Origin of the sequence: Phenylobacterium sp. (assembly GCF_035309685.1) — a bacterium.
Classification (GTDB): Bacteria; Pseudomonadota; Alphaproteobacteria; order Caulobacterales; family Caulobacteraceae; genus Phenylobacterium.
On record NZ_DATGEX010000064.1, the window covers coordinates 114,556 to 171,924 of the forward strand.

Consider the following 57,369-nt stretch of genomic DNA (forward strand, 5'->3'; position numbering starts at 1 on the left):
TTAGTCCATTCCAAATCGAGGGGAGCCGCCGCGCGCTGCGACACGCCCCTCGGCGATCGGCCTGGCGTGTTCGCCGATAACGCCGTGCAGTTCCTCGAGGGCGTCCTCCAGCAGCAAGTTGGCCAGGAAGTCGTCACGGCCAACCAACCGGCTCGCGGCGCGCAGGATGTTCCGAAATCGGGCCAGGCGGAGAACCTCCTGGCCTGTCCAGACGTGGGCTGTGGGCATGGTTGTCCCCCAATGCATCGGCGAGCCGACTTGGCTCGCAAACGGCAAGTCTGGGGTAGCCGCGCGCGTTCGCCTTGTAGGCAACCGTCGAGGCTGGGCGTTTCCGGCGCAAGGCGGTCGAAAGGCCTTGGGCGGGTCAGGTTTGCCGGGCGACAGCGGACCGGCGGTCTCTAGCGGATCGACAATCGCCGCCAGACGCTGGGGCTCACGCCGGTGTGGCGGGTGAAGACCTTGGTGAAGTGGCTGTGGTCCGCGAAACCGCTGGCGAGCGCGACCTCGGTCAGCGTTTCGTCTGGGCGGCGGAGCAGAGCCATCGCCCGCTGGACGCGGGCCTTGAGCAGCCAGGCATGGGGCGCAAGGCCGGTCACTTGCCGGAACGACCGGGCGAAGTGGCTGACCGACAATCCGCAGGCCGCGGCGATCGCCTCCAGCGACGTCCCGCCGGCGAGATCGCCGAGGATCATGTCCTTGGCCCGCTTCTCCTGCCAGGGCGCGAGCCCGCCCCGGATCCGCCGCGCGCAAGGCTGGCCACCGTAGGCGTGCATGGCGTGGGCGGCCAAGGCGAGCGCGACGTGGTCGGTAAACAGCCGGTTGGCGCGCTCCGGGGCCCGCAGCGCCGGCAGCAGGGACAGGCCGAGATTCCTGACGGTCTCGTCGCGGAAACCGGCGCCCGGCGCGAACCGGAGGTTCTCCACGCGAGGATGTCTGTCCTCCTCGGCCAGGGCGTTCATCGTCGTGCGGGGCAGGTACATGAGCAGGGAATGGATCGGCTTGTCGATCCCGCCCAACGGCTGCCGCCTCAGATCGGCGATCGTCGTCTCGCCGGCGCGGAAGAAGTACCGCCCGTACTCACGCCCCTCCTCCCAGTAGGAATTGTCGGGAAGGTCGCGAAGGACCAGGCAGATGATGTAGGCGTCCTGCGGCGGGATGGGCTCCGACAGCTGGCCGGTCGGCCGATCGACCCGGATTTCGGTCGCCGCGAACGCGGTGTGCTGGAGCGAGCGGGTGACGATCGAGCGCGCGTCAGCCGCGCCGAAGTTCTTGGCGAGTTCGCGGCCGTAGGCGCTCGGTTCGACATGCGATCGTGGATTGGCGCTCATGGCGCTAGCCGCGATGAGCCATAAGCGCGCCGACCGGGCAGCCCCAGCGTCTCTTGAGGGAAGCATTCTGCGCCATGACCGAAGCCTCGGGCGAAGGCCGGCCGGTCTCAAGCCTGTCCTCAAACCGCCCGGCGCATTTGCGCCGAAATGTACAAAGCAGGTTGCAATCGTCCCATGGCGGCGAACAATCCGACGGTCTTTGGGCAACCCTCCGTCGGCTAGAGCCGTCGCAGCATCATGTCGCGCTCACCCCGGCACGCCGCCGTGAACGCCGTCAGAGGCGCCATGAACTCGCGGGGCGCGCGCCGGATCAGCTCGCGGGCATCCTGCGCCGGCTGTTGGTAGGTTTCGAGGAGAAAGTCGACGACGGCTTCGGCGGCTTCCAGGACCCGCAGCGAACTCGCCAGTCGGATACGGCCGACCAGCGCCGACAGGCCGATCAGCTTGTTGGGATTGTCGAGCGGGTGCTCCAGGGCGTCGAGCGCCAATTCGGACGAGAGTTCGATGAAACGGGCGTAGATGTCCTCTCGCCGGTCGAGCTCCCGGAGAACGCGATCCGTCCGGGTCTGCCGGCCTTGCGTGAGGTAGCTGGTGGCGAAGGACGTCATGCCGCCCATGAGCGTGCCGACAACGGCCGTGACGCCGGTGATGAGAGCGGGATCGGCGCGCGGCATCAAGGAAGGCTACAGGCCTCCAAACCGCCCGGCTTGTAGGTTGCGCACAGTCCTTGGCGATTGGCGGCGCCAATCCGCGGTCTCGGGCCCCGCTGAGGCCGATCGATGTTTGACCAAATCCCCCGCGGCCGCTCACCGTCGGCGGCCGTCCTTAGCGGTGTCAGCTCATGGTGACCCTTCGCCACGCCCCTGGGGTCAATCCCACGCGCTGCACGAATACGCGCGTGAAATGGCTCTGATCGACGAATCCGCAGGCCAGGGCGATCTCTGAGAGCGCTTCATTGGGCTGGCGAAGCAGGGTCATGGCGTGTTCCACCCGCGCCTGCAGCAGCCACGTGTGGGGCGCCAGGCCTGTGGACTTGCGGAAGGCCCGCGAGAAATGGCCGACCGACAGACCGCAGGCCCGGGCGACCTCCGCCAGCGGGATATCGCCGGCGAGATTGGCGGCCAGCATCTCCGTCGCGCGCCGCTCCTGCCAGGGCGCCAAGCCGCCCTGCACCAGCTGCGGCCCGTCCGGCATGCCGCCGTAGGCGTGGGCCATATGGGCGGTGAGGGCGAGCGCGACATGGTCCGCAAACAACCTGCTGATCTGTTCGGGCGACCTCAGCGCCGGCAACATCGCCGCGCTGAGCTGCCGGATGATGTCGTCATCGACGCCGACACACGGGTCAAATCGGAGTTCGTCGATGTGGGCGACATTGGCCTCCTCGGCCAGCGCGTTCAGCGCCTGTTGGGGCACGAGCCACATCATCGAGTGAAGCGGGCAGTCGATCATCGCCGCCGGATCAAGCTGCAAATGGTGAATACAGGTGTCGCCGGCTCGAAGGTACGGAACCGGGAACGCCTTTCCCTCCTCCCAGTATTCGAAGCCCGGCCTGCCCCGGAAATGGTGGCACACCATGTAGGCGTCCTGGCGCGGAATGAGGTCGCTGACCCGCCTTGGCGGGCTGTCGACCACGAGTTCGGTGACCGCAAGTTCAGCGCGCTGCAAGACGCGCGTGACCATGTGCGGCGCTTCGTCGGCGCCGAAGTTCGAGGCCAACTCCTTGCCGTAGGCTCGCCGCTGCGCTTCCGCCGAAAGACCAGCGCTGTCCGTCATGCGTGTTTGACCCCGCTTACACGCTCCCGATGCTGACGACCTGGCGCCGGAGCAGACCTCCGCCGTCTGCACATTCAAGACGCCCCTGGTCCGTCATCCGAGTCTGCCGCGGACCGACCTCAGACGCTTGGGCGAAGCGGACGAGGCCGGCCGCGACAATCATGACGTAGTCTAGGTGAAAATCTCGGAGATCGCTATCAGTCACGCGCCCACCGGAATATCCCACAGGCGACGCCCCCTTTGCGCCATTACTCGAGAATGGCGCGGGGCTCGAGAAACGCCTCGATGCCGTAGGCGCCGAACTCGCGGCCAATACCCGAGGATTTGAAGCCTCCAAAGGGCGCCAGCGGATCGTCGAGCAGGCCGTTGATCGCCACCCGTCCGGCCCGGATTCGCGAGGCGACACGGCGCGCCCGCTCGATATCCGCCCCACTGACATAGCCGTGGAGGCCGTATTCCGTATCGTTGGCGATCCGGATCGCATCCTCGTCGTCCTCATAGGGGATCACGGTCAGCACCGGTCCGAAGATCTCCTCCCGGGCGATGGCCATGTCGTTGGTCCCGAGGAACACGGTCGGCTTCACGAAGAAGCCCGTCTCAAGGCCAGGCGGATGCCCTTCGCCGCCGGCCAGGACCTCGGCGCCTTCCTCGATGCCCTTGCGGATATAGGCCTGCACGCGGTCCCACTGTTTCAGGTTGACCATGGGCCCCACGCCCGTCTTCGGGTCGGCCGGATTTCCAGCCGCAAACGCCGGCATGAAGTCCGCGAGCGCCCGCCTGACGTCATCCAGGCGGCTCTTCGGCGCCAGCAGCCTCGTGCCGGCGAGGCACGCCTGACCGCTGTTCATGAACCCGATCGAGAGCGCGAGCGGGATCGCCCGGGCCAGGTCAGCGTCGTCCAGAATGATGTTGGGCGACTTTCCACCCAGTTCGAGCGTGACGCGCTTCATGGTCGCCGCGCCGTCGCGCATGATCGTCCTGCCGACCGCCGCGGACCCGGTGAACGAGATCTTCGCGACGTCCGGGCTCCGCACCATCTCGGCCCCGACCACCTCACCTCGCCCTATGACCACGTTGCAGACGCCCTTGGGCAGGTTCGCCGCGCGTAGGCACTCCAGCCACACCTGCGTCTGCAACGAACTCAGCTCGCTCGGCTTGACGACGGCCGTGCAGCCGGCGGCGATGGCCGACGACAGCTTCATGCAGAGGAACATCGCGTTCGCGTTCCACGGCGTGATCAGGCCGGCGACGCCCACCGGCTCCAGCGTAACGGTCGTACTGCCCCAGGTTCGCACAAGAGGCAGGCCCTGGAGGGCCTGCTCCGCGGCGAGGAACACGTCGGCGGCCGCCTGCACGATGGGCGCGACGAACTGGACGACACCGCCGTACTCCTCGACCATGATGTTCGTCAGGTCATCGGCCCGCGCCAAGACCGCCTTGTGCAGCCGCCGCAGGAGCTCGATGCGCTCTTCCCGCGTCGTCTGACTGAAGGTCGCGAACGCCCGCTTGGCGGCGGCGATGGCGCGGCGCGCATCTTCGTCGTCGCCGAGCGTCACCTGGCCGATGATCCTCTCGTTGGCCGGATTGACGATGTCCATCACCTCGCGTCCGTGCGAATCGACGGCCTCGCCGTCAATGTAGTGCGTTGTAATTGCTTGCATCTCGCGGCCTTCCTCGATTCGAAAGTGTCAAGAGCGCGTGGGGATTTGGACGGCGGCTTGGAACGCGATCTGGGCGCCAAGGACGCCCGCGTCAGCAGCCGTTACCCGGCGGATGGACGACGAACTCATTCCTGAGCTTCCTTCTGCTCGATCTCACCCCCCGGCCGTAAAAGTCGGGGCTGGCGACCTGGGGGGACGGCCGCCAGCCCCGGAGGGCGCGATGTGGTCGGGCTTGGCGTCGCGCCGGCGTCGACAGAAGAAGCGCGGTGGGGAGCTTTCGAGCTTCAGACCTGGGGTTCGGTCCATCGACCGTCCAAATCTATTCGGTCGGTCCGCGGCTTCTTGGATTGGACGCAGGGATTTTGGCGAATTGAACTCTATTCGCCCCGCAACTCGGCAGAGTTTTTCACGCCAATCGATGTTCCGGCGTTCGGCGCGGGCGACTATTTCAAAACAAGAAATGACCGCCGCCGTTGGAATCCTACCAGCCGCGCACCCGGGCGAATGCCGAAGATGGCGCGTGTCCTGCGCCCTGCGTGGGCTCGGCCAACGCGATCCGGGAGCAGCCCATGATCAACCTCACCACCCACTACATCGACGGGCGCTTCGCTGAGTCCCACGGCCGTGAGGTCATGGACAGCATCAACCCGACCACGGGCGAGGTGCTGGCGAAGGTGACCTTGGGCGACGAAGAGGACGCCCGCGCCGCTATCGCCGCCGCCAAGCGCGCCTTCGCCAGCTACGGCAAGACCTCAAAAACCGAACGCATCGCGCTGCTGAACCGCCTGCACGAGGCGGTGCTGGCGCGCACGGACAAGCTGACGTCGATCTGGACCCAGGAATATGGCGGGGTGACCCGTTTCGCCGCCCTGATCGTGGAGTCCGGCGCGGTGTTCTACGCGGCGGCCGCGAAGGCGCTGGAGGATGATGTCCCGCTCGAGAAGAGCTGGGGCCAGACCAACGTCACCTGGGGACCGATCGGGGTGACGGGCCTGATCACCGCCTGGAACGCCAATTCCCTGTTCATCTGCCTGAAGACCGCCTCGGCGCTCGCCGCCGGCTGCACGGTGGTGCTCAAGCCGAGCGAAATGAGCGCCTTGCAGACCCGCGTGATGATCGAGGCCTTCGATGCCGCCGGCGTGCCGCCCGGGGTCATCAATGTGGTGAACGGGTTGGGCGCCACGGTCGGAGCCGAGATGGTCCGCAACCCCGACGTGGCGAAGATCTCCTTCACCGGCTCAGGGCCGGTTGGCCAGAGCATCATGCGCGATGGCGCGGCGACCATGAAGCGGGTGACCCTCGAACTGGGCGGCAAGTCGCCCAACATCCTGATGGACGACGCCAACCTGGCCGTGGCGATCCCGACCTCGCTCTGGATCGCCTTCCTGAATAGCGGCCAGGCCTGCGCGGCCGGCACGCGGCTGCTGGTTCCACGGAAGAACCTCGAGGCGGTGAAGGCCGCCATCCGCCAGGCCATGGGCGAGTTTGTGGTGGGCGATCCGGCGGATCCTTCCACTGCCGTGGGCCCGATGGTCTCGCAAAAGCAGTGGGACCGCGTGCAGTCCTACATCCGCAAGGGCATCGAGGAAGGCGCCGAGGTCCTGGCCGGGGGCCCGGGCCGCCCGGACGGCTTTCCGGACGGCTTCTTCGTCAAGCCGACCGTGTTCCTCGGGACCAACGACATGGCCATCGCCCGGGAGGAGATCTTCGGGCCGGTGCTGACCGTGATCCCCTATGACGACGATGCGGACGCCATCCGCCTCGCCAACGACTCCGACTACGGGCTCCACGCCTATGTGAACGGGACCGACCGCGCCCGCGCGCGCCGGCTGGCCGAGCAGATCGAAGCCGGACGGGTGGTGATCAACGGCATGGCCGACGATCCCCAGGCGCCCTGGGGCGGCTTCAAGCACTCGGGCGTCGGGCGCGAATACGGCGCTTTCGGGATTGAAGCCTTCCTCGAACCGCGCGCCATCCTGGAAGTGGCGGGCTGATCCCGCCGCCCAGGAGAATCCCCATGACCCGCCACACCGAAATCACGCCCACCGAAGCCGCCGACCGGCTCGCCATCCGCGAACTCGTCGAGGCCTATGCCTACTGCGCCGATCGTCGGGACGCCGCCGGCCAGATGGCCCTGTTCACCGCCGACACCCACTTCGTCGTCTTCATGGACGCCAAGGACCCGACGCCCTCCCAGGAGTTGCACTCCCGCGCGGCCCTGGCGCCGGTCTTCGACGCGCTGAATCAGTACGACGCGACCATGCACTTCGTCGGCCAGAGCACGATCACCGCGCTCTCCGCCGACCGGGCCGAAGGCGTCGCCTACACGCTGGCCCACCACCTGACGGTCAAGGACGGCCAGCGGAAGCTGATGATCGCGACGCTCCGCTATGGCGACAGCTTCGCCAAGACCGACGGCGCCTGGCTGTTCTCCGAACGCAAACTCTACGTCGACTGGATCGAGGAGCGGACCTTGTGAGGACCGCCCGGATATCCAGAACGGTCGATCCGGCGAATTGCGCTCTGGCGGGGACCGGGCGCGCCCGCGGGCCCTCCCGGCCGTTGCGCATCGCCCTCGCTCTTGGAGTCGCGGGCGTCCTTGCGGCTTGCAGCGCCAAATCGCCACCTAGCCCGCCACCCGCTCCGGAAGTCACCGCCATAACCGTCCAGGCGAGCGACGTTCCGAATGTGATCGAGCTGCCGGGGCGGGTCGTGGCGGTGCGCACGGCCGAGGTGCGCGCGCGCGTCGATGGCATCGTGCAACGACGGCTGTACCAGGAAGGCAGCGACGTTCGCGCCGGCGGGCCGCTGTTTCAGATCGATCCGCGCGACCTGCGCGCCGCGCTGGAAGCGGCGCAGGCGGACTTCCGCCGGGTCGAGGCAGCGCGGGTCAATGCGGCGCAGGTGGTGGGTCGCTACGAGCCGCTCGTCACCCGCAAGGCGATCAGCGCCCAGGAATATGACGCCGCCGTATCAGCGCTCCGTCAGGCGGAGGCGCAGGCCGCTCAGGCCCGCGCGTCCGTGGATCGCGCGCAACTGCAGCTGAGCTATACCGCGGTCGATGCTCCGATAGCCGGACAGGCGGGCCGCGCGCAGGTGACCGAGGGCGCACTGGTCAGCGCCGCCGGCGCGACGCTGATGACGACCGTAGAGCAGCTCGCGCCCATCTATGTGACCTTCGCGCCCTCAAGCTCGTCGATCCTCGACATCAACGCCCGCGTGCGCGCCGGCAATCTCAAGATTCCGCAACTCAACGACGTCGAGGTTCATCTCATCCTTGAGAACGGCGCCGCTTACGGGCCGACCGGTCATCTTGATTTTGCCGACAGGACCGTCGATCCCGCCACGGGCGGCCAGACCATCCGGGCTCTATTTCCCAACCCCGACCAGGTTCTCCTGCCGGGGCAGTTCGTGCGCGGCCGCATATACGCCGGCGTCGTGCGCAACGGGGTTCGCATCCCCCAGCGGGCCGTCCAGCTGAGCAACGGGCAAGCGCGTGTCACCGTGGTCAATCGCGATGGGACGGTCTCAAGCCGCGAGGTTGAACTCGGCGACCTCGAAGCGGCGGCTTGGGTGATCAACTCGGGGCTTGGCCCCGGCGACATGGTCGTCGTCGACGGCTGGCAGAAGGTTCAGCCAGGCCAGAAGGTCCGGATCAGAGCGCTCGACGCGTCCGCCCGACCCTCTCCCAAGACGCCGGGGCAGGCGGGCCGATGAACCGCTTTTTCGTCTATCATCCGGTCTTCGCCTGGGTCGTCGCCCTGTTCATCGCCTTGTTCGGGCTGCTCGCCCTGCGGTCTCTGCCGGTGGAGCAGTACCCGGCGGTGGCGCCGCCCGCGCTCAACCTGGCCGTGGCCTACAACGGCGCTGACGCCGACACCCTGGATCGGAACGTCACCTCGATCATCGCCAAGGAGATGAACGGGGTCGACAATTTCCTCTACATGTCCGCGACCAGCCGGGCGAACGGCACCGCCACAATCACCGTCACCTTCAAGCCCGGCACGAACCTCGATATCGCCCGCACCCAGGTGCAGGATCGGCTCAGCCGGGTCACGCCGCGTCTGCCCGAGGAGGTGCGCCAGGTCGGCGTCACGGTCACCAAGGCGGCGCAGGGGTTCCTGGGCGTGGTCGCGCTGGAATCCCGCTCGGGCCGAACCACCCCCACCGCGCTTGGCAACTTCGCATCCAACCGGCTCAGCGATGAGATCAAGCGCATCCCCGGCGTCGGCGACGTCATCCAGTTCGGGTCGCAATACGCCATGCGTATCTGGCTGGATCCGGAGAAACTCGCCGGCTACGGCCTCTCCGCCGCCGAAACCCTGAGAGCGGTCCAGGAGCAGAACAGCCAGACGGCCGGCGGCGGGCTGGGTGAGCAGCCCGTCACCCCTCAGTCGGACTTCAACGCCAAGATCGTCACCCAGAACCGGTTTTCAACACCAGAGCAGTTTCGCCAGATCATCGTGCGCGAAAACCCGGACGGATCGGTCATCCGGCTGGGCGACGTCGCGCGGGTGGAACTGGGCGCGGAAAGCTTCAACCTGGCCGCAACCGTCGACGGCAATCGCATCGCCGGCCTGGGCATCCAGCTGGCCAGCGGCGCCAACGCCCTGGCCACCGAGAAGGCCATCGAAGCGCGGCTGAAAGAGCTGGAACCGACCTTCCCTCCCGATATCAAGTGGTCGATCCCCTATGACACCACGCCGTTCATTTCGGCGTCGGTGCGCGACGTCGAGACCACGCTGGTGATCGCGATGGCCCTTGTCTTCCTCGTCATGTTCGTCTTTCTCCAGGACTGGCGGCCGACCCTCATCGCTGCGATCGTCGTGCCGATCTCGCTGGGCGGGGCCTGTGTCGGGCTCGCCCTCTTCGGCATGTCGATCAACATCCTGTCGCTCTTGGCCATGGTGGTGGCGATCGGCATCCTCGTCGACGATGCGATCGTCGTGGTCGAGAACGTCGACCGGATCATGAAGGAGGAAGGCCTCAACCGCCGGCGCGCCACCGTCAAGGCCATGGGGCAGATCACCGGCGCGATCGTGGGCATCACCCTGGTCCTGGTCGCCGTCTTCCTGCCCATGGCGTTCTTTCCGGGGTCGACGGGCGGCATCTATCGCCAGTTCTCGGTGACGCTGGCCGTCTCGGTCTTCATCTCCGCGACGCTCGCGCTGACCCTCACGCCGGCGCTGTGCGCGATGATCCTCAAGGAACCGGCAAAGGATGGGGCGACGGCGACGCAAGCGCCGCGGCCGCGGCGAGGGCTCGCAGGTTGGCTGGATCGCTTCTTCAGCGCGTTCAATCGAGGCTTCGCGGACACGCGTGACCGCTATGGCCGAGGCGTCGACGCCATCCTGGCCAAGCCGATCCGCTGGCTGGGTGTCTTCGCCGCCGCGGTGGCGCTCACCGGGTTCCTGTTCACCCGATTGCCGGGCGGTTTCCTCCCGACGGAGGATCAAGGCTACATCTTCGTGGTCTATACGGCCGCCCCGGGCGCGACGATGGGTCGGACCTCCGTGTCGGTGCAACAGGCCGAGGCCTTCTTCAGGAAGCAACCTCAGGTTCGCTCGGTCGTCTCGGTCGTCGGCTTCAGTTTCTTCGGTCAAGGCCAGTCGACGGCCATGAGCTTTGTCACGCTCAAGCCATGGGAGGCGCGGCCGGGTAAGGCCAATGGCGCATCTGCCCTGGTCGCCAAGGCCAACGCGGCGCTGGCGGGCATCCCCCAGGCGCAGATCTTCGCGCTCGATCCGCCGCCGATCCAGGCCCTCGGCAACGCCACCGGTTTCACGTTCAAGATCGAGGACCGCGGCGGCGCGGGCGCCGCGAAACTGCTCGAAGCGCGGGATGCGATCCTCGCACAGGCGAGCAAGAGCAAGCTGCTTGTGGGGGTGCGGCCCGAAGGCCTGCCGCCGACGCCCGAGCTTTACGTCGACATCGACCGGACGAAGGCGCGGGCGCTCGGGGTGCAGATCGCCGACGTCAACCAGACGCTCGCGATCACGTTCGGCTCCTTCTACGCCAACGACTTCACCTACCTGGGAGACGTGCTTCGGGTCTACCTCCAAGCCGACGCCAGCCAGCGCATGACGCCGGCGGATCTCCTGGCCCTGAAGGTCCCGAATTCGCGCAATGAGATGGTGCCCTTCGCCAGCTTCACCACCGTGAAATGGGCGTCCGGGCCGCAGCAGGTCGAGCGCTACAACGGCTATCCCTCACAAACCATCTCCGGCGTCGCCGCGCCCGGCCATGCGAGCGGCGAGGCCCTGGCCGAGATGGAGCGGATTTCCGCGCCGGTCCTGCAAAACGGGCTCGGCTACGAATGGACGGGAACCGCCTATGAGGAGAAGCAGTCGAGCGGCCAGGTCGGGGCACTCCTCGGCCTTTCGCTGCTGGTCGTCTATCTGCTTCTGGCGGCGCTCTACGGCAGTTGGCCGGTGCCGCTCGCCGCCCTGATGGCCATCCCGTTCGGGGTCCTGGGCGCGGCGGTCTTCGCCATGGCGCGCGGACTGTCGGCCGACATCTATTTCAACATCGGTCTGATCACCGTGATCGGGCTGTCCGCGAAGAACGCGATCCTTATCGTGGAGTTCGCGCTCGACGAGGAACGGGCCGGCCGATCCGCCCTGGAGGGCGTCAAGGCCGCCGCCCGGCAGCGCTTGCGGCCGATCCTGATGACCAGCCTCGCGTTCATCTTCGGGATGGCGCCGTTGGTGATCGCCTCGGGCGCCGGCGCGGCGAGCCGCCAGGTCATGGGCACCGGGGTGATGGGCGGCATGATCTTCGTCACCGGTCTCGGCATCTTCTTCACGCCCGTCTTCTACTATTCGGCCCGCCGCTGGCTGAGCCGCGACAACGACTTCGCCGCCGAAGACGCGCTGGAGGAACGCGCCTCAGCGCCCCCGAATGCGCCGGAGACATCCCGTGCGTAAGGCGTTGGCCCCGCTGGCGCTGGTCGCCGGGTTGACGTCGGCGTGCGCGCTGGCGCCCCCCTATCGCCAGCCTCCCGTCCCGATCCCCACGACCTTCGCGGCCGACGAGGCCCGGGGGGCGCGAGTGGCAAGCTCCATCGAATGGCGGGACTATTTCGGCGATCCGCGGTTGCGGGCCTATATCGCCGCCGCCCTCGCCAGCAACCGGGACCTCGCTGCGGCGGTGGCGCGCATCGAGGAGGCGCATGCGAACTTCCGTATACAGAACGCCCAGCGGTTGCCGGAGCTGGACCTGGGCGGATCCGGAACACGCACCCAGACCCCCATCAGCGTGCTTGAATCCCAGGCGGGCGCGGCGGGCGCGCCAGGCCCCAAGACCAGCATCACCTCCAACCTCTATGGCGCACAGGTGGCCGTCACCGCGTTCGAGCTCGACTTCTGGGGTCGCGTCCGCAACCTGAGCGAAGCTCAGCGCCGGCAGTACCTGGCCAGCGTCGAGGGCGCCGACGCGTTCCGGTCGGCCCTGATCAGCGACGTCGCCTCGACCTATCTGTCCATTGTCGCCGGCGAAGAGGGCATCGCCTTAGCCCAGCGGACGCTCGACGCCCGCCTGGAAGGCTACAACATCGCCAAGGTTCGGCTCGACGCCGGCGTGACCTCGAGCGTCGACTATGACCAATCGGCGCTCCTCGTCTCGCAAGCGCGAGCCCAGCTGGCGGATCTCCAGCGCACGACGGAACAGGCGCGTAACGCGCTGATGGTGCTGGTCGGTGGCCCGACCGACGCAGCGTTGCCGGCGGGTCGTTCAATCGCCGACCAGAACCTATTGGGTCCGATCGACCCGGGCCTGCCGTCCGATCTGCTGGCCAACCGGCCGGATATCCGGCAGGCGGAGCAGAACCTGCGGGGCGCCAACGCCGATATTGGCGCGGCGCGTGCGGCGTTCTTCCCGACGATCAGTCTGACCGGGAGCTACGGGTACGAGTCGCCGGCGCTCGCCAACCTGTTCAAGAGCGCGTCCCAGGCTTGGCTCTTCGGCGGGTCTGTCGACCTCCCCATATTCGACTGGGGTCGCCGCCAGGCCAGGCTGGACCTCTCCAAGGCGCGACAGCGGGAGCTGATCGCCAACTACCAGAAGACGGTTCAGACGGCGTTCCGCGAGGTCTCGGACGCCCTCGTGGCCCGCCGCCGCTATGAAGACGAGATTCTCGCCAACGAAGAGACCGTCAAGAGCGATACAAATCTATCTGAAACGACCGAGATCAGGTATCAGAATGGCGTATCCACATACCTTGAGGTGCTCGATGCGCGTCGAAACTTGTTTTCGGCGCAACAGTCTCTGATCCAATTGAAATCTGCGGCGCTGCAGAACAGCGTAACGCTCTACATCGCTCTTGGCGGAAATCGGGAAAGCTACGCGCGCGCTGAAGGACGCTAAGCAGACAGGCCGCCCTTAGGCTGCGTCCCGCTCGCCAGCGGCCAATCGGTAGCGGCCGTAGGCCACGCGCCTCAGTAGTCCCTCCTCACACATTGGCGTCAGGTAACACCTGTGCACGCCGATCGCCTGAAACTCGGCGGTGGTCACAGTTCCCTTTCCCCGCACAAACTGAACGGCGCGCTCTCGGATCGATGGCGGTTTGATAGGTGGCGGCCCGGCGCGCCGCTTCGGGCCGTCTTCCCGGATCGCCGTCGCCGGTCATCGCGAAACAGGGCTGCGACATGGACATAGTTCGGGAGTTCGCCGACCACGGGAGCCATCGAAAAACCAAATGATAAGCTATCTGCGGACTCGCCGATCGGACTGGCGACGCTCGAGGCAGGCCTGAAGAGCCGACCGGGCCGCGGCGAACGGAAGCTCCAAAACCTCACCGAAGAGTCCGGATCGGTCCAGGCGGGCGCTTTCGGCGTCGAGCGGGAAGTTCACCTCGCCTGCTGGCGGATCAAATCGATGAACGCGCGCAGCCTGGCCGGAATATTGCGGCGGCTCGGATAGTAGAGACAAAGGCCCGGAAATTCCGGCGACCAGTCCTCCAGCACCGGCAGCAACAGGCCAGCCTCGATCGACTGGGCGGCGGCGATGTCGGAGACAAAGGCCAGGCCCTCGCCGGCCAGGGCGGCCTCCAGCATCAGGTCGATATCGTCGAGGATCAGCTGGCCCGGGACATCGATTGCGATCTCCTCGCCGCGCTTCTCGAATTCCCAGCGGTAGATCGCGCCGCTCCCCAGGCGCCGGCGAATGCAGCGATGCTCCGCCAGGTCGGCCGGCGTTCTCGGCGGCTTCCGCCCCGCGAAGTAGGCGGGCGAGCCCACCACGATCGAGCGTATCGGGCGCGTGATCGGCACGGCGATCATGTCCGGCGGCACAAACTCCTCCAGCCGGACGCCGGCGTCGAAGCCTTGGCTGACGATGTCGACCATCGCCCCTTCGCTGACCATGTCGACCGTCACGCGCGGATAGCGGCGCATGTATTCGTAGATCAGCGGCGACAGGATCATCCGGCCCGCGCCCAGCGGCAAATTCAAGCGCAAGGCGCCGACAGGTTCGGCGCGATGCTCATCGATGCGTTCCATGGCGGTGCGGATCGCGGCCAGGGCGGGGGCGATCTCGCCGACGAACTGCTCGCCCTCAGCGGACAGCGCGACGCTGCGTGTGGTCCGGTTGAACAGGCGAACGCCCAGACGCGCCTCCAGCGCCGCCACCGCGTGGCTGAGCGCCGAGGACGACATGTCCAGTTCGCGCGCCGCAACCCGGAAGCCACCGTGACGCGCCACCGCCACCACGGCTTCGAGCTCCAGCTGACTTGCCCGCATTGCGCGATTTTTTGCATCAACCTGTGCCATTCTGATCGACTTATCAGATCAGTCGCCGGGTGTCACATCTGCCTCCAGCAACCCAGAGGAGGAGCGCCATGCGCACCATCGACACGGTCTACATCGACGGCCAATTCGTCACCCCGCACGGGGAGGAGCTGTTCGACCTGTTCAACCCCGCCACGGAAGAGAAGATCGGCGCGGTGCGCCTGGGCGATGCGGTGGACACCCAGGCCGCCGTCGCGGCCGCCAAGCGGGCTTTCCCGACCTATTCCCAAACGACGAAGACCGAGCGGATCGCGCTGCTCCGCCGGCTGCATGACGCCGTCGCCGCGCGGGCCGATGCCCTCGCCGCGGCGATGATCGAAGAGTACGGCGCGCCCCAGGCCTTCGTAGGCTTCTCCGTCGCGCACGCGGCCAATCTCTTCCTCGACATGGCCCAGACGCTGGAAGCGTTCGCATTTACCCAAACTGTCGGCGGCGCGCAGGTCACCCTGCAGCCGGTCGGCGTCGTGGCGGCCATCAGCCCGTGGAACAGCAATATCGGCTCGATCTGCAGCAAGCTTGCGACCGCGCTGGCCGCCGGCTGCACCGTCGTCATCAAGCCCAGCGAGATGAGCGCCACTCAAACCCAGGTCCTCACCGAGGCCCTTCACGAGGCCGGCGTGCCGCCCGGCGTGTTCAACATCGTCAACGGCCGGGGCGACGTGGTAGGCGCCGAACTGTCGTCGCACCCGGACGTCGCCAAGGTGACCTTCACCGGTTCGACGGCGGTGGGGCGTTCCATCATGCGCGCCGGGGCCGAGACGATGAAGCGCGTCACGCTGGAGCTGGGCGGCAAGGGTCCGAACATCATCCTGCCCGACGCGGATATGGAGGCCGCGGTCTCGACCGTGGTCGCGGTCGGGTTCCTCAACAGCGGTCAGGCCTGCATCGCCGGCACCCGGGTCTTGGCGCCGAGATCGCGCCTGCCCGAGTTCCTCGAGCGCCTCAAGACGGCGGTCGCGGCGCTCGCGGTCGGCGAGTCCGCCGATCCCGCCGTCAAGATCGGGCCAATGGTCAGCCAAAAGCAGTGGGATCGGGTGCAAAGCTACATTCGTCTGGGCCTCGAAGAAGGCGGCGAACTCCAGATCGGCGGCGAAGGCCGGCCGGCTGGCCTCGAGCGGGGTTGGTTCGTGCAGCCCACCGTCTTCGCCGGCGTCAACAACGACATGCGTATCGCCCGCGAGGAAATCTTCGGCCCGGTGCTGTGCGTCATTCCTTACGACGACGAGGAGGAGGCGATCGCGATCGCCAACGACAGCCCCTACGGCCTGCAAGCCTATGTCGAGAGCGTTGACGTGGCGCACGCGCGTCGGGTGGCCGAGCGGCTGGACTGCGGCCGCGTGACGATCAATGGCGCGCCGCACGCGCCCCTGGCGCCGTTCGGCGGGTTCAAGCAGTCCGGTATCGGCCGCGAATACGGCCGCTACGGGCTGGAAGCCCACCTGGAGGTCAAGGCGATCCTGGGCTGATCCTCAAGGTCGTCCAGGCGGCCGACGCCCGGAAGGCCGCGGCCGATCGCAGGTCGCGCACGCTGAGCGCGTCTACGGACTTCGCTGCGGCCCCGCGCTAAAGACGCCGCGGCGCGCGACGACCGGATCGGCCTGGACCTAGCGTCCAGATGAGCCCCAGAGCGCACGCAATCTCGTGGCCGCGAGCTTCGGACGGCGGTCTCGCGTGAAGACGCCTTTCTGGTTCAGCGATCCGACCCGCATGATGCTCTGCGCGGTTTTGAAGTCCGCGAACGCCCACGGATGGGCGCCGACGATGAACGCATGCCGGCGCAGCGTCTTCCAATAGGCCTCGATCAGGTCGGCCTGGTATTCCTCGCTCCACATCTCGGAGGGGTGGGCGTGGACGCCGGCGACGGCGTCGGCGCCGAACTCTGTGAACACCACCGGCTTGTCGCCGTGATGCGCGCGCAGGGCGGCGATCTCCCGCTCCAGGGTGGCGACGCCCTCGTCGATCTGGCCCGAGACCGCGTACCAGCCGTTGTAGGAGTTGGTGCAGATCACGTCGCCCTGTCCGACCCATTCGGGCGGGCCGTTCTGGACGCTCACCAGCGCAACCGGGCGCGTGTGGTCCAGGTCGCGAGCCCGGGCGAACAGGCGCTTGAAGAACTGGGTCCCCGCCTCCACCGCGCCCACCGGCGCCTCATCGGTGGTGTGGAAGGGTTTGGGGATCGGCTCGTTGGCCAGCGACCAGAAGATCACGCACGGGTGGTTCCGGTCCCGCCGCACGAGCTCCCCCAACGCCCGCTCAAGCTGCCGGTAGCGCGCCTCGATGACGTCTGGCGGATCGGAGAACACCAGGCTGACGCCAGGCGTCTCGGCGATCACCAGGAAACCGTACTCGTCGGCGAGCATCATCGCCTCTTCCGAATAGGGATAGTGCGAGGTCCGGAAGCTGTTGGCGCCGATCCATTTCAGCAGCTCGAAATCCCGCACCAGCACGGGCAGGTCGAGGCCCTTGCCGTGCATCGGGAAGTCCTCGTGCTTGCCGAAGCCGGTCAGGAACACCGGCTTGCCGTTCAGCCGGATCTCGCTGCCGCGCACCTCCACCGTGCGCACGCCGATTTTCAGGCCGTACTCGTCGATCGGCGCCTCGCCGCCGCCCAGCCGGACGCTCAGCCGATAGAGGTGGGGATCCTCCGGCGACCAGGCCCGCACGGCGGGCACGCGGATCTGACCCACGCCACGGCCGGCCTTCACCTCGACCGGCGCGCTGATCGGCGTCGGGCCGCCGCTCAGGACCAGGCTCGCGGGCCCCGACCAGCCGCCGTTCACGGCGAAGGTCACATCGACAACGCCCGCAGCCCCGGCGAAGCCGGTCGTCACCGTCAGGTCCTGGACCGCGATGTCGGGCGTGGCGACCAGCACCACCGGCCGGTGCAGGCCGCAGTAGGGGAAGAAGTCGTAGGCCGTCTGAGGATAGTCCTGCAGGTAGAAGTGCGAGGTCTTCGGGTCGGGCGTCGCCGGCACCCGGTCGAGCGCAAGGCGGTTCTCGACGCTGACGGTGAGCCGGTTCGCCGCCCCATCCCGCGCAAGGCCGGTGACATCGAAGGCGAACGGCAGGTGGCCGCCGGCGTGCTCGCCGAGGTATTCGCCGTTGAGCCAGACGCGGGCGCGGTAGACCGCCGAGCCAAAGCGCAGGCAGACCCGGCGGCCTCGCCAGGCGGGGTCGAGGTGGAAGTCGGTCTCGTACCAGGCCGTCCCGAAGTAGTCGCGGGCGTCGTCGAACAGATCGTTCCAGCTGCAAGGCACCGGGATGTGGCGCGGCTTTGGCAGGCTGGTCTCGAACCAGCGGTCGGCTTCGCCTCGATCGCCCGGATCGAGTTGGAAGCGCCAGAGGCCGGACAGGTCGCGGATCGCGCGGGTCGGGCTCTCATGCGGATAGAGCAGACTCGCCTCGCCGCGTTGAACGCGCGGACGGGCCTGGGCGGCGGCGTCGGTCGCCGCCCCCGCGGCGGCGGCGGCGAGGCCCAGTGCGCCGACCGCCTGACGGCGCGTCACCGCGCGAGGCCCCGGTCCGGGCGTCCGTTCGTCAGCCATGCGGGCCTCCCCAGGAACAATCCGCCGTCGTGAACGGGCGGTCTTTTTGACGGTTCGCCTTAGCGGAGCGCGCCGTAGCGTTTGCGCTCGGCCGCGATCCGCGCGCGGGCCTGTTCAAGCTCGTGGACCTCGGTGGCGGCCAGAAGCGAGTCCAGGACCCGGGTCAGGTGTTCGCGCATGGCCTGGCGGGCGGCCTCCGGCGAACGCCGGCGCAGGGCGTCGAGGATGGCGGCGTGCTCGTCGATCCGCGGCGTCACCCCGGCGGCGTGGGCCTTGGCGCTGAGCAGCTGGGTCTGCGGCGAGCGGGCGCGCGCGTCCCACAGCATCTGGACCGCCGCGGCCATGGCGCTGTTCTGGGTTGAGGTGGCGATCAGCATGTGAAAGCGGCGGTCCGCGTCCTCCGACATCACCACGTCGCGCGCGTTCTCCGCCTGCATCTCGGCGACAAGCTCCTGCAGTTCCTGCAGTTGTTCGTCGGAGATCAAGGCGGCGGCGAGCGCGGCGCTCTCGCCCTCGATCGCGCGGCGGGCCTCCAGCAGTTCGAAGGGGCCGACATCCATCGCGCTGGCCTCGCCGCCGCGCGGCACGCGCGCGGTGACATAGACCCCCGAGCCGAGCCGCACCTCCACCAGTCCGTCCAGTTCCAGGGCGATGATCGCCTCGCGGATCGTCGGACGGGAAACCGAATAGGCCTGGGCCAAGTCGCGCTCGGACGGGAGGCGCCGGCCGACCTCGTACTCGCCCGCGGCGATCCGGCCGGAGAGATCCTCGGCGACCCGCTCATACAGCCGGCCGGTTTCGGGCTTTGCGCTCATTCGCAACCCATATCTGGTCAGGCCAATTCCGACAAGCCGGCGAATGCGGCTCGGAGCCCCTCCCCCTGAGGCGGCCACCGCTCTTCATAATTCTGTTATACCAGTCATTGCAGGCGGCCTTACCAATATGGTAGGACCAGTTTGAAGGGGCGGCCATAACGCTCATCGGGACCAGGGGAGGAAACTATGAGGCGCTTGTTTTCCAGCACGTCGCTGTCCGGCTGGCTGCTCACCGGTCTGGTGACCGCGGGCGGCGCGGGCGCGGCCCATGCCGCTGACGCTCTTGCGCAGGTGAGCGAGGTGATTGTCACCGGCCAGAAGCAGACCGAGACCCTTCAGACAGCGCCCCTCGCCGTGACGGTGGTGAGCGCCAACGCCATGGCCGCCGCGAACGTCTCCGACTTCTCCGACCTGGCGAAGTTCGCGCCGGCGCTGACGATGACCAAGGGCGATCAGCCGGGCAACAGCGCCGCGGTCATTCGCGGCATCGGCACCTTCGCCTTCTCCGTCGCCGTCAACCCCAGCGTCCTGGTGGTGGTCGACGATGTGGCCGCCGGCTACCAGGCGCAGGCCTTCGCCGACATCGTCGATCTCGACAGTGTGGAAGTGCTGGAAGGGCCGCAGAGCACGCTCTACGGCAAGTCGGCCGCGGCCGGCTTGATCGTCATCAAGACCAAGGCCCCGACCGACACCTTCACCTATTTCGGCGATGTGAAGGTCACCAACGACCACGAGCAGCGCACCACGCTCAGCGTGTCCGGGCCGCTCTCTGACACCGTCAACTTCCGCCTGAGCGGCTCCTATCGGAACTACGATGGGAACGTGAACAACATCTTCACCCACCAGAAGATCAACAGCGACGAAAGCTATACCGGCACGGCCAAGGTGGAGTGGAAGCCGAACGACCGCTTGGACGCCGTTTTCGCGGCGCACTATGCGCACGACGATTCCGTGTGCTGCGGCCAGCCCTATACGCGGATCGACCTGGGCGCCGGCGCGCCGCCGACCTTCTTCGGCAAGGTGCCTGAGGCCACGGTGTTCGCCGGCGTCCCCGTCGGCCCCCACAATCGGGATATCGCGCTCACGGTCTCGCCGATCGCCGACAGCAAGGAGTACGGCTTCTCATCCCACGTGAGGTACGACGTCGGCGACCATATGAGCCTGCTCTCCATCACGTCGTTCGACAAATACAGGCTGCACGATCTGACGGACTACGACGGCACCGACGTCGACATGATGCAGTTCTTCACGCCGTGCACCGCCTTCGGCAGTCCGGGAACCAACTGCAACAACGCCAACGTGAACAACACCGCCATCGCGGTGAACCCGAACGTGGTCCACGGCGACATCCTGCAGGGCGGCCAGTTCGACGTCACCACCTTCGCGCAGGAGCTCCGCCTGTCCAGCCAGGGCAACGCCAGGTTCAATTGGGTCGCCGGGCTCTACGTGGACAGCGAAGACGACATCCGCACCTTCGGCCGCGGATTCCAGAACTACTCGATGCCCCTCGTGCTGGTGCCCAACTCCAAGGCCGACACGTCGTGGCGTGGTGAGGCGCAGTATCGGAACTATGCGCTCTTCGGTCAGTCCGAATGGAAGTTCGCGCCGGATACGACGCTGATCACCGGACTGCGCCTGAACCGGGAAGACAGCTCATACAGCTACGTCGACTACTATCGTGTGGTGACGTTCCCGACCATCAACACCAATCCCGCGATCACCAGCCCGCCGCTCAACGCGCCGTTCCCGGCCGATCACACCGACGACGTGTGGACTGGCAAGATCGGCCTGCAGCAGCAGGTCACCGACGACCTCATGACCTTCGCCACGGTGGCGCGCGGCTACAAGGGCGTCGGCTACGACCTGACGTCCAATCTCAGCCCGACCGAAGCCGGAACCTTCCCGGTCAAGCGCGAGACGTCGGTGGACTACGAGGTTGGCGCGCGGAGCATGTGGTTCGACCGTCACCTGGTGCTGAACGCGACGGCGTTCTGGATGGATTACAAGAACTTCCAGGTTTCGTCGCTCGCCGCCTCGCCGCCGAACCCGCCGAACACCTTCATCCTGACGAACATTCCGGCGGTGCGCACGCGCGGGGTGGAACTCTCCAGCACCGCGGCCCTTGCCTACGGCCTGAGCCTCAACTTCAACTACATCTACACCGAGGCCACCGCGACCGACTTCCCGTATGGCCAGTGCTACCCGAACGAGACGATGCTCGCCTCGGCGCCGGCAAGCTGCTCCGTTGCGGCCCCCGCGCCGGTCAATCCGGCGAAGTTCCAGAGCCTGACGGGCCAGACGCTGCCCAACGCGCCGAAGAACAAGATCACCGCCAGCCTGAATTGGGACGTGCCGCTGGACGGCCCCGTAAGTATGAAGGTGAACGCGACCACGGTCTGGCAAAGCGCGGTGAACTTTGGCCTCAACGAGGATCCGGGAACGGTCCAGAAGGCCTATGACATCACCAACCTGAGCTTCACCTTCGGCTTGAGGGACCGCCCGGGGCTCAGCCTGTCCCTCTTCGTCAACAATCTGTTCGACACCCACTACGACGCGAACATCGGGAACGTCGCCGGCAACTTCACCTGGCCGGGCCAGCCCGCCGGGACCCAGGTCGAGGCCTACACCCACGAAATCGCCCGCGATTACAATCGGTTCTACGGCTTCCGCCTGGCGTTCAAGGGCGGCTAGCCTGGCTTGGCTTTCGGGCAAGGCCCGATGACATCCGAGGGTCTCTGACGCCGGACGTCGTGCGCCCCCGCCGGATCGTCCGCTCCCCCGGGCGGTCCGGCGGTCGGGGGCCCTCAGACCCTAGCGGCCAGCCGTGGATGGCCGCCGCGCGTCGAGCCGGACAGGCCGCAGCACCGCGAACAGGACGATCGCGCCGGCGATGTCGAACACCGCCAGCAGCCGGAAGAGCGGCGCATAGCCGACGGTGTCGGCGAGCGCGCCCACGGTCAGGGAAAAGATGAGACCGCCGATCCAGCCGCACATGCCGACGAAGCCGTTGGCCCGCGCCACGCTCTCGCGCGGGAAGACGTCGGTGGTTAGGGCGTTCAGCGAGACGAAAAGCATCTGGTGGGCGAAGCCGCCGACGCAGAACAGCGCGATCGCCGTGTAGGGGCTGAGCGCCAGGCCGACGCTGGCCGGCGCGATCATCATCACCGCGCCAAAGGCGAAGGCGGTGGCGCGCGAGGTGAGCAGGCCCAGCCGCAGATGCTTCATGAGGAACGGCGAGAGATAGCCGCCGAGGATACCGCCGGCGTCGGAGGCCAGGAACGGCAGCCAGGCGAAGAGCGCGATGGATTTCAGATCCATGCCTCGCTCACGCGCCAGATAGAGCGGAATCCAGAAGCTGAAGGTCTGCCAGGCCGGCTCGATGAGGAACCGCGGGATCGCCAGACCCCAGAAGTTGCGCTGGATGACCAGGGTGCGGAAGGTGAGCAGCGGCTGGGTGGAGGGCTCGACAATCGAAGGCGCCAGCACGCGCTCCGCGGGGCTCAGCGCCGGGTGCCGCGCGGGGTCGTCATAGAACAGATACCAGGCGGCCGCCCAGACCAGGCCGACCGCCCCCGTCACCACGAAGGCCGAGCGCCAGCCGTAGGCCAGCGACAGGAAGATCACGATCGGCGGGGCGATCGCGGCGCCGAGCGAGGTCCCGGCGTTGAAGAAGCCGATGGCCACCGAGCGATCGCGCGCCGGAAACCACTCGCTGACCGCCTTCACGCCGGCCGGGATCGCCGCGGATTCGCTCAGGCCCAGGAGCCCGCGGAAGAAGGCCAGCGACATCCAGCCGCCGGCGAAGCCATGCGCCATGTTGGCGAGCGACCAGGCGACCGCGAAGAGGGCGAAGGCGAGCTTCAGGCCGAGGGAATCGATGATCGCGCCGCACACCGGCTGCATGGCGGTGTAGGTCACCTGGAAGGCGGCCACGACCCACGAATACTGCTGCGTCGTGAAGCCCAGGTCCCTGGTCAGCTGCGGCGCCAGCACGCCCAGCGAGTTGCGGGCCAGATAGTTGAGAACGGTCCCCGCGCAGACGAGGACGACGATCCACCAGCGCAGCCGCTTGAGGGTCGCCGTCGGGCGGATGATCACCAGTTCCACATGGTGCCATCCTCGAGACGGGCGATCGGCAGCTGTTTGGGGTCGTAGGGATATTTGGCGGCCAGCGTCTCGTCGATGTCGACGCCGTGCCCGGGCGTATCGCCGGGGAACAGCAGACCCGCTTCGAAGCGATAGGCGTGCGGGAAGACGGCGTCTGTCTCCGCCGTGTGGCGCATGTATTCCTGGATGCCGAAGTTCGGGACCCAGGTGTCGAAATGCAGGGCCGCGCCCATGGTCACGGGCGACAGGTCGGTGGCGCCATGGCAGCCGGTGCGCACTTGCCAGACGGCGGCGAAGTCGGCGATCCGGCGCAGGTGGGTGATCCCGCCTGCCCCCACCACGGTGGTGCGGATGAAGTCGATCAGCTGCTCCTGGATCAGGTCCTTGCAGTCCCACAGGGTGTTGAAAATCTCGCCGACCGCCAACGGCGTCACCGTGTGCTGGCGCACCAGGCGGAAGGCCTCCTGGTTCTCCGCCGGCGTCACGTCCTCCAGCCAGAACAGCCGGTAGGGTTCCAGCGACTTGCCGAGGCGCGCGGCCTCCAACGGCGTGAGCCGGTGGTGGGCGTCGTGCAGGAGTTCCACGCCGAAGCCGACCCGGTCCCGCAGCGCCTCGAAGAGCTTTGGCGTGTGATCCAGGTATTTCGACGTCGACCAGATGGTCTCTGTGGGAAGCGCCGCATCGGCCGGCTCATAGAACATCTGGCCGCGGCCGACGCCGTAGGGCTTGTCGAGGCCCGGCACGCCGCTTTGGGCGCGCACGGCCTTGTAGCCCAGCCCGATGTAGCGCTCGACCTCATCGCAGGTTTCTTCGATGTCGGCGCCGTTGGCGTGACCGTAGACCAGCACGCCTTCGCGGCTCTTGCCGCCCAGCAGATCGTAGAGCGGCATCCCCGCCGCCTTGGCCTTGATGTCCCAGAGCGCCACGTCCACGGCGGCGATGGCCCGCATGGTGACGGGCCCTCGCCGCCAGTAGGCGCCGCGATAGAGCAGTTGCCACGCATCCTCGATCCGCCGCGCATCGCGGCCGATCAGCAGAGGGGCGACATGTTCTTCCAGGTAGGCCGCGACCGCCCGTTCCCGCCCGTTGAGGGTGGCGTCGCCGATCCCATAGACGCCTTCATCCGTGACGATCTTCAGCGTGACGAAATTCCTGCCCGGGCAGGAGGTGATGACCCTGACGTCTGCGATCTGCATGTCGCGTAAGATCTCTTCCGTTCGGCCCTGAAGCTCGTCCGCCTATGGAGGCCGGACAACCCCTCCAAACCCAGGTTGCCACCCCTGACCCGCGTCGTCTTCTCTGCTACGGCCTAATAATTGGTTTGTCCACACTGGACTGACCAATTAAGCCTTTGTCTTCCGTGCGCGCGCGACCGGCGCCGGTCAGCGGTAGGTCAGGGTCCAGCGGATCAGGAAGGGGCCGGTCAGGCGCCTGGGTCCGGAGGCGCAGACGATGCGGCTGGCGAACGGGCCGACGGGGGTGTCGCCGTCCTGCGGGGCGGCGAACGGAGCGCTGACGCAGCCGTCCAGGCCCTCGACCTTGAAGCTGGTGACATCGCCCCGGGCGAAACTGGCCAAGCCGCCCGTGACGGCCGCGCCGCTGGAATAGGACCCGAACTCCAGATCGATGGCCTGCAGATCGACCGCACCCGAGGCGGGACTGAAGACATCGGTCCGGACGATGCGGCCTGGCGCAAAGGCGTAGGTCGTCCTGACCGTGAGGCGGCCGTCGGCGACCGGCCCTGACTGACCGAGCCGGTCGAGCTCCGTCTGGCGCCAGGTCACCCGGGTGGCGCCGCCCCGCCCCTTGACCTCGACGCGCCGGAAGAAGGCGAGCGGCGCGACGGATGAACCGTCGGCCAGGGTCAGGCGCGGAACGAGGTTTGGCGCGGGGCTGTCGGCGACGCCGGACAGCAGGCCCGGCGAGAAGGGCGCCGGGAAGTAAGGGTTGGTCATGTGCTCGCCGGCGCCGCCGTTGATCAGCGGCAGGCCGATCACCCGGTCGCCGTCGCGCAGGGTGACCAGGGCCCGGTCGTAGCGACCTCTCGCGAACCAGGTGACGGTCCGCTTGGGCAGGGTGCGAAGCCAGGCGGCGTAGCCTGGGTCCGGCGCCTTGGCCTTGAAGCCCAGGCTATTCCACAGGGCGTCGGTGTAGATGAACTGGCGGCCAAGGCTGAGGTTCTCGCCGAGGTTCCGGTTGAGGCCGCGGTAGCCGTCCGCCCGCCGGCCATGCCGCCAGAGGTTGACCGACCCCATCTGCGGATCCCACCAGAAGTCGGCGTAGCGGGCGGCGATGCGCGACGAGAAGGCGTAGGCCATCGTCTGCTCGCGAGGGGTCAGCACCCCGTATTTGGCGGCTGCGGTCATCACCTCCAGGAAGCAGGTCTCGCCATAGGGCCCGAGGCTGCGGCCGTATTCGAAGCCTTCGCCGCGCAGGTTGAACCGCGGCAGCATCAGGTCGACGGACTTGCGCAGCCAGAGTTTCAACTCTGGCGGCGGCGGGGTGTCGGTCTCGATGAAGCGCTGGGCGATCTCGCCGATCAACAGGACGCTATAGCGGTCGAACCGGCCCTCCCCGTCCGTCTCGTCGGCAAAGCCGAAGCGCCCCGAGTATTTCCGATAGTGGTCGAGCATCCTGGCCAGCAGCTGGTCGCCGCCGCGCCCGTCCTCCCAGCCGAGCAGGTTGCGCAACCGCGCCACGCTGAAGGCGACCCCATAGTAATTGTTGGGCAGGTCGATCAGGGTCAGGTCGGGGCGCACGAAGGTCCGCCAGTCGAGCTTGATCCTGAGCTTGGCGAGGGTCTCTGGCGAGACCGCCTGGTCCAGCAGACCGGCCTTCTTCAGCAGCCAGAGGGCCTCGACGTAGTAGTAGACGCCCCAGGTCTCGTTGGGCTGGTCGACGGTCAGATCGGCCAGGGTCCGGAAGTCCGCAAGGTCGGCGGCGAACCGAGGGTCGGAGCGCGGCGTGGCCAGCAGCACATAGGCCATGCCCACGGCGATCTTCCCAGGAAGGAACTTGTCCCCACCGTCGAACACCCGCACCCCGTCGAGCGTCATATTGCCCTTCCGGGCGGCCAGGGCCTGCAGCTGGGCTTCGAGCCGCGGCAGGATGACCCGGGTGACCGTCTCGTCCATGGGCGCGACCGCCGCGTAGGCGGGCGGGCGTCCGGCCGGCGCCTCGGCGGCTGTGGCACGGGCGGCGACGGCTGCGGCGAGCGCCACAGCCAAGAGCCGGGCGGACCTATTTCGCATCGAACAGGCCACGGTCCGCCATCAGGGTCAGGTCGCCGCCGGCGCGCGGATCGTCGAAGGGGCCCGCGGCGTGCAGGGCCGCGAACCGTTCGGGATGAGGTGCGCGCAGGCGGTAGAACTCCACCCAGCCGGTCTCGCCGGTGGGCTTGGAGTCCTCGGGCGCCTGGGGCGTCCGGGCGTGGGCCGCGAACCAGCTTGGATCGGCATAGCCGTCCGCCACGCGGGCGGCGAGCCGGTCGATCTGCCCCTCACGGTAGCCGTACCAGTCCTCCCCGCGCCGGCGCGCCATCTCGGCCATCAGCACCAGGGGGTCGAGGGCGTAGTTGTGATAGTGGAACGCCCGCGCGCCGCGGGCCATCTCCAGGGGCAAGGCGCCGTCGTCCTGGATCTCGTCGACGCCATGCCGATAGATCGCCCGCGCCCGATCGAGGAGTGCGGCGTCTCCGCTGGCCAACGCGGTCGCCATCACCCCGACGCCGGTCCAGCTGTAGTGGTTGTTGCGGGACTTCCGGGGATCGTCCCAGTAGGCGAGGCTGCTGGCGGCCACGGCCTTGAGCCAAGCTTCGATCCGCGCGCGCTGGGCGGCGGACGCGGCGGGCCGGACTTTCAGATAGGCGATCGCCGCGCCGGCGTGGGTCCACTGGCGCAGGTAGTCGGGCTGGTCGTTGTTCACCCGCTCCATCCGGCCGAGCAGGGCTGCGCCCTGCGCCCAGCCGTCCAACCAGGCCAGCGCGCAGGCGCCGGCCGCGGCGTCGCCCGGGGCCAGGTAGGCGTCGGACAGGGCGGCAAGGCGCTTGGCGTAGTCGTCGAGCGGCGCGGTCAGCGCCCGGTTCGCCTTGAACTTCGCGGGATCGATCACCGACTTCGCGGCGTCGGAATAGTAACCCATCGCCTTGATATCGCGGACCGCCGGCGGGGCGGCCGGACAGTCGGCGGCCGCGGCGTGGCCCGCGGCCGCCAGACCCATCAGGAATGCGATGACCGCCGTCCCGCAACCGTGAGCCTGGCCTGAGTTCATGCTGTCACGCTCTCGGCTCGGTCCGCCGGTCCGGTCAGTAGTTGTAGTTCAGCTCGACGCCGAAATAGCGCTTGCTGTCGCGCCCCGGGGTCCAGTTGATCGCGTCGCTGATCGGGGCGCCCTTGGTCGCGCCATAGGGATTGATGTTCCAGTTGCCGGCGCGGCCCAGGAAGGTCGCATAGCTCTGGTCGAGCAGGTTGTTGACGAAGATCCGCGCCTTCCAGGGCCCCGACTTCACCCCGGCGCCGAGGTTCACCAGGCCGTAGGCGCTTTGCTTGGAGTCCGGGTCGTGCAGCAGGCTGTAGTAGACGGACGACTGCGCCTTGAATGTCAGGGTGATGAACCCCGTCAGGTTGTCCGCCACCGGATGGTCGTACTCGGCGTTGCCGCTGATGCTGAACTTGGGCGCGTTGAACAGGGTCGTGCCGGACAGGTCCTGCTGGCTGTTCACGCAGCCCAGGGCCGCCGTCTGGCCGGAGAAACAGGCCGCGGCGGGGAAGCTGTCGATGGTCGCCTTGTCGTAGGCCCCGGCCAGATTGAAGGTGAGGTCGTGGGTCAGTTGGGTGAAGATTTCGAACTCCACCCCCTTGGTGGTCACCTGGCCGATGCTGTTCAGCTCGTTCTGCTGGGTGATGTCGTCGCGGCTCTGGGCCTGGAAGTTGTGATAGATCGCGTCGAAGGCGGTGACGTTCACGATCACCCGGCGGTCGAAGAACGAGCTCTTGAACCCGAGCTGGTAGGCGTCGACGGTCTCCGGCGGCACGGGTTGCCGCGAGGCGATCGCGTCGGCGGTCGGGAAGCCGGCCAGGGGCACGCCCGCGGCGAGCGGGGTGCGGGTGGTCAGCGTGCTGGTCAGGTCGAACGCCGGCCCCTTGTTGCCGCGGTCGTAGCCGCCGAACACCATGATCGTCGGCGTGACCCGATACTGCAGCGCGACCTTGCCGGTCACAGAGTCATAGGTGCTGCAGGTCGGGGCCACGAGGCCGCTGGGCGTCTTGGTCGAGCACTGCGGGGCGCCGAAGGTGACGTTGTTGAACTCGTCGGTGAAATTGTAGTGCAGCTTGTCCCGGTTGAGCCGCAGCCCGGTCACCAGGCTGAGCTGGTCGGTCACGTCGAAAGTCGACTGCCCGTAGAGCGCGTAGTTGGTGTCCGTTGAGTGGGAGATGTAGGCGGCGTAGGCCGACGTCGTGGGCGGCACGGTGAGAAGGTTTCCGTCCTGGGTCAGGGTGTTGGATCCGCGGACGAAGGTCGCCTCGCCCTTCGTCTGGCTGAAGAAGAAGCCGCCCACATAACGGAACCGCCCCATGCTCGGCGACGTCACCCGCAGCTCCTGGGTGACCGAGCTGATCTTGAAGACCCCGCCATTGGCCGAGCCGCCGACGACTGCACCGGGCACCGGATTAGGACCGCCGGGACCCCAGTTGTAGGCGGTCAGGTCGGTGTCCTGGTCGTCATGCAGGTCGTAGCGATCGTAGGAAGTCACCGACAGCAGGTCGAAGCCGCCTAGGCTGTGCTCGATCTTGAACCCCGAGCCGTAGTCGACCGCGTTGCCCTCCGGATTGACGTCCTCAGAAACCTGCCGGTTGTCCGGCCCCGGAACGATGCCGTTGAGGATCAGCGCCTGGGGCGCGGCGAACTTGGCGGCGTTGAACTTGCCGTAGGTCAGGCCCCCGTCGACCGGGCTCAGGAAGTACGGGGTCATGGTGCAGCAGTTCGCGTGGGTGTTGGACCAGTAGGGCAGCAGCGACACGGTCCAGGTCGGGGCGACGTCCCAGACGAACTTGGCCCTGGCGTTGACGTCGTTGTGGCCGTCGATCTGCCGCTGGGTGAATACGTTGTAGAGGCTCCCCTTATAGTCGTCCGCGCCCAGCGCCAGGCGGAACTTGAAGGTGTCGGTGAGCGGGCCCGAGATGAAGGCGTTGACGCGCCGCTCGTGGTCGTCGGTCCCCATCAGCCGCAGGCCCTCCTGCAGCGTAGTGGTCGGCGCCTGGGTGGTGATGCTGATCACCCCGGCCGAGGCCGACCGTCCGAACAGGGTGTTCTGCGGCCCCCGCAGCACTTCCACCTGGCTGGCGTCGGTCAGCGCATTGAACGCCTGGGCCTGGAAGGCCTGCGGCACGTCGTCGACCACGACGGCGGTGCTGGCCTCGGTGGCGATCGAGAAGGCGTAGGTGCCGACCCCGCGGATATTGATGCTGTTGTTGAACGGCTGGGTGGTCTTGGTGATCGTCAGGTCCGGGGCCACCGAGGTGATGTCGTCGAAGTCCCGGACGTTGGCCCGGTCAAGCACCAACTTGGTGGCGACGAAGACCGATTGCGGCACCGTCTGGACGTTCTCTGGCCGCTTGTCGGAGGTGACGATCACCTCTTCGACCGTGGCGCTCGAGGATCCCGACGGCGCGGCGGACTGGGCCATCGCCGCCCCGCCAAGGCCCATCGAAATGGTCCCTACGGCGACGGACAACCACAGTTGTGTTTTAAGGCTCATGGACACTTCCCCCTTTTTTCGGTCACTCAGGACCGTTTTGCTGGCTCGACGCCCGACCCGATGACACCGGTGTCATTCTGATCTTCGGTCTGCCGCCTAACCTTTCGACGCGCGACGGACAGAATTCCTCAACGGGCGGCGTCCTGCAGGGTGTGGGAACGTGGTGGGCTTCGACGATCTGGATATCGCGCGCAGCCTCTGGCCGCCGCTGACCAGTGTGCGGATGCCGACGCGTCAGCTCGGCCGGCTGCCGGGTTGGAAGCTGAGCTCCGCAGCCGGGCGAACCCCGGCCTGGTCGCCTCCGCCGGACGCCGAAACTCCGCGTCTCATCGTCCGCGCCTCCTGCGGACCGGCGCCGGCCTTGTGAGGAAAACCGCGGCTGGCGCGTCGGAACATCAGGAGCGGGCCGCTTGTCGCACCGGTCCGCGGGGACCATGCTGGCCAGGGGCGGGAACGGCGAATGAGTGGGCGGGCAACGGCGACGGCGGACCGGGAAGCGTTCCTGGAGCGCTTGTCGGCGCACTATCGCCAGCCGCTGATCGCCTACTTCCAGCGGCGGGTCGGATCGCGCGACGAGGCCGAAGACCTCACCCAGGAGGTGTTCCTACGCCTGGTGCGCCGGCTCGATGTCGAGACCATCGACAACCCCGAAGCCTTCGTCTTCCGCACGGCCATCAACCTGCTGCGCGACCGCTCGCGCCGCGGCAAGACCTCCACGAGCCATCTCGCCGAGCTCACGCAGCACCAGCCGGCCCTTGAGGACATCTCGCCCGAGCGCGTCTTGGATAGCAGGCAGTCCCTGGAAACGGTGCTGCGCGCCCTGGATGAGCTCGACGAGCGAACCCGGGACGTTTTCATCCTCCATCGGCTGGAAGGCATGAAACACGCTGAACTCGCAGCCCTGTACGGGGTGTCGGTCAGCTCCATCGAAAAGTACATCATGAAGGCCCTTGCGCACGTCGCGATGCGTGCGGGGCCTCCTTAAGAGCGCGGGACCGTGGTCAGACCAGAACCGTTCAACGACGTCTATGAGGAGGCCGCAGCCTGGGTGCTGCGGCTGGCCGAAGGCGAGGCGGATCCCGGCCTGCGCGCGGCATTCGAGGCGTGGCGCGATGAGGACCCGGCGCACGCCCAGGCGTTCAGCGACGCCCAGGCGAGCTGGGACCTGCTGGGTCAACATGCCGCCGCTCCGGAATTGCTGACGCGCCGGCGCGACGCCCTGGACCGCGCGCGGCGCACGGGCCGGCGGCGCTGGGCGGGTTCGCCGAACCGGCGCGCCCTGGCCGCCGGGCTCGTCGGCCTGATCGCCGCGCCGATCGCCGCCGTCGGGTGGCTGCGCGTGCGTTCGCCGGCGCCGACCTTCTTCCGGACCGGTCACGGCGAGCAGCGCACGATCGTCCTGTCGGACGGCTCGCGCCTGTCGTTGGACGCGCGGACGACGGTCAAGGTCACCTTCACCCGCGACCTCCGCAGCGTCGAACTCCTGGCCGGCCGGGCGAATTTCGAGGTCGCCAAGGACCTCGCCCGGCCGATGAAGGTGCGCGCCGGAGCCCGCACGGTGACGGCGCTCGGCACGGTGTTCTCAGTCGAACAGCAGCCGCATGCCGTGGTGGTAACCCTGCTCGAGGGCCGGGTGGCCGTGACAGGGCGCGGCGCCATTCCCGTCGAGATGTCGTCGCACCAGCAACTGACCGTGCCCGACACGGGTGACGCCAGGCTGCGCGAGATCGACGCGGAGGACGCCTTGGCCTGGCGCGAAGGCAAGCTGGTCTTCGACGACGAACCCTTGGCCGGCGCGGCGGCGCGGATGAACAACTACGGCGCGCCCGAGCTGGTGGTCGAGGGCCCCGCCGGCGCCTTGCGCGTCTCGGGCGTCTTCCGGGCCGGCGACACCGACGCCTTCGTGGACGCCGTTCAATCCTATTTCCCCGTGACCGTGCAGCGCAGCGACAGCGTGATCACTATTCGCCTGCGTGAAAACGTCCGACGACTGTAGAGTTCGACTTGAGGAAGCCGCCGCGGCTCGCGTCGAAACCAACAGCCCGCCGCTCTTGGGCGAGACGGGCGTAACGACACGGCGAACGCCGGGGGAGGAAGTGATGAGGTCCGCGAGTGGGCCGGGCGGCGGCGTGCTGCTTGCCGTGGCCGCCCTGGCCGTCATCGCCCCCTGCGCCCTCACGGCGACGCCCGCCGAGGCGCAACCGGTGGCCTACCAGTTCGACATTCCCGCGCGGGATCTCGGCGGCGCCCTGCGCGCCTTCGGCGAGCGGTCGAACACCCAGATCCTCTTCTCCCAGGCCCTGGTCAGCGGCCGCCGCAGCCCCGCCCTCCGGGGGCGGATGTCGCAGGACGACGCGCTCAAGATCCTGCTGTCCCACTCCAACCTGACCTTCCGCCGCACCTCCGCCAACGTGATCCTGGTGACCGAGGCGACCGACGCCGGCCCCTCGCCGGTGGCGGAGAAGATCACCCAGCGGTCGCACCCCACAGCCGCCCCCGAGCCGGCCGCCGACCCACATGCGGTGATCGACGAGGTCCTGGTCACTGGGGAGAAGCGGACAGAGAACGTGCAGGACGTGCCGGGCTCGGTGCTGGTGGCCACCCCCGCAGCCATGGAGCGGAGCAACGTCCGCGACTTCGACGACCTGGTGAAGATCGCGCCGTCGGTGACCATCACCAAGACCAGCCAGCCTGGGAACAACTCGATCAACATCCGCGGCATCGGCACCTACGCCTTCTCGATCGCCACCGAGTCCAGCGTGGCGGTGGTGGTCGACGATGTGCCCCAGGCCTTCCAGGCGGCGGCCTTCTCAGCCTTGGTGGACGTCCAGCAGGTCGAGGTCCTGCGCGGGCCGCAGAACACCCTGTTCGGCAAGGCCGCCTCGGCCGGGGTGATCAGCATCACCACCCAGCCGGCCACCGACCACTTCACCGCCCACGGCGAAGCGATGTTCACCGACGACCACGAGCAGCGCTATCAGGCGACCATCTCGGGGCCCCTCAACGAGGTCCTGAAATTTCGCCTCGCCGCCAACTACAGCGACTACCGGGGCAACGTCTTCAACCTGACGGACGGCCATTGGCTGAACGGCCAGTCGGACACCACGCTGCGCGGAAAGCTGGTATGGACGCCTGACGCCGACTGGACGGTGACGCTCTCGCCCTACATCACCCGCACGGTCGCCTCCTGCTGCACCGGCGCGGAGTTGTTCGTCAGTCCGGGCGTCACGGTCGGCAGGAACAACGTCCCCCAGCCGGTGGTCCTGGCCGGGATCACCCCCGGACCGGACAATCAGAACGCCCGCTACGACGTGGACGCGCGGGGCAACGCGCTGGACTATGGCTCAGGCCTGCGGATCGTGCGTGAGCTCGGCGGCCTCACCCTGACGTCGATCTCGTCCTACGATCACTACTACCTGTACGACCGGCAGGACACCGACTCGACCGACATCGACTTCTCGCAGTTCGCGCCGACGGCGCCCAAGGGCGGGTCCGCGAACGGCGGCGACTTCAAGATCAATTCCGTGACCCAGGAGCTCCGCCTCACCTCCGCGGACTCCGGCCCGCTGCGCTACGTCGGCGGCCTGTTCTACAGCCGGACGGGATCGGCGCGGTTCTTCGTGCGCGGCTCGAACGATCTCGGGACCTTCAACGGCCTGGCCTCACTGCCGACGACCAACAGCACCGCCTATTCGGCCTACCTGTCCCGGGCCGAGGCCACCAACTACGCGGTCTTCGGCCAGGGTTCGTACCGCCTGACCGATGAGCTCAACCTCCTGGCCGGCCTTCGGATCAACCGGGAGGACATCCGCTACAGCTTCGTCGACTACGCAGACAAGGTCACCTACGGCGATCCAAGGTGCTCCACGGCCAGCCCGACGCTGCCGATCCAGACCTGCAACAGCAACACCTCCGTCACCGGGCGCGTGGGCGGCCAGTACTACGTCACACCGGCCCTGATGACGTTCGCGACCTATTCGCGCGGCGAGAAGGGGATGGCCTACGACCTCAGCAGCACGCTCACGATCCGCGCCCTCTTGGCGGCGGGACCGCTCAAGGGCGTGCCGACCGCCGACGCCGTCGCCGCCAGGCAGCCGATCCCGCCGGAGACGGTCGACAGCTTCGAGATGGGCTTCAAGAGCACCTTCTTCGACCGCAGGCTGACCTGGAACGCCACCGCCTTCGACATGATCTTCCATGGCTTCCAGGCGCAGAGCCGGGATCAGATCACCAATCAGAACGTCCTCAACAGCATCGGCAAGGTGACCTCCAAGGGGGTCGAGACCGAGCTGGCCGCGCGGCTGAACGAACGACTGAGCGTCACGGGATCGGCCGCCTACACAGACGCGGTCATGAACAGTTTCCCCAATGCCGGCTGCTTCCCGGCGCAGACCGCGGCCCAGGGCTGCATCAACGCCGTGCAGGACCTTTCCGGCAAGCCGCTGTCCAACGCGCCGAAGTGGAACATCAACCTCAACGCCCAATATGAGGCGCCGTTGGCCTGGGCGGGCGGCGGGTACGTGGGGTTTGCGACAGCCGGCTACCGTTGGCAGTCGAAGGTGATCTTCAACCTGCTGCAGGATCCTGACTCCATCCAGAACGCCTATGGCGTCGCCAACGTCTCGGCCGGCGTCCGCAACGACCGCTGGAAGCTGACCGCCTTCGTCGACAACCTGTTCGACCAGCGCTACGCGCTCACCCGCGGCCGCGACACCCAGTGGAATATCAACCAGACCGCCATACCGCCCACCGATGCGATCAATTGGAAGCCGGCGCGGGACAGCTTTCGCTATGTCGGCGTTCGCGCCGCGGTGACCTACTGAACGCCATGCGCGCCGCCAGCCGACGCGGCCGCCGGCTTGGGGTAGGTCTTGGCCAGGTAGTCGATCAGCGCGGCCGCCTCATCGGGATTGAGGTCGGCGCCCTTGTCGATCATCCGGCGAACGGTGAAGTCCCAATCGTCGCGGTCCTTGCGGTGCTCGGCGATGAAGTCGACGCCGTGGCACATGGCGCAGGCGTCCTTCAGTATCGCCACCGGGTCGAGCGGCGGCGGAGCTTGCGGCTGGGCGGGCGCCTGGCTCGGCGGTGATTGGGCGGCCAGGGCGACGGACGCCGCCAGCGCCGCCGCCACGCCCGCCGCCGCGATCAGCCGCCCGCGCATCGGCCTAGGGCTTGACCAGGGCGTCGTAGATCCAGGCGCGGTTCTTGCGCTGGTATTCCATGGCGCGCTCGCGGTTTTGGATCATGAAGACCATGAAGAGGTCGTTCTTCGGGTCGACCCAGAACTCGGTGCCGGCGATGCCCCACCAGCTGTAGGTGCCGTTCCCCGGCCGGGCGACCTTGTCGTCGATGACCACCGAACCGCCCAGGCCGAAGCCCATGCCGGGGCCGGGAAAGAACAGGCCGGCCTGCCGGATGGCGGGCGTGGTCTGGTCCTCGCGCATCTTGGCGACGCTCTCGGGCTTCAGGATGCGCACGCCTTTGTACTCGCCGTTGTTCTGCAGCATCAGGGCGAAGCGCAGGTAATCCTCGGCGGTGGACGAGATGCCGCCGCCGCCGGAGAACAGCACCGGCTTCTTGGCGTAGTCGTAGTAGGGGTTGCCGATGCCCGGCAGGTTGCTCGCGGCCAGGGGTTCGGCGAAGCGGGCCTTTTGCGAGGCCGGCTGCCAGAAGCCGGTGTCGGTCATGCCGAGCGGGCCGGTGACGCGTTCCTTGACCGCCACGTCCAGGGTCTTGCCGCTGGCGACCTCGACCACCGCGCCCAGGATGTCGATGGAGCGGCCGTAGTACCAGGCTGTGCCGGGCTCCGTGCGCAGCGGCAGCTTGGCGACGATCCTGGCGTAGTCGCGCAGCTTGACGTCGTCACGGTTCTCACCGCCGGCGTCCCAGGCCTTGGCGAGCGGGCTGGTCGGCTGGATGAAGCCGTAGATCAGGCCGGACGTGTGGCTCATCAGGTTGCGGACCAGCATCGGCCGGGTGGTCGGCTTGGTCGTGCCGTCGTTCTGCCAGACCACCAGGTTGGCGTACTCGGGCAGGTATTTCGAGACCGGCGCGTCGAGGTCGAGCTTGCCCTCCTCCACCAGCGTCATGGCCGTCACGGTGACGATCGGCTTGGTCATGGAGAAGACGCGGAAGATGGTCTTGTCGTTAGGGACCGCCGTCTGGCCGGGGCCCTGGACGCCGAAGCCTTCCTGGAAGGCGACCTTGCCGTGGCGGCCGATCAGCAGATAGGCGCCGGCTAGCTTGCCCGCCGCCACGTCCGCCTTCAGCCCATCCTCGGCGACCTTGAGCTTGGCCGGATCGAAGCCGAGCGCGACCGGATCACCCTTGACGAGTGAAGAGACGTTCGGATCGGCGACGCCCTTCGGCGCGGCGTAGCCCGGCGCGGCGGCGCCCAGCGCCAGCGCGGCCATGGCGGCGACCGCAAACATCCTGAGTTTCATGTCGAAGCTCCTCCCCTTTATGAGCAGTGATGGCTCATTTCCGTCGGAGCTGGCAATGGGGCTCCCGCTTGGCGGGCCGACGGGGCGCCTATAAGCAACGCCCATGACGGATGAGACAGACGCCGAACGGCGCAGGGCGCTGGCGGAGCGAGCCGAGACAGACCTTGAGCGATGGGGCAATCCGGACGCCCTGATGGCGGCCTGGGACGGGCGCGCGAAGATCGCCGCCGACTTCATCCCGCGCGGCGCGCGGGTGCTCGACCTTGGCTGCGGGGCGATGGCGCTGGAGCGGTTCCTGCCGTCGGACTGCGCCTACCAGCCCTGCGATCTCGCCGCCCGCGACGAGCGGACCCTGATCTGCGATTTCAACGCCGGCGAATTCCCCGACGCCCCGTGCGACATCGCCGTGGCGCTGGGCGTGCTGGAATACCTGGCCGACGTCCCGGCCTTCCTGCGGAAACTGCGCGCGCTCGGAAAGCCGGTCGTCCTCAGCTACAGCCTGGCCGGCGAAGGCCCCGCCGATCGCCGCGCGCTGGGCTGGATGAACGACTACACCCGCGCCGAGCTGGGGGCGCTGCTGAAGGCCGCCGGCTTCAACCGGGCCGCGGCGCGCGGCATCGAGAACGGCCAGGTGCTGATGCGGCTCGACCCGACGGCGCCGCCGCAGGCCGCGGAGAAGACCGTCTGGGTCGTCTCGCAAAGCAACGTCAGCAATTTCGGAGACCGGCTGGGCGTGCATCTGCTGAGCCAGGTGCTGCCGGCCCACGCCGTGGTGCGCCACCTGCAGCACAAGCCGTTCGACGCACCGACCGAAGGCGCGCCGGACCTGCTGATCCTGGGCCTCGGCAACAGCCTCTACGCGCCGCTGCTCACCGACGAACTGGCGGCGCTCATCGAACGCGCCCCGGTCAGCATCGGCGTCTTCGGGACCCAGTACCGCGAGACCCTGGACCGCGAGCGCCTCGGCGGCGTCATCGAGCGCCTGCACACCTGGTACGCCCGCTATGAGGAGGACGCGCTGATCTACGGCCAGGGGCGCGGCAACGTCCGCCACCTCGGCGACTGGCTGATCGACGCCTTTCCCATGAGCCGGCCGAGCGACGACGAACTGCTGATCGTCGACGCGGACTTCGACCTGGGCGGGCCGCTCGACCGCACCATCGCCGAAATCCAGCGCCACCGCTCGGTGATGTCGGCGAGGCTGCATCCCCTGCTCTGCGCGCTCACCTCGGCGGACACGGTGGGCTATGAGGAACAGTGGGCCAAGGACGCCTGGGCCGGCGGTCATAGCTCGGGCAAGTTCCGCTCCATGCTGCTGGACGTCTTCGGCATGGCCTGGTCGTCGGACCATATGTGGCGCGTCGATCGCACCGCGGTGATCGGCTACAAGGCCAAGGTCGCCGCCAACCTCAGCGGACTGCGCGCCGATCTCGCGCGGCTGTTGGCCTAGCCGCCATGACGTCGCCGCCGCGGCCCATCGACATCGCCTACACGCTGCACATGCGCGGCGACCTGGCCGCCGCCGAGGCCCGCTACCGCGCTATCGTCGAGGCGGCCGGCGACGAGGCCATGGACGCCCGCAACAATCTGGTCGGCCTCTACCGCGACCAGCACCGCTGGGGCGAGGCTGAAGGCGTGATGCGCGACGCGCTCTCGGTGCGGCCGACGGATAACGACTGGCGCTTCCGCCTGGGCTGCTCGCGGCTCGCAGACGGCGACTTCGCTGAAGGCTGGCCGCTGTTCGAGGCGCGGCGCGGGATCACCCGCGGCCGGGTGCCCGTCCCGCCCCTGCCGTTTCCGGAATGGCGCGGCGAGGCGGTCGGCTCGCTGCTGGTCTGGCCGGAGCAGGGGTTCGGCGACGTGATCCAGTTTTCCCGCTACCTGCCGCTGCTGCGGGCGCGGGGGATTTGCGTGACCCTGGTCTGCAAGGCGCCGCTCGTGCGGCTGCTCAGCCCGCTGGCCGACCGGGTCGAGGCGCTGCAAAACGGCATGGCGCTGCCGGCGCAGGACGCCTGGTGTCTGATCGGCTCGCTGCCGCTGATCTTTGGGACCACGCTGGAGACGATCCCGCCCTCGGCGCTGACGTCGTCGCCGCGCCAAGGCTCGGGTCTCGGCGTCGTCGCCAAGGGCGATCCCAACCACTTCAACGACGCCAACCGCTCGCTGAGCGACGAGGCCGCCGCGGAGCTGATGGCGCTGCCCGGCGCGGTCAGCCTGGATCCGCAGGACACCGGCGCCGCCGATTTCCAGGCGACCGCCGAGATCGTCGCGGGCCTGGACGCCGTGGTCAGCGTCGACACCGCGGTCGCCCACCTGGCCGGCTCGCTCGGCAAGCCGACCTGGATCCTGCTGCCCTACCGCAATCCCGACTGGCGGTGGCTGCGCGGGCGGGCGGACAGCCCTTGGTATCCGAGCGTGCGGCTGGCGCGGCAACCGGCCCCCGGCGACTGGCGCTCGGCGATCGACAGAGTGAAGCGGGAGCTGGCGAGCCGCGCCGGATAGGGCCGCCGCATCCAACCGTCGCCGCATCCCTTCCGTTGGTCGCGCGTCGGGCCTGGGGTTTCTTGCGCGCCCCGGAAGGCCGTGATCTCTCAGGGCGGATGCGCGTCGCCGCCACGCCAAAGACCGAGTTCAAGGTGCAGACCTGCGGTCCGCCCCTGGCGGTCAGCACCGACTTCTATGGCCTGGGCGAGGCCTGCTGCCGTGCCGAGCCCGATGCGCCGCCGATGGAGATGCGCTACGCGAGCCCAGCCATCGGGGCGGTGATTTCGGGCGTCTTCGACTACCGCTCGCAGACCGGCGCCGGGGCCGGCGGTCCGGGGGCCATCGTCTTCGGCAATGCGGGCGAGGCCTTCCAGTGCCGCCACCTGGACGGGGCCGGCAACCGGCGCGCGGTCGTGGCGCTGAGCGCCGCGCTGATGGCCGAGGTGGCCAGCGACTGCGGCTATGACGCCCCGACCTTTGGGCTCGCGGTCCTGCCGCCGTCACGGCGGGCGGCTCCGCTCTATGGCGCGCTGCGCCGCGCCGCCGCCGGCGCGCTCCGCGAAGACGAGGTGCTGGAGCTGGTCGGCATGGCGCTGCGCGTCGCCCGCGGCGCCGCGCCTCTGCCGGTGACGCCGCCGGAACGCGCCCGGGTCCTCGCGGTCGCCCGCCTGCTGGACAGCGCCTTCGACGAGCCCCTGTCGCTGGACGAACTGGCCGCCGCGGCGGGCCTTTCCCGCTATCACTTCGTCCGCGTGTTCCGCGCCGTCGTCGGCGACAGCCCGCACCAGTATCTGATCGGCGCCCGCCTGCGCGCCGCCGCCAACCGCCTGCTGGACACAGCCGAGCCGATCACCGCCATCGCGCTGGATGTCGGCTTCAACGACATCAGCCACTTCAACGCGACCTTCCGGCGGACCTTCGGCGCCGCGCCCGGCGCCTGGCGCAAGGCCGCCTGAGCCGCCGCGCTTAGCCCTCGCCGCGCAGGTCGGCGGAGAGCTTGCCGAGGTTCTGGGCCCGGATGGCGGCGCCCTCCTCGTCATAGAGGAACGGCACGAAGACGAAACGCTCGCCGCGGGTCACCGGCGTCGCCTCGTGCAGCAGGCTGCAGCAGAACACCGTCGCCCCGCCGAGCGGCGGCCGATAGGTCCGCGGGCCGAATTCGGGGAAGATCAGGTCGCCGCCTTCGTAGCCGTCGTTGAGGTTCAGGCTGACGGCGAACTTGCGGTGCGCGGTGCCGGCGGTGACGTCGTCGCGGTGGCGCGAAAAGAAGCCCTGGTCCTCGGCGCCGTAGCGGCTGACCAGGTAGCGTTCGATGTGCTGCGCCTGCCATCCCAGCGCCCGCTTCACCATCGGGAACAGCCGGGCGCGCAGCCGCGTGGCCAGAGCCTCGATCATCGCCTCGTCTTCGATAAAGACGTCGTGGCGGCGTTTGATGAAGGTGTCGAGCTGTTGCACGGTCTCGCCGCCCACATCGCGGGTGAAGCCCGACTGGGTCGCGCCGCCGGCCCGGTAGAAGGCGATCAGCGCCTCGCAGAGCTCCGGCTCGAAGATGCGCGGCAGCGTCAGGACCGGGGCATACTGGTCCGCGGTCGTGGCGGGCGCGTCGGCCAACTCCTGCGCCAAGCGGTCCAGCACCGCGTCCACCGCCTCGATCGGCGCGCTCATGGCGATGCGGAAGGCCGGGTCGATGAGGAACAGCGAGGGGTGCAGATTGGCCTCGTCGGCGACGCCCCAGAGCCGGGTCACGGCCAGGTCGAAGTCCCAGAAGAAGCGCACGCCGGGGTCGGAGTTGGCGAGGCCCCGCTCAGCCCTATCCGCCGGGTCGATGCTGACGCCGAAGAAAGCGGCGTTCGGGCCATCGAACAGCTCGCGGCGCTCGAGCGCGCGGGCCAGGCCCTCGGCGCTCTCCTGCCGCCCCGCCGTGCCGAAGAACATCAAGACGATCCAGCGGCCGGCCACCACATCCAGGCTGTAGCGCTCGACGCCGTCGGTGGCGGCGGCGAAGAACGGCGCGGGCTCGCCCACCTGCGGAATCTTGCCCTGCGGAATTTGGGCCATGCCTCGCTCCGACGACTCGAACGCTTGCGGTCGCAGGCCTACCACACCCCGACGTTGGGCATCGAAGCCCAAGGCTCGGCCGGCGCCAGCGCGGGCCCGGCCTGCAGCAGCTCGATCGAGATGTTGTCGGGCGAGCGCACGAAGGCCATGTGGCCGTCGCGCGGCGGGCGGTTGATGGTCACGCCCTTGTCCTTCAGCCGCTGGCAGGTGGCGTAGATGTCGTCCACCGCATAGGCCAGGTGGCCGAAGTTGCGGCCGCCCTCATAGGCCTCCGGATCCCAGTTGAAGGTGAGCTCGACCATCGGGGCCTTGGCCGCCTTGGCCTGGGCCTCGTCGCCGGGGGCGCAGAGGAAGACGAGCGTGAACCGCCCGCGTTCGTTCTCGACCCGAGAGGCCTCCACCAGGCCCAGCTTGTCGCAATAGAATTCGAGGCTGGCGTCGAGGTCGGTGACCCGGACCATGGTGTGCAGATATTTCACCTGTAGTTATTCCTTACATCGTAAGTTTGTGCGACACCGGGTCACGCGGCCAAGGTCGCAACCTTGTGTTGCAGTGGAGTGGCAGGAACCAGTCATAAACGCTGTGGGGCCATCATGTCCGCGATTTCATTTGCGGTCGCGTAACGGTGGCATCACAAGCGCGGAAAACCTCTAAATGAGGGACGCGTGCTACGGCGCAGGTGATTCGCGCAGAGCTGTAGGGGGCTCAGGAACAGCTTGATCCGGATGAAATCCCAGTACGTCTTCGTCATCGCCATCGCCGTCGTGGTCGCGCTCTACTTCATCGTGCGCAGCCTGTTCGGCGCGGTGGCCCCGCATCCGGCGCAGGCCAAGACCGCCGCGCCGACCTCCGGCCCGCCCAGCGTCCAGGCGACGATGATCCCCGAGATCGTGCGGCCCTACGACGTGGTAGTTCGCGGCCGCACCCAGGCCACCCGCACCGTGATCATCCGCTCCGAGACCGCCGGCGTGGTGGCCGCGGCCCCGGTGCTGCAGGGCACCTATGTGAAGGCCGGCCAGGTGCTCTGCCGCGTCTCGGTGGACGCCCGCCAGGCCGCGCTCGACCAGGCCCGCGCCGCGCTGAAATCGAACCAGCTGACCCAGCAGCAGAACGAGGAACTGGCCAAGAAGGGCTTCCGCTCGCCGACCCAGGTGCTGCAGGGCCAGGCCAATCTGGACGCCGCCAGCGCCGCGGTGCGCGCCGCCGAGATCGCGCTCGCCCAGGTCAACATCAAGGCCCCCTTCGCCGGCGTCTTCGACCACCGCGACGCCGAGGTCGGGACCTATCTGGGCCCAGGCCAGCCGTGCGGCACCATGATCGAGATTAATCCCCTGCTGGTCGTCGGCGACGTGCCGGAGACCCAGGCCGCCAGCATGAAGGTCGGCGCGCCGGCCACCGCGCGGCTGGTCTCGGGCCAGACGCTCCGCGGCCACATCCGCTACGTCAGTCATGACGCCGATCCGCAGACGCGGACCTACCACCTGGAAATGACCCTGCCGAACCCGAAGCTGGACGTGCGTTCGGGCCTGTCGGCGGAGATGCACGTGGGCGCGGGCTCCGGTCCGGCGCATCTTGTGCCGGTCTCGTCGCTGGTGCTGGACGCCGCGGGCCGCCAGGGCGTCCGCTATGTCGTGGGCGACGGCCGCGTGGCCTTCGCGCCGGTGACCGTGCTGGAAGAAACGAAGGAGGGCGTCTGGGTGACCGGGCTCACCGGCCCCGTGCAATTGATCACCGTCGGCCAGTCCTATGTCGCCGACGGCCAGAAGGTTCGTGTCGCCCTGGTGCGCTAGCAGCGCCAGGGCCACGGGAGAAGAGCGATGATCGGTGCGCTGATCGACGGAGCCATCAAGCGGAAGAAGGTGGTGCTGGGCGTCACCCTGGTGGCCTGCCTGTTCGGCATCCTCGCCTATAGCTCGATGCCGCGGGAATCGAACCCCGACATCGACCTGCCCTACATCACCATCGTGGTGCCGTTCCCGGGCGTCAGCCCAGAGGACGCCGAGCGCCTGCTGGTCAAGCCGCTGGAGGTCCAGCTGCAGACCATCCAGGGCATCAAGCACATGAACGCTGTGGCCGAGGAAAGCGCCGCGGTGGTCACCCTTGAGTTCGAGCCGGACTTCTCCAAGCAGAAGGCGCTGGACGACGTGCGCTCCAAGGTCGACCTGGCGCGCGGCCGCTTCCCGCCCGACGCCGAGCCGCCGGACATCGAGGAGCAGAACTTCGCCGACCAGCCGATCATCGGCGTCATCCTGCACGGCCAGGCGCCGGAACGGGAGCTGGCGCGCATCTCCCGCGACCTGAAGGAACGCCTCGAGGCCGCGCCGGGCGTGCAGCAGGCCTTCGAGAGCGGCGCCCGCGACCAGGTGCTGGAGGTCGACATCGATCCCCTGCGGATGGAGGCCTACAACGTCACCGCGTCCGACCTCTCGGCGGTGATCGCACGCAACAACCAGCTGGTGCCCGCCGGCAACCTGCGCTCCGGCGCCGGCCTCTTCGCCATGAAGATCCCGGGCGTGGTGCAGAACCCCGCCGACATCCTGGCGCTGCCGGTCAAGAAGAACGGCGACCGGGTGGTCACCGTCGCCGACATCGGCAGCGTGCGGCGCACCTTCAAGGAAGCTTCCTTCGTCACCCGCTTCAACGGCCAGCCGGCCGTGGCGCTCGACGTCTCGCGGCGCAGCGGCGCCAACGTGCTCGACACCGTCAAGACCATCCGCAAGGTGGTCGCCGAGGAGTCCAAGCATTGGCCCGCGACCGTGCAGGTCGACTACACCTACGACAACTCCGAGTTTATCGGCCGCACGCTGACGGTGCTGGAAAGCGGCATCCTCATGGCCAGCCTGCTCGTCATGATGATCGTGGTGGCGAGCCTCGGAATCCGCCAGGGCATCATCGTGGGCCTGGCGATCCCCGTGTGCTTCCTGATCGCCTTCATGATGATCCACGGCATGGGCGTGACGCTCAACCAGATGGTCATGTTCGGCATGCTGCTGGCGGTCGGCATTTTGGTCGACGGCGGCATCGTGGTGGTGGAGTACGCCGACCGGAAGATGGCCGAGGGCATGCCCAGGGAGCAGGCCTTCGCGGCGGCGGCGAAGCGCATGTTCTGGCCGGTGGTCAACGGCACCCTGACCACGCTCTGCGCCTTCCTGCCGTTCATGTTCTGGAACTCGATCAGCGGCAAGTTCATGAGCTTCCTGCCGCTCACCCTGTTCTTCGTCCTAGGCGCCTCGATCTTCGTGGCCCTGATCTTCACACCGGCCATCGGCTCGATCTTCGGCCGCGCGACCGCCGTCGACGCCGCCCACCTGGCCGAGATCGAGAAGTCCGAGCACGGCGATCCGCGCGAGATGACCGGGTTCATGGGCTGGTACGCGCACACGCTCTCCTACCTGGGCGAGCATCCGGGACGCACCGTCGCCGGGACCATGGGAATCGTCTTCCTGATCGTCTTCTGGTTCGCCGCCACCCCGCACCGCACCGAGTTCTTCCTCAACCAGGACCCGGAGTCGGTGACCGTCTATCTGAAGGCGCGGGGCAATCTGTCGCCCGAGGCGCAGGACGCGCTGACCCGCCAGGTCGAGACGCGGATGGGGAACATCAAGGGCGTCGAGTCCATGTATGTCCGCTCCGGCAGCGTGGTCTCCTTCGGCGGCCCCAACTCGCCGCCCAACGACACCGTCGGCCGCATCCAGGTGCAGTTCGTGAAGTACGAGCAGCGCAAGGCGCTGGGCATCCGCGGCGAAGACGTCGCCAATGAGATCCGCGAGCGCGTCGCCGACCTGCCCGGCATGTCGGTGGAAGTGCGCGAGCCGGAGAGCGGCCCACCGATCGGCAAGTCGGTGCAGGTGCAGCTGAACAGCCACGACCCGCTGGTGCTCGACAAGGCCGCGGACCTGGTGAAGGCCAAGCTGTCGGCCGATCCGCAGCTGATCGACCTGGAGGACAGCCGAACCTCGCCCGGCATCCAGTACAACATGACCGTCGACCGGGTGGCCGCCGGCCGCTACGGCGTCGACGTGCTGGCGGTAGGCCAGGCGATCCAGTTCCTCACCGATGGCGTGCTGGTCGGCCGCTTCCGCCCCGACGACGTGCAAGAAGAGCTCGACATCCGCATGCGTTTCCCCAGCGATGCGCGGACCATCGCGGCCTTCGACCAGCTGAAGATCACCACGCCCTCCGGACCGGTGCCGGCCAGCTATTTCGTCAAGCGCCTGCCGACCCAGCAGGTCAGCCTGATTCAGCGCCGTGAAGGCCAGCGCCTGGTGCTGATCCAGGCCAATACGATCAAGGGCATCGCAGCCAACCAGAAGATCGCGCAGCTGAAGCCCTGGCTCGCCAAGGCCGCCATCGATCCCGAGGTGCACGTCAAGTTCGTCGGGGCCGACGAAGAGGGCGCCAACGCGACCACCTTCTTCATAGTGGCCATGAGCGTTTCGCTGTTCCTGATGAGCGTGATCCTGCTGTGGCAGTTCAACAGCTTCTATGGGGTGCTGGTGACGCTCTCGGCGGTGGCGCTGTCGACCATCGGGGTGCTGCTCGGCATCCAGATCAACCTCTTGCACACCTTCGACTATATCTCGGTGATCCTGGTGGGCACCGGCGTGGTGTCGCTGGCGGGCGTGGTGGTCGGCCACAACATCGTGCTGGTGGACACCTTCTATCAGCTGCGGCGCCAGGGCTTCCCCGCCGACGAGGCCGCCGTCCGCGCCGCCGCCCAGCGCTTCCGGCCGGTGATGCTGACCACCATCGTGACCATCGTCGGCCTGCTGCCGATGATGTTCCAGATCCACCCCAACTTCCACACGGGCCACATCGAGCTGAAGGCGCCGGGGTCGGAATGGTGGGTGGAGCTCTCCGGGACCGTGGTCTGGGGCCTATCGTTCGCGACCCTGCTGACGCTAGTGCTGACGCCGGTGCTGCTGGCCGCGCCCAAGGTCGCCTCGGCGCGGTTCGCCAGCTACTGGCGCTTCGGCCAGCGTCTGGTCGGGGTGACGCCAAAGCCGGCGCCGGTGGAACCCTACGATATCCCCCGCGCGGCCGAATAGGCCCGTGGCCGGTCTCACGTCCCGCGTCGCGACAGAGGACGACCTGCCCGCCCTGGAGGCGGTGATGGCCGCGTCCATCGCCGAGCTGCAGAAGGGCTTCCTGAGCCCCGCCCAGATCGCCGCCAGCCGGACGATCATGGGCCTCGACCGCCAGCTGGTCGCCGACCGCACCTATTTCGTCGTCGAGGATGGCGACCGCGTCGCCGGCTGCGGCGGCTGGAGCCGGCGCGCTACTCTCTACGGCGGCGACCACACGCCGGGCCGCGATCCCGAACTGCTCGACCCGGCCAGGGACGCCGCCCGCGTGCGGGCGATGTACACCCACCCGGACTTCGCCCGCCGCGGCGTCGGGCGCCTGATCCTGCAGCTCTGCGAGGACGCCGCCCGCGCCGAAGGCTTCAAGCGCCTGGAGCTGATGGGCACCATGTCCGGCCGTCCCCTCTACGAGAGCTACGGCTTCCAGGCGATCGAGGAGATCGTCGACGCCCGCGGCGGCGAGCCCGTGCCGCTCACCCGCATGGGCAAGACGATCGCCGGCTGATCGTCAGTCCCCGTTGAACGCGTAGTCGCGGCGTTGCTCGTAGAGCCGCGTCACGGCCGGCGCGGCCAGGCTGGCGACCGCGCGATCCATGCTGCCGCGGTAGCAGGTCGATTTCCGGACCGCCCAGCGATAGTCGGGAAGGCTGGCGCCGAACGCGCCACAGGCCTCCAGGGCCGCGTCGCTGATCCGATGCAGCATGGTCGCCGAACCCTGCTGGCTGGCCAGATCCAGGTCGCCGAACTTGATCGCCACCTGCGCCGGCATGTTCTCGACCTCGCGGGCGGCCTCGGCCTCGCTGGACGCCGGGTGCGGCGCCGCCTGGGCCGACATCGCGCCGGTCAGCGCGAGGGCGCATCCGAACGCGGCGATAATTCTGCTGTTCATGATCTTCCTCCGAAACTTTCCGTGACCCCGGCTTCGCGTGAGCCAGGTGACGCCGCAGGGGCGCGAGACCTCGGCGGCGCACGATATATGGGCGGATTGCGGCGAAATGGGAGAGGGTTTGCGCAAAGAGTCACCTGTGCACAAAAATGCAGGCATGATTTTGCAGAATCCGTTTGACAGGCCGTCGCCTCGAAAGGCGCGCAGCGGGCGCTAGATTTCCCGCGTCTGCCGCTTCCAGAGCGCCGCGTACTCGCCGCGCTTTTCGAGCAGTTCGTTGTGCGTGCCGCGTTCGACGATCTTGCCACGCCGCAGGACCAGGATCTGGTCGGCGTCGACGATGGTCGACAGGCGATGGGCCACGACCAGCGTGGTGCGCCCTTCCTTCACGCGCCGCAGGGTCTCCTGGATCGCCGCCTCGGTGGGGCCGTCGAGCGCGCTGGTCGCCTCGTCGAGGATTAGCACCCGGGGATTGGCCAGCAGGGCGCGGGCGATCCCCACCCGCTGGCGCTCGCCGCCGGAGAGCTTCAGGCCGCGCTCGCCGACCATGGTCGACATGCCGTTGGGCAGGCTGTCGATGAATGGGCCGAGCTCGGCGGCCTCGGCGGCGGCGCGGACCTCGCCGGTGGCGGCGCCGGGCCTGGCGAAGGCGATGTTGGCGTAGAGGCTCTCGTTGAACAGCGCCACGTCCTGCGGCACCAGGGCGACGGCCTGGCGCAGCGCCGCCTGCTTCACCCGGGTCATGTCCAGGCCGTCGATCAGCACGCTGCCCTGGTTCGGATCGAGCAGCCGCATGGCCAGGCGCACGGCGGTGGTCTTGCCAGCGCCGGACGGGCCAACCAGGGCCGTCGTTGTTCCCGGCGGGGCGACGAAGCTCACGTCGTTGAGGCCGACCGAGCGGGCGTCGTGCTTGAAGGTCACGTGGTCGAAGGCGATCGAGGCCCCCTGCCCGCTGGCCGGCGGCAGTTCGCGCGCGTCGGGCGCATCGACAATGTTGGGCTCGACGTCCCTGAGCGAGGTCATCTGCTCCATGTCGATGAAGGCCTGGCGGATCTCGCGGTACTGGAAGCCCAGCATGCCCAGCGGCGCGTAGAGGCCGCTCAGCAGCAGGATCGCCATGGTGATGTCGCCGATCTTCAGCGTCCCGTTGGCCACCAGATAGCCGGCCATGGCGGTCATGGCGCCCAGGCCGACGTTCAGGATCACCGACTGCGAGGCGTTCAGCAGATTGAGCGAGGCGTTCGCGCGCGCGCTGGCGTTGACGTAGTCCTCCATCGCCGCCTCATAGGTCTCGACGATGCGCGCCTCGGCGCCGAAGGTCTTGAGCGTCTCGTAGTTGATGAGCGCGTCGCCCGAGAGGCCGGCCACCCGGTTGTCGGTGTCGTTGAGCTCCCGCCGGTGCGAAAGCCGCCAGTTGGTGATCCGGAACGTCACCACGACGTAGAGCACCATGGTCGCCAGCGCCGTGGCCGCGAACGCCCAGTTCAGGCGCACCACCATCACCACCATGGCCATGACCAGCTCGACCATCGTCGGGCCGAGATTGAAGATCAGGCTGCGGATCAGGAAGTCGGTGGAGCGCGAACCGCGGTCGATGATCCGCGTCAGCGTCCCGGTCTGCTTGCTCTGATGGAAATCCATCGAAAGGCCGAGCGCGTGGGCGAAGGTCTCCACCGCCGCCTTGGCCATAGTCGACTGGGAGACCCTGGTGAAGATCGCGTCGCGGGCATAGGGCGCGCAGGCGGCTAGCAGCCGCAACGCCGCAAAGCCGGTGACGAGCGCGAAGAAGGTCACGCCGAGCGCCTGGCCTCCGCCCACGACAGGGCGCAGGGTATCGATCGCCGCGCCCATGGCCACCGGTGCGATCACGCCCGCGCCCTTGCCGACAAACACCAGGATCAGGGCCGCAGCGATTCGCAGGCGCAGTTGCGGCGCGCCGGAGCGCATGACCAGCCGCCACAGATCGGCGAGCGAGCCCCAGAAGCTGAACCTCGTCTCCACCAGCGGGCTGTCCCCGCCCGAGCGGCGCATCATTCCGGGGTGCGCGAAGGCCAACCGTTCGTCCCTAATGAATCAGAAGCGTGGATTGCACGCCGCCGCCCGGCGTCATCCAGTCGACCCTGGGGCCGGCAGGGGTCAACTGGCTACGCAATGGCCCCTGCGCAAGGGGCTGGGCCGGCGCGACCTTGACCGAGACCTGGTCGGCGAAGCCGTCGCCCCGCACCTCGATCTGGTGGGGCCCGGGCCGGATCGGGGTCGGCGAGCCCAGGCTCACCTCATAGCGCCCGTTGGCGTCGGCGCGGCGTTCGTCGGCCTGGCGGCCGTCGAGATGCAGGATGACCGTCGCGCCCGGCGACACCTGGGCGGCGACCTCCACACCGCCGCCGCGGTCGAAGTCGACGCTTCGCAGGCCCGGCCGCGCGACGGGGTCGAGGCGCATCGCGCTGGCGCCGGCCCGCAGCAGCGCCGCCTGGCCGGCCGGGGTCACCAGCAGATAGCCCTCGGCCTGGGTCTGGCGCCCGCCGGCGCTGGCCGAGACGCCGAAAATCCGCGGCTCCGCGGCGGGCGGAAGCGCGATCGCCCAGCGCCCCTGGGCGTCGACGGTGGAGAACATCGCCTGGCCGGTCGGTGTCGCCAGGCGCACCTTGCCGCCGACGGGCGCGGTTCCGGCCAGGGTCACGCCGCCTTCACCCGCGCGGACGGTGTCGACCTTCGGCGGACTCAGATAGTCCTGCGCCGCCGCCTCCGCGCCGTCGGCCGCCGCCGAAGGCGGCTTGGCGCTACACGCCGCCAGCGCCAGCACGCCGAGCATTGCGGCCGCCAACGCGGCGATGTGGCGCTTCGCGGAAATCACGGCTTGGTTGAAACTCCTTAACCCAGAGCCTAGCTAATCGGGCTTTCGCCGCGCCGCCACAAGCACGGCCTTCCCCTGGAGTACTGTCCTATGGGCCGCTCGCCCAATAGCCTGAAGTCCGTCTGCGTGTTCTGCGGTTCGTCCGACGCGGCCGACCCCGCCTATCTGCGCGCGGCGGGCGATCTGGGCCGGGCGCTGGCGGCGGCGAAGCTGCGGCTGGTCTACGGCGGCGGCGGCGTCGGCCTGATGGGCGCCTGCGCGCGCGCCGCCCACGCGGCCGGCGGCGAGGTGCTGGGCGTCATCCCCAACTTCCTGGTCGGCAAGGAACGCGCGCTCGAGAGCGTCCAGCATGAGGTCGTGGGTTCGATGCACGAGCGCAAGCAGCGCTTCTTCGAGGAATCCGACGGCTTCGTGATCCTGCCGGGCGGCATCGGCACCCTGGAGGAGATCGTCGAGCTCTTGTCCTGGCGCCGCCTCGATCTGCACACCATGCCGGTGGTGTTCTACAATCCGGACGGCTTCTGGGAGCCGCTCTTCGCCCTCTTCCAGCACACCGTCGACGCCAAGCTGACCCCGCCGTCCTTCATGGACGCCTGGACGGTGGTCGACAGGGTCGAGGACATTGTGCCGTCGCTGTTCGCCGGCCCGAAGGCGGGCGCGTCGTCGATGCTCACGAGCGTGACCTAGGGCTATCCGCGAAGCGCGGCCTCACTTGTGCAGAGGCCCGTCGAGCCCGAGGCGCTCAAGCGGGGCGTGATTGTACGCGGCTGGCGCGGGCCCCATCGGCGGACAGGTCCGGACTGTGTCCCTGGTTTTCGCGATACGTGCGGCCGTCGCCTTCATCGTCGCCTCATCAGCCCGCAGGTGGGTCTCGCTGATTCTGTCGGTGATCTCAGACGCCTCCAGGCGAAGGTCTCGCGCGTGGAACAGCGCCGAGGCGAAGGAGGATCGCAGTTTCGACAGCTCCCCCTCGCCCGTCGCCCGGCCCGGACCCACGATCGTGTAGAGGGTCACCCAATCGGCCATCTCCTGATTGTTCTCGGAGTCGATCTCCCGGAGATAGTCAGCTATCGCCGAGTATCGTCGGGCTTCCTCGCGTGGGAAATGCACGGCCGTTTGGGCGGCGACCAGGGCAGGCCATTCCGTCTCCGACCAAAGCCGCAGGGGCGGAGCCCCGATGTCGCCGACGGGCGGCAAGTGACCGGTTTTCGTGGCCTGATCCAGCGCGCCGGCGATCTCGTTCAGCCGCGCGCCGAAGCAAGGTGACCGGAGCTCACGCTCCGACGCGATCCACTCAATCTTGGCGTAGCTCACCGCCAGATCACGCCGCCCTTCGTCGACGAGATGCCGCCAGTGCAGCCATTCCACGGACTGCTCCGCGGCGAGCGCGGTGAGTACGCCCACGACGATGATCGCGTATTCCTTCAGGAATTCCCGCAAGCCGCGCCACGGCTTCGGAGTGTGGATGTCCATGGGTCCCCCTCGGCCGTGAGCTTAGGTGCATCGAGGGCGGGAGGGAAATGGCCGCCTAGGGAACGTTGGCTTCCAGCTCGTCCAGCCAGACCTTGGCCGTGCCGTCCGACGGCGCGCGCCAGTCGCCGCGGGGCGATAGCGCGCCGCCGGAGATCACCTTGGGGCCGTTGGGCATGGCCGAGCGCTTGAACTGGCTGATCTCGAAGAAGCGGAACAGGAAGACGCCCAGCCACTTCTTGATGGCCGCCAGATCGTAGGCGTTGCGGGTTTCTTCCGGGAAGTTCGGCGGCCAGGCGCCAAGCTTGGCGTCGCGCCAGGCGTGCCAGGCCAGGAACGCCACCTTCGACGGCCGCAAGCCATAGCGGGTGATGTGGAACAGGCTGAAGTCCTGCAGCTCGTAGGGCCCGACCTTGGCCTGGGTCGACTGGATGGCGCCCTTGGCGTCGGCCGGCACCAGCTCCGGCGAGATTTCGGTCTCCAGGATGGCGTTCAGGACCTCGGCGGCGCCGGGGCACTGCCCGGTCTTCATGGTCCAGCGGATCAGGTGCTGGATCAGGGTCTTCGCCAGCGAGCCGTTGACGTTGTAGTGGCTCATCTGGTCGCCGACGCCGTAGGTGCACCAGCCGAGCGCCAATTCCGAGAGGTCGCCGGTGCCCAGCACGAAGCCGGAATGCTGGTTGGCCAGCCGGAACAGGTAGTCGGTGCGCAGGCCCGCCTGCACGTTCTCGAAGGTGATGTCGTAGACCGGCTCGCCCTTGGCGAAGGGATGGCCAAGGTCGGCGAGCAACTGGCGCGCCGCGGGCTTGATGTCGATCTCCTGGCCGGTGACGCCGAGCGCCTTCATCAGCGCCCAGGCGTTGGACTTGGTGCCCTCGCTGGTGGCGAAGCCCGGCATGGTGAAGCCCAGGATGTCGGCGCGGGGCTTTCCCAGGGCGTCCAAGGCCTTGCAGGCCACCAGCAGGGCGTGGGTGGAATCCAGCCCGCCGGAGATGCCGATCACCAGATGCTTCGATTTCGTCGCGCGGAGCCGCTGGGTCAGGCCCTGCACCTGGATATTGAAGGCCTCGTAGCAGTCCTGGTCGAGGCGCGCCGGGTCGTCCGGCACAAAGGGGAAGCGGTCCAGCGGCCGCAGCAGGCCGATGTCCTCGAAGACCGGTTTGTGTTCGAAGGCGATCCTGCGGAACGACCGCTCGGGCCGGCCGGCGGCCACGGCCGCGTTGTTGAAGGTGGGCGTCCGCATCCGCTCCAGGCGCAGCCGCTCCACGTCGATGTCGGCCACCGCCATCTGCGCCCGGACCGGGAAGCGGTCCGTCTTGGCCATCAGCTTGCCGAGCTCATGAATGGTCGCCTGCCCGTCCCAGGCCAGGTCGGTGGTGCTCTCGCCCGGCCCCGCGGCCGAATAGAGGTAGGCGGCCATGCAGCGCATGGACTGCGAGGCGCAGAGCAGCTCCCGCTCATCGGCCTTGCCGACCACGATGTTCGAGGCCGAGAGGTTGCAGAGGATCAGGGCGCCGGCCAGCGCCGCCTGGGTCGAGGGCGGGGTTGGCGACCAGAAGTCCTCGCAGATCTCGGCGGCGAAGCTGAAGTCGGCCAGGTCGCCGGCGGCGAACACCAGGTCGGTCCCGAAGGGCGCGTCCTGCCCGGCCAGCCGCATCGTCAGGCCGGTGACGCCGGCGCCCGGCGCGAACCAGCGATTCTCGTAGAATTCCCGATAGTTGGGCAGGAAACTTTTGGGCGTGACTCCAAGGATCTTGCCCCGCGAAATCACCACCGCGCAGTTGTAGAGCGCGCCGCAATGGGCCACCGGCGCGCCGACGATCAGCACGGGGCTGAGCGTCTTGCTGGCCTCGACCAGGCCGGCGATCTCGGCCTCCACGCGGGCCAGCAGGGCGTCCTGCAGGAAGAGATCGTCGATGGCGTAGGCCGAGAGCCCCAGTTCCGGAAACAGCATCAGGTCGCAGCCGCGCGCATGCCCTTCCTTGGCAAGCGCCAGGGTTTCCGCCGCGTTGAACCCGGGGTCGCCCACCGCCACCGCCGGCGTGCAGGCGGCCACGCGCACAAAGCCGTGACGGCGCATGGCGTAGAACGGGTTCTTCGGGGATTTCGTCACAGGCGGTCCGCCCCTCATCCTCCCGCCACTAGCGACTGATTTGCCGCCGGGGAGAAATGCTCACTTTGAGCATATATAGGCGGAGCGTTGAGAAATCAAAAATCATCCCTCCCCGTTCCGGGGAGGGTGGCGACCCCGGACTTGATCCGGGGGAGACGGGTGGGGAAGAGTGGGGCAGCGTGCAGGGCCGGCGCTTGAACGCGAATCCCCCACCCTGCCCGCTTACGCGGCCTGTCCCTCCCCTAAAGAGGAGGGATGATTTGCCTAGTCGTCGCGGTGGACCCGCTCGCGGCGCTCGTGGCGCTCCTGGGCTTCCAGGCTGAGCGTGGCGATCGGGCGGGCGTCGAGACGGGCCACGCCGATCGGCTCGCCGGTCTCCTCGCAATACCCATAAGAGCCGTCTTCGATTCGCCGCAGCGCCTCGTCGATCTTGGAGATCAGCTTGCGTTGCCGGTCTCGCGTCCGCAGCTCAAGAGACCGGTCGGTCTCCGACGATGCGCGGTCGGCAAGGTCGGGATGATTCTCGGTTTCGCTCTGTAGATGTTTGAGGGTCTCTCCAGATTCGCGGAGAATATCCTCTTTCCAGTCGATGAGCTTCTGCCTGAAATACTCAAGCTGACGCTCATTCATGAACTCTTCGTCCTCAGAAGGACGGTAACCAGGTCGATCGGCCAATACGGCTGATGCCTTCATGGACACTCCGAGCCCCCAAAACACCCCGAGACACGCGGGGGGCTTATAGCAAACAAAACAGTGGTTTCAATCCATGCTTGCAATCGCGTGCCTTTACGCCGCACGCGCCGATCGCTCGAGCTTGGCCATCTCGACGGCGGCGCGCAGTTCGATCTCGTCCAGAACCGCCTCGAGACCGGGGTCTTCCGTAGCGTCACGTTCGTCGCGAATGGCCCGGCGCAGGCGGTCCAACTCGGCGCTGGAAAGCTCGCCTTCCAGGAGGCCGACCTTGATCTCGCCCAGGACATCGAGGATGCGGCCGGCGCGGCGCACGGCCCGGCGCTTGCGCTCCAGCGGCCCGCCGACGTCCTGCAGGGCGATCAGCGCCTCGACGCCCATGACGCCGCGCGTTGCCGAGACGTTGGAGACCTGACCGGCGCCGCCGGCGCTTTCGGGGGTGATGATGCGGAAGCCTTCGCCGTCGGCGCCGCGCGCTGGGCGTGCGCCTGAGGACGATCCGATCCCGCCTGGGCCGGTGACCTTCATGCTGCGCGCTCAATCCCTATGGCTCGTACTCTGATCCCTCTTGTCGGCCCGCAAGCTTGCAGCATGGTTAATGCCGGGCAAAAACTGCCGCGAGGCGCCGCGTTGCCCGCGTCAGCCCGCCGCGTCCCACTGATTTTCCTGCATTTTCCGGGGCTGCCCGACTGGCACGCCGCTCGCATAGGAAACCGCGAAGCAGCTTCATCGGGTTTCCATGCGTCCGACCTTCCGCGCCTTTTCCGTCCTCCTGCTGGCCACCGGCCTGATGTTCGGCGCCTGCGCCGCGCCCGCCGCCGCCAAATCGCGCATCAAGGATATCGTCTCCTTCGAGGGCGTCCGCGACAACCAGCTGATCGGTTACGGCATCGTCGTGGGCCTGAACGGCACGGGGGACGCGCTGCGCAACGCGCCCTTCACCCAGCAGAGCATCCAGTCCGCGCTCGAGCGCCTGGGCATCAACACCCGCGCCGCCTCGCCCAACACCAAGGACGTGGCCGCGGTGATGGTCACCGCCAACCTGCCGGCCTTCGCCGCGCCGGGCTCGCGGTTCGACGTGACGGTGTCGGCGATCGGCGACGCCAAGAGCCTGCAGGGCGGCACCCTGGTGATGACGCCCTTGATGGGCATCGACGGCAACGGCCACGCCGAGGCGCAGGGCACGGTGCAGACCGGCGCGATCAGCGCCTCGGGCGCTTCGGGCTCGACGGTCTCCAAGGGCGTCCCCACCGCCGGCCGCATCGCCGGCGGCGCCACCGTCGAGGGCGAGGGCACCGGCTTCCAGCTGGCCAGCATGACGGTCATGCGCCTCACCCTGCACAATCCTGATTTCAGCACCGCGCAGCGGGTCGCCGACGCGATCAACGCCCGCTTCCCCGGCTGCGCCCAGTTGCAGAACCCCACGATCGTGGCCATCCGCCCGCCGCCCGGCCAGGACATGGTGAGCTTCGTCGGTCAGGTGGAGAACCTCTCCGTCGAGACCGACACCCCGGCCAAGGTGATCATCGACGAGATCGCCGGCGTCGTGACCATGACCGACGCGGTGCGCATCTCCACCGTGGCGATCCAGCAGGGCAACCTGACCATCACGGTCAAGGAGAGCTCGCAGGTCAGCCAGCCCACCGCCTTCTCCAAGGGCGGGACCACCGCCATCGTGCCGCAGAGCGACGTCTCGGTGGACGAGGAGAAGGGCAAGCAGTTCCTGACGCTGAAGAACGGAGCGTCTCTGGGGTCCCTGGTCGCCGGCCTGAACGCGCTGGGCGTCACGCCCCGCGACATGATCTCCATCCTGCAGACCATCAAGAGCGCCGGCGCGCTGCAGGCCGAGATCGAGGTGCAGTGATGAGCGACCTGACCGCCGCCAGCGCGCCCGCGAACCTCTTGACCCCGACGCCCGCGGCCGGCGGCGGCGCCAATCCGCCGATGAGCGCCGCCGAGACTGCCAAGCGCGCCCAGATCCATCAGACCGCCCAGAAGTTCGAGGCCTCGTTCCTGTCGGTGATGCTCAACGAGATGTTCAGCAAGGACGACGACAACGTCGACAAGGCCTTCACCGGCGGATCGGGCGCCAAGATGTTCCAGTCGATGCTCGCTGAATCCATGGCCGATAAGATGGTCAAGACCGGCGGCATCGGTCTCGCCGCCTCGGTCCAGCGCGAGATGCTCAAGATGCAGGGGCTGCACTGATGGTCATGACCCCGGAAGAAGCCGCCGAGCGCGTCGAACAGCTCATCATGCTCACCGACCGGCTGACCGCGCTGGTCGCCGAGCAGGCCAAGGCCTTCGAAAACCGCCGTCCGCAGGACGCCGCGGTGCATGTCGAGGAAACCAGCCGGCTCGCCAACCTCTACCGCCATGAATCGGCCCGGGTGCGCGCCAATCCCGGCCTGATCTCGGCTTCGCCTGCGCCGCTGCGCCTGCGCCTGCGCCGCGCCACTGAGGCCTTCGACGCCGTCCTCGCCCGCCAAGCCCGCGCGGTCGGAGCGGTGAAGGAAGTCACTGAGGGCCTGGTCCGGGCCATCGCCGAGGAGATCGCCGGCCAGCGGCAGAAAGGCGTCAGCTACGGCGCCTCGGGCACGCAGAACCAGGCGACCGCCGCCACCGCCATCACGCTCAACAAGCGCGCCTAGACGCCTCCATTTCCTCGCGCGGGGACCAGAATTCAAACGCCCGTTTGACTTTCTGGCTTGCCCGGTCCTAACCTGCTCGCGTCGTCGGAGCGTTTCCGGCGATCTACGTTCTCAGGGCGGGGTGGAAGTCCCCACCGGCGGTAATGTCTTCCAGCGATGGAGGGACGAGCCCGCGGGCGCCTGGGGTCTTTCGGGACTTCAGGGACAAGCAGACACCGGTGCGATCCCGGGGCCGACGGTTAGAGTCCGGTTATGAGAACCGCTGAACGCGTGCGCCTGGCCTCGGCCGATCGCGCGTGGGCGGCGTCTCCCTGAGTCGTGGTTCCTCGAACCCATCCGGGAGATGACCATGACCCAAGCTACCCAAACCACCCCAACCACCAAGGCCCAGACCCTGGAATTCCCAACCGCCAACGGCGCCTTCCGCGCCGCGCGGATCGCCTTTGTCCACGCCCAGTGGCACCGCGAGATCGTCGAGCAGTCCTACGCCGGCTTCCTCGAGGAGATGGCCGCCCTTGGCCTCGGGCCCGAGACCGTCGAGCGCTTCGAAACCCCCGGCGCCTTCGAGATCCCGCTGCACGCCCAGACGCTGGCCCGCAGCGGCCGCTACGCCGCCATCGTCGGCGCGGCCTTTGTGGTCGACGGCGGCATCTACCGCCATGAGTTCGTCGCGCAGACCGTCGTGACGGCGCTGATGCAGGTGCAGCTCGCCACCGAGACGCCGATCTTCTCCGTCGTGCTCACGCCGCATCATTTCCACGAGCACGAGGTCCACCAGCGGTTCTTCCACGACCACTTCCGGGTGAAGGGCCAGGAGGCCGCGCGCGCCTGTGTCGGGACGCTGACGAGCCTCGCCCAGCTGGCG

General features: G+C 68.2%; 47 protein-coding genes and 1 riboswitch (1 of these 48 only partly in view). Of the genes, 22 read left to right on the plus strand and 25 right to left on the minus strand.

Features of this window, described 5'->3' with window-relative positions; genetic code table 11:
* The 5 genes from VKQ35_RS19575 to VKQ35_RS19595 form a co-directional block, all read right to left on the minus strand.
* Positions 1-228: a hypothetical protein gene (locus VKQ35_RS19575; protein ID WP_324364405.1), complete on the minus strand. Its 228-nt coding sequence runs from the start codon at positions 226-228 to the stop codon at positions 1-3.
* Between the two features lie 170 nt (positions 229-398).
* On the minus strand, positions 399-1,328 hold the full coding sequence (locus tag VKQ35_RS19580; protein ID WP_324364406.1) for a helix-turn-helix transcriptional regulator: 930 nt from the start codon (positions 1,326-1,328) through the stop codon (positions 399-401).
* Positions 1,329-1,546: 218 nt separating this feature from the next.
* Positions 1,547-2,002, minus strand: a complete 456-nt coding sequence (locus VKQ35_RS19585) for a hypothetical protein (protein WP_324364407.1) — start codon at positions 2,000-2,002, stop codon at positions 1,547-1,549.
* A gap of 160 nt (positions 2,003-2,162) precedes the next feature.
* Positions 2,163-3,101 (minus strand): AraC family transcriptional regulator, encoded by a 939-nt coding sequence (locus VKQ35_RS19590; RefSeq protein WP_324364408.1) that lies wholly within the window; start codon positions 3,099-3,101, stop codon positions 2,163-2,165.
* A gap of 248 nt (positions 3,102-3,349) precedes the next feature.
* The gene (locus tag VKQ35_RS19595) at positions 3,350-4,762 is read right to left on the minus strand and encodes an aldehyde dehydrogenase family protein (protein ID WP_324364409.1); all 1,413 of its coding nucleotides are present in this window, start codon (positions 4,760-4,762) and stop codon (positions 3,350-3,352) included.
* A gap of 569 nt (positions 4,763-5,331) precedes the next feature.
* On the opposite strand from VKQ35_RS19595, the gene VKQ35_RS19600 reads away from it, so the two are divergent.
* Genes VKQ35_RS19600 through VKQ35_RS19620 form a run of 5 tightly spaced genes read left to right on the plus strand, consistent with a single transcriptional unit; the run spans position 5,332 to position 13,126 of the window.
* Positions 5,332-6,756 carry an aldehyde dehydrogenase family protein gene (locus VKQ35_RS19600; protein WP_324364410.1) on the plus strand — a complete coding sequence of 475 codons (1,425 nt, stop codon included), beginning with the start codon at positions 5,332-5,334 and terminating at the stop codon, positions 6,754-6,756.
* 23 nt (positions 6,757-6,779) lie between these two features.
* Positions 6,780-7,241: a nuclear transport factor 2 family protein gene (locus VKQ35_RS19605; RefSeq protein WP_324364411.1), complete on the plus strand. Its 462-nt coding sequence runs from the start codon at positions 6,780-6,782 to the stop codon at positions 7,239-7,241.
* The gene (locus VKQ35_RS19610) at positions 7,238-8,479 is read left to right on the plus strand and encodes an efflux RND transporter periplasmic adaptor subunit (protein WP_324364412.1); all 1,242 of its coding nucleotides are present in this window, start codon (positions 7,238-7,240) and stop codon (positions 8,477-8,479) included. The genes VKQ35_RS19605 and VKQ35_RS19610 overlap by 4 nt, the downstream gene beginning before the upstream one ends.
* A complete protein-coding gene (locus VKQ35_RS19615) occupies positions 8,476-11,688 on the plus strand; it encodes a multidrug efflux RND transporter permease subunit (protein WP_324364413.1) in 3,213 nt (1,070 codons plus the stop codon). Before VKQ35_RS19610 ends, VKQ35_RS19615 begins: the two co-directional genes overlap by 4 nt.
* Positions 11,681-13,126 carry an efflux transporter outer membrane subunit gene (locus VKQ35_RS19620; protein ID WP_324364414.1) on the plus strand — a complete coding sequence of 482 codons (1,446 nt, stop codon included), beginning with the start codon at positions 11,681-11,683 and terminating at the stop codon, positions 13,124-13,126. Before VKQ35_RS19615 ends, VKQ35_RS19620 begins: the two co-directional genes overlap by 8 nt.
* 15 nt (positions 13,127-13,141) lie before the next feature.
* Here the strand turns inward: VKQ35_RS19620 and VKQ35_RS22095 are convergent, their stop codons facing one another.
* Together VKQ35_RS22095 and VKQ35_RS19630 are read right to left on the minus strand one after the other, a co-directional pair.
* Positions 13,142-13,372: a type IV toxin-antitoxin system AbiEi family antitoxin domain-containing protein gene (locus tag VKQ35_RS22095; RefSeq protein WP_324364572.1), complete on the minus strand. Its 231-nt coding sequence runs from the start codon at positions 13,370-13,372 to the stop codon at positions 13,142-13,144.
* A 236-nt stretch (positions 13,373-13,608) separates the two neighbouring features.
* The gene (locus VKQ35_RS19630; RefSeq protein ID WP_324364415.1) at positions 13,609-14,499 is read right to left on the minus strand and encodes a LysR family transcriptional regulator; all 891 of its coding nucleotides are present in this window, start codon (positions 14,497-14,499) and stop codon (positions 13,609-13,611) included.
* A 98-nt stretch (positions 14,500-14,597) separates the two neighbouring features.
* Between VKQ35_RS19630 and VKQ35_RS19635 the strand changes: the two genes are divergently transcribed.
* Positions 14,598-16,013 carry an aldehyde dehydrogenase family protein gene (locus tag VKQ35_RS19635; protein WP_324364416.1) on the plus strand — a complete coding sequence of 472 codons (1,416 nt, stop codon included), beginning with the start codon at positions 14,598-14,600 and terminating at the stop codon, positions 16,011-16,013.
* Between the two features lie 138 nt (positions 16,014-16,151).
* Here the strand turns inward: VKQ35_RS19635 and VKQ35_RS19640 are convergent, their stop codons facing one another.
* Both VKQ35_RS19640 and VKQ35_RS19645 read right to left on the minus strand, forming a co-directional pair.
* A complete protein-coding gene (locus VKQ35_RS19640; protein WP_324364417.1) occupies positions 16,152-18,092 on the minus strand; it encodes a glycoside hydrolase family 2 TIM barrel-domain containing protein in 1,941 nt (646 codons plus the stop codon).
* 59 nt (positions 18,093-18,151) lie between these two features.
* Positions 18,152-18,907 (minus strand): FadR/GntR family transcriptional regulator, encoded by a 756-nt coding sequence (locus VKQ35_RS19645; RefSeq protein ID WP_324364418.1) that lies wholly within the window; start codon positions 18,905-18,907, stop codon positions 18,152-18,154.
* Positions 18,908-19,093: 186 nt separating this feature from the next.
* Here VKQ35_RS19645 and VKQ35_RS19650 point away from each other — a divergent pair, with 186 nt between their 5' ends.
* Positions 19,094-21,598: a TonB-dependent receptor gene (locus VKQ35_RS19650; protein ID WP_324364419.1), complete on the plus strand. Its 2,505-nt coding sequence runs from the start codon at positions 19,094-19,096 to the stop codon at positions 21,596-21,598.
* A 120-nt stretch (positions 21,599-21,718) separates the two neighbouring features.
* On the opposite strand, the gene VKQ35_RS19655 is transcribed toward VKQ35_RS19650, so the two are convergent.
* The 5 genes from VKQ35_RS19655 to VKQ35_RS19675 all read right to left on the minus strand — a co-directional run bounded on the left by VKQ35_RS19655 (position 21,719) and on the right by VKQ35_RS19675 (position 29,771).
* Positions 21,719-23,014, minus strand: a complete 1,296-nt coding sequence (locus VKQ35_RS19655) for an MFS transporter (protein ID WP_324364420.1) — start codon at positions 23,012-23,014, stop codon at positions 21,719-21,721.
* On the minus strand, positions 23,002-24,210 hold the full coding sequence (manD, locus tag VKQ35_RS19660) for a D-mannonate dehydratase ManD (protein WP_324364421.1): 1,209 nt from the start codon (positions 24,208-24,210) through the stop codon (positions 23,002-23,004). The genes VKQ35_RS19655 and manD overlap by 13 nt, the downstream gene beginning before the upstream one ends.
* Positions 24,211-24,396: 186 nt before the next feature.
* The gene (locus VKQ35_RS19665) at positions 24,397-26,265 is read right to left on the minus strand and encodes a hypothetical protein (protein WP_324364422.1); all 1,869 of its coding nucleotides are present in this window, start codon (positions 26,263-26,265) and stop codon (positions 24,397-24,399) included.
* Positions 26,255-27,283 (minus strand): alginate lyase family protein, encoded by a 1,029-nt coding sequence (locus VKQ35_RS19670; RefSeq protein ID WP_324364423.1) that lies wholly within the window; start codon positions 27,281-27,283, stop codon positions 26,255-26,257. The genes VKQ35_RS19665 and VKQ35_RS19670 overlap by 11 nt, the downstream gene beginning before the upstream one ends.
* A 34-nt stretch (positions 27,284-27,317) precedes the next feature.
* Positions 27,318-29,771, minus strand: coding sequence for a TonB-dependent receptor (locus VKQ35_RS19675; protein WP_324364424.1), 2,454 nt, complete (start codon positions 29,769-29,771; stop codon positions 27,318-27,320).
* A 217-nt stretch (positions 29,772-29,988) separates the two neighbouring features.
* Between VKQ35_RS19675 and VKQ35_RS19680 the strand changes: the two genes are divergently transcribed.
* The 4 genes from VKQ35_RS19680 (at position 29,989) to VKQ35_RS19695 (ending at position 34,594) form a co-directional block, all read left to right on the plus strand.
* Entirely contained in the window at positions 29,989-30,138 is a 150-nt protein-coding gene (locus tag VKQ35_RS19680) for a hypothetical protein (protein WP_414692372.1), read from the plus strand.
* 93 nt (positions 30,139-30,231) lie between these two features.
* The gene (locus VKQ35_RS19685; protein WP_324364426.1) at positions 30,232-30,756 is read left to right on the plus strand and encodes an RNA polymerase sigma factor; all 525 of its coding nucleotides are present in this window, start codon (positions 30,232-30,234) and stop codon (positions 30,754-30,756) included.
* Between the two features lie 12 nt (positions 30,757-30,768).
* Positions 30,769-31,767, plus strand: a complete 999-nt coding sequence (locus VKQ35_RS19690) for a FecR family protein (RefSeq protein WP_324364427.1) — start codon at positions 30,769-30,771, stop codon at positions 31,765-31,767.
* A gap of 103 nt (positions 31,768-31,870) precedes the next feature.
* Entirely contained in the window at positions 31,871-34,594 is a 2,724-nt protein-coding gene (locus VKQ35_RS19695; protein WP_324364428.1) for a TonB-dependent receptor domain-containing protein, read from the plus strand.
* On the opposite strand, the gene VKQ35_RS19700 is transcribed toward VKQ35_RS19695, so the two are convergent.
* Positions 34,588-34,932 (minus strand): hypothetical protein, encoded by a 345-nt coding sequence (locus VKQ35_RS19700; protein WP_324364429.1) that lies wholly within the window; start codon positions 34,930-34,932, stop codon positions 34,588-34,590. The two genes, VKQ35_RS19695 and VKQ35_RS19700, sit on opposite strands and share 7 nt — an antisense overlap.
* 4 nt (positions 34,933-34,936) lie before the next feature.
* Positions 34,937-36,214, minus strand: a complete 1,278-nt coding sequence (locus tag VKQ35_RS19705; RefSeq protein WP_324364430.1) for a serine hydrolase domain-containing protein — start codon at positions 36,212-36,214, stop codon at positions 34,937-34,939.
* Positions 36,215-36,317: 103 nt separating this feature from the next.
* On the opposite strand from VKQ35_RS19705, the gene VKQ35_RS19710 reads away from it, so the two are divergent.
* The 3 genes from VKQ35_RS19710 (at position 36,318) to VKQ35_RS19720 (ending at position 39,654) form a co-directional block, all read left to right on the plus strand.
* Positions 36,318-37,664, plus strand: coding sequence for a methyltransferase domain-containing protein (locus VKQ35_RS19710; RefSeq protein ID WP_324364431.1), 1,347 nt, complete (start codon positions 36,318-36,320; stop codon positions 37,662-37,664).
* 5 nt (positions 37,665-37,669) lie between these two features.
* Positions 37,670-38,716 (plus strand): hypothetical protein, encoded by a 1,047-nt coding sequence (locus VKQ35_RS19715; protein WP_324364432.1) that lies wholly within the window; start codon positions 37,670-37,672, stop codon positions 38,714-38,716.
* A gap of 98 nt (positions 38,717-38,814) precedes the next feature.
* A complete protein-coding gene (locus VKQ35_RS19720) occupies positions 38,815-39,654 on the plus strand; it encodes an AraC family transcriptional regulator (RefSeq protein ID WP_324364433.1) in 840 nt (279 codons plus the stop codon).
* A 10-nt stretch (positions 39,655-39,664) separates the two neighbouring features.
* On the opposite strand, the gene VKQ35_RS19725 is transcribed toward VKQ35_RS19720, so the two are convergent.
* Positions 39,665-40,756: a 2OG-Fe(II) oxygenase gene (locus VKQ35_RS19725; RefSeq protein WP_324364434.1), complete on the minus strand. Its 1,092-nt coding sequence runs from the start codon at positions 40,754-40,756 to the stop codon at positions 39,665-39,667.
* Positions 40,757-40,794: 38 nt separating this feature from the next.
* Positions 40,795-41,235 (minus strand): VOC family protein, encoded by a 441-nt coding sequence (locus VKQ35_RS19730; RefSeq protein WP_324364435.1) that lies wholly within the window; start codon positions 41,233-41,235, stop codon positions 40,795-40,797.
* A gap of 246 nt (positions 41,236-41,481) precedes the next feature.
* On the opposite strand from VKQ35_RS19730, the gene VKQ35_RS19735 reads away from it, so the two are divergent.
* From VKQ35_RS19735 to VKQ35_RS19745, 3 genes are read left to right on the plus strand one after another with little or no spacing between them, the layout of a single operon-like run.
* Entirely contained in the window at positions 41,482-42,546 is a 1,065-nt protein-coding gene (locus tag VKQ35_RS19735; protein WP_324364573.1) for an efflux RND transporter periplasmic adaptor subunit, read from the plus strand.
* A gap of 27 nt (positions 42,547-42,573) precedes the next feature.
* Positions 42,574-45,804 (plus strand): efflux RND transporter permease subunit, encoded by a 3,231-nt coding sequence (locus VKQ35_RS19740; RefSeq protein WP_324364436.1) that lies wholly within the window; start codon positions 42,574-42,576, stop codon positions 45,802-45,804.
* A 4-nt stretch (positions 45,805-45,808) separates the two neighbouring features.
* Entirely contained in the window at positions 45,809-46,345 is a 537-nt protein-coding gene (locus tag VKQ35_RS19745) for a GNAT family N-acetyltransferase (protein ID WP_324364437.1), read from the plus strand.
* Between the two features lie 3 nt (positions 46,346-46,348).
* Here the strand turns inward: VKQ35_RS19745 and VKQ35_RS19750 are convergent, their stop codons facing one another.
* From VKQ35_RS19750 to VKQ35_RS19760, 3 genes are all read right to left on the minus strand, one after another.
* On the minus strand, positions 46,349-46,729 hold the full coding sequence (locus tag VKQ35_RS19750) for a UrcA family protein (RefSeq protein WP_324364438.1): 381 nt from the start codon (positions 46,727-46,729) through the stop codon (positions 46,349-46,351).
* Positions 46,730-46,939: 210 nt separating this feature from the next.
* The gene (locus VKQ35_RS19755; protein WP_324364574.1) at positions 46,940-48,760 is read right to left on the minus strand and encodes an ABC transporter ATP-binding protein/permease; all 1,821 of its coding nucleotides are present in this window, start codon (positions 48,758-48,760) and stop codon (positions 46,940-46,942) included.
* 31 nt (positions 48,761-48,791) lie between these two features.
* Complete coding sequence (locus VKQ35_RS19760; protein ID WP_324364439.1) at positions 48,792-49,580, minus strand: carboxypeptidase-like regulatory domain-containing protein; 789 nt, start codon at positions 49,578-49,580, stop codon at positions 48,792-48,794.
* 90 nt (positions 49,581-49,670) lie between these two features.
* Here VKQ35_RS19760 and VKQ35_RS19765 point away from each other — a divergent pair, with 90 nt between their 5' ends.
* Positions 49,671-50,267: a TIGR00730 family Rossman fold protein gene (locus tag VKQ35_RS19765; protein WP_324364440.1), complete on the plus strand. Its 597-nt coding sequence runs from the start codon at positions 49,671-49,673 to the stop codon at positions 50,265-50,267.
* A gap of 21 nt (positions 50,268-50,288) precedes the next feature.
* Here the strand turns inward: VKQ35_RS19765 and VKQ35_RS19770 are convergent, their stop codons facing one another.
* The 4 genes from VKQ35_RS19770 to VKQ35_RS19785 form a co-directional block, all read right to left on the minus strand.
* Positions 50,289-51,053, minus strand: a complete 765-nt coding sequence (locus VKQ35_RS19770) for a hypothetical protein (RefSeq protein WP_324364441.1) — start codon at positions 51,051-51,053, stop codon at positions 50,289-50,291.
* Positions 51,054-51,108: 55 nt separating this feature from the next.
* Complete coding sequence (locus VKQ35_RS19775) at positions 51,109-53,181, minus strand: NAD(+) synthase (RefSeq protein WP_414692368.1); 2,073 nt, start codon at positions 53,179-53,181, stop codon at positions 51,109-51,111.
* Positions 53,182-53,427: 246 nt separating this feature from the next.
* On the minus strand, positions 53,428-53,856 hold the full coding sequence (dksA, locus tag VKQ35_RS19780; RefSeq protein WP_293372079.1) for an RNA polymerase-binding protein DksA: 429 nt from the start codon (positions 53,854-53,856) through the stop codon (positions 53,428-53,430).
* 93 nt (positions 53,857-53,949) lie between these two features.
* Positions 53,950-54,381, minus strand: a complete 432-nt coding sequence (locus VKQ35_RS19785; RefSeq protein WP_324364442.1) for a flagellar assembly protein FliX — start codon at positions 54,379-54,381, stop codon at positions 53,950-53,952.
* Between the two features lie 211 nt (positions 54,382-54,592).
* Between VKQ35_RS19785 and VKQ35_RS19790 the strand changes: the two genes are divergently transcribed.
* The 4 genes from VKQ35_RS19790 to VKQ35_RS19805 form a co-directional block, all read left to right on the plus strand.
* Positions 54,593-55,717: a flagellar basal body P-ring protein FlgI gene (locus VKQ35_RS19790; RefSeq protein WP_414692369.1), complete on the plus strand. Its 1,125-nt coding sequence runs from the start codon at positions 54,593-54,595 to the stop codon at positions 55,715-55,717.
* On the plus strand, positions 55,717-56,061 hold the full coding sequence (locus tag VKQ35_RS19795) for a rod-binding protein (protein ID WP_324364443.1): 345 nt from the start codon (positions 55,717-55,719) through the stop codon (positions 56,059-56,061). Before VKQ35_RS19790 ends, VKQ35_RS19795 begins: the two co-directional genes overlap by 1 nt.
* Positions 56,061-56,504, plus strand: coding sequence for a flagellar basal body protein (locus tag VKQ35_RS19800; RefSeq protein WP_324364444.1), 444 nt, complete (start codon positions 56,061-56,063; stop codon positions 56,502-56,504). The genes VKQ35_RS19795 and VKQ35_RS19800 overlap by 1 nt, the downstream gene beginning before the upstream one ends.
* Before the next feature lie 103 nt (positions 56,505-56,607).
* Positions 56,608-56,768: riboswitch (FMN riboswitch) on the plus strand.
* Between the two features lie 85 nt (positions 56,769-56,853).
* Positions 56,854-57,369, plus strand: partial view of a 6,7-dimethyl-8-ribityllumazine synthase gene (locus tag VKQ35_RS19805; protein ID WP_324364445.1) — the 5' portion only. The gene runs 9 nt beyond the window's last position; the window shows 516 of its 525 coding nt (coding positions 1-516); it begins with the start codon at positions 56,854-56,856; its stop codon lies off the right edge, out of view.

Excerpts from the sequence above, each read along its gene's own strand:
- VKQ35_RS19685 (WP_324364426.1), top strand. The coding sequence starts at position 30,232 with ATGAGTGGGCGGGCAACGGCGACGGCGGACCGGGAAGCGTTCCTGGAG.
- VKQ35_RS19765 (WP_324364440.1), top strand. The coding sequence starts at position 49,671 with ATGGGCCGCTCGCCCAATAGCCTGAAGTCCGTCTGCGTGTTCTGCGGT.
- VKQ35_RS19675 (WP_324364424.1), bottom strand. The coding sequence starts at position 29,771 with ATGAGCCTTAAAACACAACTGTGGTTGTCCGTCGCCGTAGGGACCATT.
- VKQ35_RS19665 (WP_324364422.1), bottom strand. The coding sequence starts at position 26,265 with ATGCGAAATAGGTCCGCCCGGCTCTTGGCTGTGGCGCTCGCCGCAGCC.
- manD (WP_324364421.1), bottom strand. The coding sequence starts at position 24,210 with ATGCAGATCGCAGACGTCAGGGTCATCACCTCCTGCCCGGGCAGGAAT.
- VKQ35_RS19775 (WP_414692368.1), bottom strand. The coding sequence starts at position 53,181 with ATGAGGGGCGGACCGCCTGTGACGAAATCCCCGAAGAACCCGTTCTAC.
- VKQ35_RS19640 (WP_324364417.1), bottom strand. The coding sequence starts at position 18,092 with ATGGCTGACGAACGGACGCCCGGACCGGGGCCTCGCGCGGTGACGCGC.
- VKQ35_RS19710 (WP_324364431.1), top strand. The coding sequence starts at position 36,318 with ATGACGGATGAGACAGACGCCGAACGGCGCAGGGCGCTGGCGGAGCGA.
- VKQ35_RS19740 (WP_324364436.1), top strand. The coding sequence starts at position 42,574 with ATGATCGGTGCGCTGATCGACGGAGCCATCAAGCGGAAGAAGGTGGTG.
- VKQ35_RS19575 (WP_324364405.1), bottom strand. The coding sequence starts at position 228 with ATGCCCACAGCCCACGTCTGGACAGGCCAGGAGGTTCTCCGCCTGGCC.
- VKQ35_RS19695 (WP_324364428.1), top strand. The coding sequence starts at position 31,871 with ATGAGGTCCGCGAGTGGGCCGGGCGGCGGCGTGCTGCTTGCCGTGGCC.
- VKQ35_RS19735 (WP_324364573.1), top strand. The coding sequence starts at position 41,482 with ATGAAATCCCAGTACGTCTTCGTCATCGCCATCGCCGTCGTGGTCGCG.
- VKQ35_RS19645 (WP_324364418.1), bottom strand. The coding sequence starts at position 18,907 with ATGAGCGCAAAGCCCGAAACCGGCCGGCTGTATGAGCGGGTCGCCGAG.
- VKQ35_RS19635 (WP_324364416.1), top strand. The coding sequence starts at position 14,598 with ATGCGCACCATCGACACGGTCTACATCGACGGCCAATTCGTCACCCCG.
- VKQ35_RS19800 (WP_324364444.1), top strand. The coding sequence starts at position 56,061 with ATGGTCATGACCCCGGAAGAAGCCGCCGAGCGCGTCGAACAGCTCATC.
- dksA (WP_293372079.1), bottom strand. The coding sequence starts at position 53,856 with ATGAAGGCATCAGCCGTATTGGCCGATCGACCTGGTTACCGTCCTTCT.
- VKQ35_RS19755 (WP_324364574.1), bottom strand. The coding sequence starts at position 48,760 with ATGATGCGCCGCTCGGGCGGGGACAGCCCGCTGGTGGAGACGAGGTTC.
- VKQ35_RS19590 (WP_324364408.1), bottom strand. The coding sequence starts at position 3,101 with ATGACGGACAGCGCTGGTCTTTCGGCGGAAGCGCAGCGGCGAGCCTAC.
- VKQ35_RS19705 (WP_324364430.1), bottom strand. The coding sequence starts at position 36,214 with ATGAAACTCAGGATGTTTGCGGTCGCCGCCATGGCCGCGCTGGCGCTG.
- VKQ35_RS19670 (WP_324364423.1), bottom strand. The coding sequence starts at position 27,283 with ATGAACTCAGGCCAGGCTCACGGTTGCGGGACGGCGGTCATCGCATTC.
- VKQ35_RS19720 (WP_324364433.1), top strand. The coding sequence starts at position 38,815 with ATGCGCGTCGCCGCCACGCCAAAGACCGAGTTCAAGGTGCAGACCTGC.
- VKQ35_RS19700 (WP_324364429.1), bottom strand. The coding sequence starts at position 34,932 with ATGCGCGGGCGGCTGATCGCGGCGGCGGGCGTGGCGGCGGCGCTGGCG.
- VKQ35_RS19790 (WP_414692369.1), top strand. The coding sequence starts at position 54,593 with ATGCGTCCGACCTTCCGCGCCTTTTCCGTCCTCCTGCTGGCCACCGGC.
- VKQ35_RS19725 (WP_324364434.1), bottom strand. The coding sequence starts at position 40,756 with ATGGCCCAAATTCCGCAGGGCAAGATTCCGCAGGTGGGCGAGCCCGCG.
- VKQ35_RS19595 (WP_324364409.1), bottom strand. The coding sequence starts at position 4,762 with ATGCAAGCAATTACAACGCACTACATTGACGGCGAGGCCGTCGATTCG.
- VKQ35_RS19580 (WP_324364406.1), bottom strand. The coding sequence starts at position 1,328 with ATGAGCGCCAATCCACGATCGCATGTCGAACCGAGCGCCTACGGCCGC.
- VKQ35_RS19615 (WP_324364413.1), top strand. The coding sequence starts at position 8,476 with ATGAACCGCTTTTTCGTCTATCATCCGGTCTTCGCCTGGGTCGTCGCC.
- VKQ35_RS19750 (WP_324364438.1), bottom strand. The coding sequence starts at position 46,729 with ATGAACAGCAGAATTATCGCCGCGTTCGGATGCGCCCTCGCGCTGACC.
- VKQ35_RS19715 (WP_324364432.1), top strand. The coding sequence starts at position 37,670 with ATGACGTCGCCGCCGCGGCCCATCGACATCGCCTACACGCTGCACATG.
- VKQ35_RS19605 (WP_324364411.1), top strand. The coding sequence starts at position 6,780 with ATGACCCGCCACACCGAAATCACGCCCACCGAAGCCGCCGACCGGCTC.
- VKQ35_RS19795 (WP_324364443.1), top strand. The coding sequence starts at position 55,717 with ATGAGCGACCTGACCGCCGCCAGCGCGCCCGCGAACCTCTTGACCCCG.
- VKQ35_RS19785 (WP_324364442.1), bottom strand. The coding sequence starts at position 54,381 with ATGAAGGTCACCGGCCCAGGCGGGATCGGATCGTCCTCAGGCGCACGC.
- VKQ35_RS19585 (WP_324364407.1), bottom strand. The coding sequence starts at position 2,002 with ATGCCGCGCGCCGATCCCGCTCTCATCACCGGCGTCACGGCCGTTGTC.
- VKQ35_RS19630 (WP_324364415.1), bottom strand. The coding sequence starts at position 14,499 with ATGCGGGCAAGTCAGCTGGAGCTCGAAGCCGTGGTGGCGGTGGCGCGT.
- VKQ35_RS19600 (WP_324364410.1), top strand. The coding sequence starts at position 5,332 with ATGATCAACCTCACCACCCACTACATCGACGGGCGCTTCGCTGAGTCC.
- VKQ35_RS19650 (WP_324364419.1), top strand. The coding sequence starts at position 19,094 with ATGAGGCGCTTGTTTTCCAGCACGTCGCTGTCCGGCTGGCTGCTCACC.
- VKQ35_RS19770 (WP_324364441.1), bottom strand. The coding sequence starts at position 51,053 with ATGGACATCCACACTCCGAAGCCGTGGCGCGGCTTGCGGGAATTCCTG.